At 41.8% G+C, this 57,671-nt stretch carries 55 protein-coding genes and 1 other RNA gene (1 of these 56 running past the window's edge); 6 read left to right on the forward strand and 50 right to left on the reverse strand.

Annotation, left to right across the window (positions count from 1 at the left end; genetic code table 11):
* The 3 genes from NML75_RS07910 to hisS all read right to left on the reverse strand — a co-directional run.
* On the reverse strand, window positions 1–1,178 hold a 1,178-nt coding region (locus NML75_RS07910), incomplete at its 3' end, for an Ig-like domain-containing protein (RefSeq protein ID WP_254804361.1).
* A 133-nt stretch (window positions 1,179–1,311) separates the two neighbouring features.
* Window positions 1,312–7,626 (reverse strand): G5 domain-containing protein, encoded by a 6,315-nt coding sequence (locus NML75_RS07915; RefSeq protein WP_254804362.1) that lies wholly within the window; start codon window positions 7,624–7,626, stop codon window positions 1,312–1,314.
* A gap of 273 nt (window positions 7,627–7,899) precedes the next feature.
* The gene (gene hisS, locus NML75_RS07920) at window positions 7,900–9,177 is read right to left on the reverse strand and encodes a histidine--tRNA ligase (RefSeq protein ID WP_070676989.1); all 1,278 of its coding nucleotides are present in this window, start codon (window positions 9,175–9,177) and stop codon (window positions 7,900–7,902) included.
* A 195-nt stretch (window positions 9,178–9,372) separates the two neighbouring features.
* Between hisS and NML75_RS07925 the strand changes: the two genes are divergently transcribed.
* Window positions 9,373–9,945 (forward strand): MptD family putative ECF transporter S component, encoded by a 573-nt coding sequence (locus tag NML75_RS07925; RefSeq protein WP_070676988.1) that lies wholly within the window; start codon window positions 9,373–9,375, stop codon window positions 9,943–9,945.
* A gap of 22 nt (window positions 9,946–9,967) precedes the next feature.
* On the opposite strand, the gene NML75_RS07930 is transcribed toward NML75_RS07925, so the two are convergent.
* The 12 genes from NML75_RS07930 to NML75_RS07985 all read right to left on the reverse strand — a co-directional run bounded on the left by NML75_RS07930 (window position 9,968) and on the right by NML75_RS07985 (window position 19,354).
* Window positions 9,968–10,660, reverse strand: coding sequence for a methionine ABC transporter permease (locus NML75_RS07930; RefSeq protein WP_070676987.1), 693 nt, complete (start codon window positions 10,658–10,660; stop codon window positions 9,968–9,970).
* 1 nt (window position 10,661) lies between these two features.
* The gene (locus tag NML75_RS07935) at window positions 10,662–11,723 is read right to left on the reverse strand and encodes a methionine ABC transporter ATP-binding protein (RefSeq protein WP_070676986.1); all 1,062 of its coding nucleotides are present in this window, start codon (window positions 11,721–11,723) and stop codon (window positions 10,662–10,664) included.
* On the reverse strand, window positions 11,716–13,089 hold the full coding sequence (locus NML75_RS07940; protein WP_070676985.1) for a M20 family metallopeptidase: 1,374 nt from the start codon (window positions 13,087–13,089) through the stop codon (window positions 11,716–11,718). Before NML75_RS07940 ends, NML75_RS07935 begins: the two co-directional genes overlap by 8 nt.
* Before the next feature lie 120 nt (window positions 13,090–13,209).
* Entirely contained in the window at window positions 13,210–14,064 is an 855-nt protein-coding gene (locus NML75_RS07945; RefSeq protein WP_070676984.1) for a MetQ/NlpA family ABC transporter substrate-binding protein, read from the reverse strand.
* 153 nt (window positions 14,065–14,217) lie between these two features.
* Window positions 14,218–15,060, reverse strand: coding sequence for an amino acid ABC transporter substrate-binding protein (locus NML75_RS07950; RefSeq protein ID WP_070676983.1), 843 nt, complete (start codon window positions 15,058–15,060; stop codon window positions 14,218–14,220).
* Window positions 15,061–15,162: 102 nt separating this feature from the next.
* Window positions 15,163–15,486 (reverse strand): AzlD domain-containing protein, encoded by a 324-nt coding sequence (locus tag NML75_RS07955; protein WP_070676982.1) that lies wholly within the window; start codon window positions 15,484–15,486, stop codon window positions 15,163–15,165.
* Complete coding sequence (locus NML75_RS07960; RefSeq protein WP_254804363.1) at window positions 15,476–16,171, reverse strand: AzlC family ABC transporter permease; 696 nt, start codon at window positions 16,169–16,171, stop codon at window positions 15,476–15,478. Before NML75_RS07960 ends, NML75_RS07955 begins: the two co-directional genes overlap by 11 nt.
* A gap of 70 nt (window positions 16,172–16,241) precedes the next feature.
* On the reverse strand, window positions 16,242–16,844 hold the full coding sequence (locus NML75_RS07965; RefSeq protein WP_070676981.1) for a hypothetical protein: 603 nt from the start codon (window positions 16,842–16,844) through the stop codon (window positions 16,242–16,244).
* A gap of 66 nt (window positions 16,845–16,910) precedes the next feature.
* The gene (tsaD, locus tag NML75_RS07970; RefSeq protein WP_070676980.1) at window positions 16,911–17,921 is read right to left on the reverse strand and encodes a tRNA (adenosine(37)-N6)-threonylcarbamoyltransferase complex transferase subunit TsaD; all 1,011 of its coding nucleotides are present in this window, start codon (window positions 17,919–17,921) and stop codon (window positions 16,911–16,913) included.
* On the reverse strand, window positions 17,911–18,348 hold the full coding sequence (gene rimI / locus NML75_RS07975; RefSeq protein WP_070676979.1) for a ribosomal protein S18-alanine N-acetyltransferase: 438 nt from the start codon (window positions 18,346–18,348) through the stop codon (window positions 17,911–17,913). The genes tsaD and rimI overlap by 11 nt, the downstream gene beginning before the upstream one ends.
* Window positions 18,345–19,028 (reverse strand): tRNA (adenosine(37)-N6)-threonylcarbamoyltransferase complex dimerization subunit type 1 TsaB, encoded by a 684-nt coding sequence (gene tsaB / locus NML75_RS07980; protein ID WP_070676978.1) that lies wholly within the window; start codon window positions 19,026–19,028, stop codon window positions 18,345–18,347. The genes rimI and tsaB overlap by 4 nt, the downstream gene beginning before the upstream one ends.
* A gap of 149 nt (window positions 19,029–19,177) precedes the next feature.
* Window positions 19,178–19,354 (reverse strand): hypothetical protein, encoded by a 177-nt coding sequence (locus NML75_RS07985; protein ID WP_254804364.1) that lies wholly within the window; start codon window positions 19,352–19,354, stop codon window positions 19,178–19,180.
* Window positions 19,355–19,624: 270 nt separating this feature from the next.
* Here NML75_RS07985 and NML75_RS07990 point away from each other — a divergent pair, with 270 nt between their 5' ends.
* Both NML75_RS07990 and rnjA read left to right on the forward strand, forming a co-directional pair.
* Window positions 19,625–19,858, forward strand: coding sequence for a DNA-dependent RNA polymerase subunit epsilon (locus NML75_RS07990; RefSeq protein ID WP_070676976.1), 234 nt, complete (start codon window positions 19,625–19,627; stop codon window positions 19,856–19,858).
* A 1-nt stretch (window position 19,859) separates the two neighbouring features.
* The gene (rnjA, locus tag NML75_RS07995) at window positions 19,860–21,539 is read left to right on the forward strand and encodes a ribonuclease J1 (RefSeq protein ID WP_004250408.1); all 1,680 of its coding nucleotides are present in this window, start codon (window positions 19,860–19,862) and stop codon (window positions 21,537–21,539) included.
* Between the two features lie 42 nt (window positions 21,540–21,581).
* Here the strand turns inward: rnjA and NML75_RS08000 are convergent, their stop codons facing one another.
* The 7 genes from NML75_RS08000 to NML75_RS08030 form a co-directional block, all read right to left on the reverse strand.
* Entirely contained in the window at window positions 21,582–22,619 is a 1,038-nt protein-coding gene (locus tag NML75_RS08000; RefSeq protein WP_070676975.1) for an aldose epimerase family protein, read from the reverse strand.
* A 13-nt stretch (window positions 22,620–22,632) separates the two neighbouring features.
* Window positions 22,633–23,796 carry an SIS domain-containing protein gene (locus tag NML75_RS08005; protein WP_070676974.1) on the reverse strand — a complete coding sequence of 388 codons (1,164 nt, stop codon included), beginning with the start codon at window positions 23,794–23,796 and terminating at the stop codon, window positions 22,633–22,635.
* A gap of 219 nt (window positions 23,797–24,015) precedes the next feature.
* Window positions 24,016–24,420, reverse strand: coding sequence for a PTS sugar transporter subunit IIA (locus tag NML75_RS08010; protein WP_000167445.1), 405 nt, complete (start codon window positions 24,418–24,420; stop codon window positions 24,016–24,018).
* A 3-nt stretch (window positions 24,421–24,423) separates the two neighbouring features.
* The gene (locus tag NML75_RS08015; RefSeq protein WP_000185293.1) at window positions 24,424–25,245 is read right to left on the reverse strand and encodes a PTS system mannose/fructose/sorbose family transporter subunit IID; all 822 of its coding nucleotides are present in this window, start codon (window positions 25,243–25,245) and stop codon (window positions 24,424–24,426) included.
* Entirely contained in the window at window positions 25,232–26,137 is a 906-nt protein-coding gene (locus tag NML75_RS08020) for a PTS mannose/fructose/sorbose/N-acetylgalactosamine transporter subunit IIC (RefSeq protein WP_016466413.1), read from the reverse strand. The genes NML75_RS08015 and NML75_RS08020 overlap by 14 nt, the downstream gene beginning before the upstream one ends.
* A gap of 26 nt (window positions 26,138–26,163) precedes the next feature.
* Window positions 26,164–26,640 (reverse strand): PTS sugar transporter subunit IIB, encoded by a 477-nt coding sequence (locus tag NML75_RS08025; RefSeq protein WP_004250394.1) that lies wholly within the window; start codon window positions 26,638–26,640, stop codon window positions 26,164–26,166.
* Window positions 26,637–28,424 carry a glycoside hydrolase family 35 protein gene (locus NML75_RS08030; RefSeq protein ID WP_004250393.1) on the reverse strand — a complete coding sequence of 596 codons (1,788 nt, stop codon included), beginning with the start codon at window positions 28,422–28,424 and terminating at the stop codon, window positions 26,637–26,639. The genes NML75_RS08025 and NML75_RS08030 overlap by 4 nt, the downstream gene beginning before the upstream one ends.
* 321 nt (window positions 28,425–28,745) lie before the next feature.
* On the opposite strand from NML75_RS08030, the gene NML75_RS08035 reads away from it, so the two are divergent.
* Both NML75_RS08035 and NML75_RS08040 read left to right on the forward strand, forming a co-directional pair.
* A complete protein-coding gene (locus NML75_RS08035; RefSeq protein ID WP_004250391.1) occupies window positions 28,746–29,462 on the forward strand; it encodes a GntR family transcriptional regulator in 717 nt (238 codons plus the stop codon).
* A gap of 269 nt (window positions 29,463–29,731) precedes the next feature.
* Complete coding sequence (locus NML75_RS08040) at window positions 29,732–30,190, forward strand: YSIRK-type signal peptide-containing protein (protein WP_225749915.1); 459 nt, start codon at window positions 29,732–29,734, stop codon at window positions 30,188–30,190.
* 44 nt (window positions 30,191–30,234) lie between these two features.
* On the opposite strand, the gene purB is transcribed toward NML75_RS08040, so the two are convergent.
* The 16 genes from purB to NML75_RS08120 form a co-directional block, all read right to left on the reverse strand.
* Window positions 30,235–31,533, reverse strand: coding sequence for an adenylosuccinate lyase (purB, locus tag NML75_RS08045; RefSeq protein WP_254804365.1), 1,299 nt, complete (start codon window positions 31,531–31,533; stop codon window positions 30,235–30,237).
* Between the two features lie 55 nt (window positions 31,534–31,588).
* Window positions 31,589–31,816 (reverse strand): hypothetical protein, encoded by a 228-nt coding sequence (locus NML75_RS08050; protein ID WP_004250386.1) that lies wholly within the window; start codon window positions 31,814–31,816, stop codon window positions 31,589–31,591.
* A gap of 9 nt (window positions 31,817–31,825) precedes the next feature.
* A complete protein-coding gene (gene purK, locus NML75_RS08055) occupies window positions 31,826–32,917 on the reverse strand; it encodes a 5-(carboxyamino)imidazole ribonucleotide synthase (protein WP_070676971.1) in 1,092 nt (363 codons plus the stop codon).
* Window positions 32,904–33,392 (reverse strand): 5-(carboxyamino)imidazole ribonucleotide mutase, encoded by a 489-nt coding sequence (gene purE, locus NML75_RS08060; protein ID WP_000805610.1) that lies wholly within the window; start codon window positions 33,390–33,392, stop codon window positions 32,904–32,906. Before purE ends, purK begins: the two co-directional genes overlap by 14 nt.
* 30 nt (window positions 33,393–33,422) lie before the next feature.
* Window positions 33,423–33,539, reverse strand: coding sequence for a phosphoribosylaminoimidazole carboxylase (locus tag NML75_RS08845; RefSeq protein ID WP_080980075.1), 117 nt, complete (start codon window positions 33,537–33,539; stop codon window positions 33,423–33,425).
* Between the two features lie 93 nt (window positions 33,540–33,632).
* Window positions 33,633–34,895, reverse strand: coding sequence for a phosphoribosylamine--glycine ligase (purD, locus tag NML75_RS08070; RefSeq protein WP_070676970.1), 1,263 nt, complete (start codon window positions 34,893–34,895; stop codon window positions 33,633–33,635).
* A gap of 122 nt (window positions 34,896–35,017) precedes the next feature.
* Complete coding sequence (gene purH, locus NML75_RS08075; RefSeq protein WP_070676969.1) at window positions 35,018–36,565, reverse strand: bifunctional phosphoribosylaminoimidazolecarboxamide formyltransferase/IMP cyclohydrolase; 1,548 nt, start codon at window positions 36,563–36,565, stop codon at window positions 35,018–35,020.
* 74 nt (window positions 36,566–36,639) lie between these two features.
* Entirely contained in the window at window positions 36,640–37,194 is a 555-nt protein-coding gene (gene purN, locus NML75_RS08080) for a phosphoribosylglycinamide formyltransferase (protein WP_070676968.1), read from the reverse strand.
* Complete coding sequence (gene purM / locus NML75_RS08085; RefSeq protein WP_070676967.1) at window positions 37,194–38,216, reverse strand: phosphoribosylformylglycinamidine cyclo-ligase; 1,023 nt, start codon at window positions 38,214–38,216, stop codon at window positions 37,194–37,196. The genes purN and purM overlap by 1 nt, the downstream gene beginning before the upstream one ends.
* A gap of 220 nt (window positions 38,217–38,436) precedes the next feature.
* A complete protein-coding gene (gene purF, locus NML75_RS08090) occupies window positions 38,437–39,879 on the reverse strand; it encodes an amidophosphoribosyltransferase (RefSeq protein ID WP_070676966.1) in 1,443 nt (480 codons plus the stop codon).
* A 168-nt stretch (window positions 39,880–40,047) separates the two neighbouring features.
* Window positions 40,048–43,773 (reverse strand): phosphoribosylformylglycinamidine synthase, encoded by a 3,726-nt coding sequence (locus NML75_RS08095; protein WP_070676965.1) that lies wholly within the window; start codon window positions 43,771–43,773, stop codon window positions 40,048–40,050.
* A 55-nt stretch (window positions 43,774–43,828) separates the two neighbouring features.
* Window positions 43,829–44,536 carry a phosphoribosylaminoimidazolesuccinocarboxamide synthase gene (gene purC, locus NML75_RS08100; RefSeq protein WP_004250372.1) on the reverse strand — a complete coding sequence of 236 codons (708 nt, stop codon included), beginning with the start codon at window positions 44,534–44,536 and terminating at the stop codon, window positions 43,829–43,831.
* 199 nt (window positions 44,537–44,735) lie between these two features.
* Entirely contained in the window at window positions 44,736–44,972 is a 237-nt protein-coding gene (locus NML75_RS08105) for an acyl carrier protein (protein ID WP_070676964.1), read from the reverse strand.
* Window positions 44,973–44,982: 10 nt separating this feature from the next.
* Window positions 44,983–45,975: a phosphate acyltransferase PlsX gene (gene plsX, locus NML75_RS08110; RefSeq protein ID WP_225749910.1), complete on the reverse strand. Its 993-nt coding sequence runs from the start codon at window positions 45,973–45,975 to the stop codon at window positions 44,983–44,985.
* The gene (gene recO / locus NML75_RS08115; protein ID WP_225749909.1) at window positions 45,972–46,742 is read right to left on the reverse strand and encodes a DNA repair protein RecO; all 771 of its coding nucleotides are present in this window, start codon (window positions 46,740–46,742) and stop codon (window positions 45,972–45,974) included. The genes plsX and recO overlap by 4 nt, the downstream gene beginning before the upstream one ends.
* Window positions 46,739–47,908: a pyridoxal phosphate-dependent aminotransferase gene (locus NML75_RS08120; protein WP_254804366.1), complete on the reverse strand. Its 1,170-nt coding sequence runs from the start codon at window positions 47,906–47,908 to the stop codon at window positions 46,739–46,741. The genes recO and NML75_RS08120 overlap by 4 nt, the downstream gene beginning before the upstream one ends.
* Window positions 47,909–48,062: 154 nt before the next feature.
* Here NML75_RS08120 and NML75_RS08125 point away from each other — a divergent pair, with 154 nt between their 5' ends.
* Window positions 48,063–49,073 (forward strand): YeiH family protein, encoded by a 1,011-nt coding sequence (locus NML75_RS08125; protein WP_004250363.1) that lies wholly within the window; start codon window positions 48,063–48,065, stop codon window positions 49,071–49,073.
* 28 nt (window positions 49,074–49,101) lie between these two features.
* On the opposite strand, the gene NML75_RS08130 is transcribed toward NML75_RS08125, so the two are convergent.
* The 12 genes from NML75_RS08130 to NML75_RS08185 all read right to left on the reverse strand — a co-directional run.
* Window positions 49,102–49,539, reverse strand: coding sequence for a CoA-binding protein (locus tag NML75_RS08130; RefSeq protein ID WP_004250362.1), 438 nt, complete (start codon window positions 49,537–49,539; stop codon window positions 49,102–49,104).
* A gap of 133 nt (window positions 49,540–49,672) precedes the next feature.
* Window positions 49,673–50,515, reverse strand: a complete 843-nt coding sequence (gene srtB / locus NML75_RS08135) for a class B sortase, LPKTxAVK-specific (protein WP_004250360.1) — start codon at window positions 50,513–50,515, stop codon at window positions 49,673–49,675.
* 76 nt (window positions 50,516–50,591) lie between these two features.
* Window positions 50,592–51,224: an amylase-binding adhesin AbpA gene (gene abpA / locus NML75_RS08140; protein WP_254804367.1), complete on the reverse strand. Its 633-nt coding sequence runs from the start codon at window positions 51,222–51,224 to the stop codon at window positions 50,592–50,594.
* A 270-nt stretch (window positions 51,225–51,494) separates the two neighbouring features.
* Window positions 51,495–52,463: a ribose-phosphate diphosphokinase gene (locus NML75_RS08145; protein WP_004250356.1), complete on the reverse strand. Its 969-nt coding sequence runs from the start codon at window positions 52,461–52,463 to the stop codon at window positions 51,495–51,497.
* 215 nt (window positions 52,464–52,678) lie between these two features.
* The gene (locus NML75_RS08150; protein ID WP_004250355.1) at window positions 52,679–53,173 is read right to left on the reverse strand and encodes a beta-class carbonic anhydrase; all 495 of its coding nucleotides are present in this window, start codon (window positions 53,171–53,173) and stop codon (window positions 52,679–52,681) included.
* 161 nt (window positions 53,174–53,334) lie between these two features.
* Window positions 53,335–54,030, reverse strand: coding sequence for a TIGR00266 family protein (locus NML75_RS08155; RefSeq protein ID WP_004250353.1), 696 nt, complete (start codon window positions 54,028–54,030; stop codon window positions 53,335–53,337).
* A 71-nt stretch (window positions 54,031–54,101) separates the two neighbouring features.
* On the reverse strand, window positions 54,102–55,463 hold the full coding sequence (radA, locus tag NML75_RS08160; RefSeq protein WP_080581389.1) for a DNA repair protein RadA: 1,362 nt from the start codon (window positions 55,461–55,463) through the stop codon (window positions 54,102–54,104).
* Window positions 55,464–55,476: 13 nt separating this feature from the next.
* Window positions 55,477–56,043 carry a histidine phosphatase family protein gene (locus tag NML75_RS08165; RefSeq protein WP_033630843.1) on the reverse strand — a complete coding sequence of 189 codons (567 nt, stop codon included), beginning with the start codon at window positions 56,041–56,043 and terminating at the stop codon, window positions 55,477–55,479.
* Window positions 55,994–56,437, reverse strand: a complete 444-nt coding sequence (locus NML75_RS08170) for a dUTP diphosphatase (RefSeq protein WP_004250347.1) — start codon at window positions 56,435–56,437, stop codon at window positions 55,994–55,996. Before NML75_RS08170 ends, NML75_RS08165 begins: the two co-directional genes overlap by 50 nt.
* Before the next feature lie 53 nt (window positions 56,438–56,490).
* Window positions 56,491–56,589: signal recognition particle sRNA small type (ffs, locus tag NML75_RS08175), an RNA gene on the reverse strand.
* A gap of 32 nt (window positions 56,590–56,621) precedes the next feature.
* On the reverse strand, window positions 56,622–57,089 hold the full coding sequence (gene tadA / locus NML75_RS08180) for a tRNA adenosine(34) deaminase TadA (protein WP_004250346.1): 468 nt from the start codon (window positions 57,087–57,089) through the stop codon (window positions 56,622–56,624).
* 198 nt (window positions 57,090–57,287) lie between these two features.
* A protein-coding gene (locus NML75_RS08185; protein WP_004250345.1) for an adenylosuccinate synthase crosses the window boundary here: on the reverse strand, window positions 57,288–57,671 show its end. 903 nt of this gene lie beyond the right edge of the window; only the last 384 of its 1,287 coding nucleotides appear in the window; its start codon lies off the right edge, out of view; it ends in the stop codon at window positions 57,288–57,290.

Raw genomic sequence — 57,671 nt, forward strand, 5'->3', positions numbered from 1 at the left:
GTTGTTGTTGGTGCTGCAGTTGTTGACTCTGTTGTCGTTGTGGTTGTTGTTGGAGCTGCAGTTGTTGACTCTGTTGTCGTTGTGGTTGTTGTTGGTGCTGCAGTTGTTGACTCTGTTGTCGTTGTGGTTGTTGTTGGAGCTGCAGTTGTTGACTCTGTTGTCGTTGTTGTAGTCTTATCACCGCTACCTTCACCTGAACCAGTCTCTAAACGAGTATATTTAGTGATAGTACGTTCATTAGGGAAGTTAGTTGCTTTCCACTTCAATGTGTTAGCTACTTTAGTTTTTGCTGGAAGATCTTCTGTAAGTTCTGTTGAATACTCAATCCAAATTGGCCAGCCCCAAACTTCTTTTAGTTCAAATTTGAATCCTGTGATTTGACCTGCTGCATTTCTTGTGAATTCAGCTGTCTTAGTGAAGTTATCGTCTGGAGTCAACTTGAAGAGTTCATTTTCATTTTGGATTCTGTTTGGTTGTTTTGGGTAACGAACTGCACGCAATGTACCTTCTACAAGAACTTGACCTTTATCACTGAAGTCATCTTCGATAACCATGTTATCCATTTTATCTTGAACAGCATTCAAAAGGATACGCCATTTGATACGTTTAGGGTTTTCTTTGTCTTGGTAACCGTATTTGTACTCATAGTCACCTGGAGTACCTACGTATTGCTCATAGGTTACATTGTAAGTTTCTTCACCAAACTTAAATGTGTACTTACCAGATTCTTTCAAATTTGTTGCGTTCGGACGAACTGAGTATTTCAAAGACATGACTTTGTCTTTGTAGTTTTTAGAGAAGTAGTCCGTGAAAGTAATGGTTACTTTACCAGTTTTTGGATCCGTTACGGCATCACCAACCTTTTCACCGTTGGCGTGAAGGATTGGGAACTCAAGTTTAGTAACAAGTTCCAATTCTTTTGGAAGGTCCAAAGTCAAAGTATCCCCAGCATTAATCGCTTGTGAGTCTGGGAAAGTAAGGCTATTTGTTGCCTCCAAGACACGACCAGTCGTAATCTTTTTGTCCGCAGTTATAGGTTTACCATCAACCTTAACTTCTGTGTGCATAGTATATTGAGTTACTTCAGTAGCGAAAACTGTCGTCAGTGTCGCCAATGAAAGAACTAAGATACTTAACATCGCTAAAATACGCGTAGTGCTAAGTTGTGAATTCTTCATCACAATAAACTCCTTTTAATTAATCAAATGTATCATAGCATTTTTTGAATTCGTTTACAAGCTATTTTTTATAATATTCCACTTTTCCTTCCAAAAATGTTCAGTTTCCTAACTTTTTATATAAAAATAGTCTTCAATGGTCGGATTTTTTATCACTGAGACCAATAAATGTTAAGAACATCATCAGAATTCCAATAAGACTTAACCACCAGTTTGACTGTTCTCCAGTCTCTGGTAGGAGCTGGTCTTGGACAACTGGCGCTTCAGCTGTTTGAGGTTCTTGAGCTGAAACTGCTAATGGCTTCATTTCCTCCTCCTGTTTAAGAGTTGGAATTGCTGGGATAACCTTATCGGCTGGTACCATTGGTTTCGATTCGGGTTTCAATTCTGGCTTCTCAACCAGTGGTTGAAACTCAGGGATGTGAGCCTGTGGTTTTTCAACCAGTGTTCCGATTTCAATAATCTCTGTTTGTGGTTCTTCTAAGACTTCTGAGCCAAGCAATTCTTTCTTAATCACAACTCCATTCTTCAAAGTCAAACGATACATATATTGACGTTTTCCTGGTTTACCTTTTTGTAGAAGAATTTGTGTACCTTTAGCAAACTTAGGATTTTCAACTATTTGTTTCTCAAAGTCAATTTCTTCTACTTGGATGAGTTCCTCTTGTGTAATAGTAGGAATTCGTTTTGTCCCTATCAAAATAACACGATTTACTGCTTTTCGGATAACTTTCGTATCAACCAATGTTGCAGAACGTTCTTCATCATTGAAGTAGTATTTTTCAAAAGTCTTATGGATGAGTCCATCTTGACCTTCTTGGAAGACTCTAGTTTCACCTTCTGGTAAGCTATCATCATTGCGATATTCTGTTTGATGAGTAATGACCTCATCCTCAGTTACTAGGACTGTACGCTCAACTCCAGTACCCACCACAAGAACTTGGTTGACAGGTTGAGTCGTGATCACAGTTCTTAGATACTCACGTTGAGTTTCTTTACCATTGACATAGGTTACTTGATAGTAGTCTGTTTGAGTTCCTTCTTGGCCCTCTACTTCGACCAGACGGTAGCTAACAGGCTTAGTCTTGTCCTCACGAACGATGATATTGTAAGGAATTGAACTTGTTGTGCTGATTTCCCTAGTTTCAGTAATTTGAGAACCGATATGGATGATCTGTTCTAGAGCTGGACGTAACTCCTTGACGCTAATCAAATCGGTCTTGACCAGAACACCATCTCTGTAGATTAGTTGATAGACTTTTTCAACTAGACCTGCACGACCTTCTTGAACAAGTTTATGTTCACCCTTCGGCAAACTTTCATCTATAACAGTCACAGTTCTAAAATCAGTTTCCTCGGTTCTAGTTTCTTGCTTGACTGTAATATTTGGAACATGTTTTGTTCCGACTAAAATGATGGTTGGAACTGCTTCTCTGACAACTTTAGTTTCGATTAGTCTTGAAGAACGTTCTTCATCATTGAAGTATTGCTTCTCGATTGTCTTATGAATTAGACCATCTTGACCTTCTTGGATAATCTTCGTTTCACCTTCTGGAAGAGTGTCATCATTACGGAATACCGTTGATCTTGTGATTCTCTCTTCTTGAATTTCGAAGATTGTGCGTTCGATACCAGAACCTTCAACTAGGACTTTATTGACAGGTTGAGCTGTAATGACTGTTCTGAGGTGTTCACGCTTAGTTTCCTTGCCATTGACGTAAGTTACTTGATAGTAGTCTGTTTGAATTCCCTCTTGGCCCTCTACTTCAACAAAGCTGTATCGAACTGGCTTGGTCTTATCCTTACGGATAATAACATTGTATGGAATTGGACTTATTGCGTTGATTTCCTCAGTTTCAGTGACTTGAGTACCGATATGGATAATCTCATCTTGGACTTTCTGAACTTCCTTGCTACTGATCAAGTCTGTCTTGATTAAGACTCCATCTTTGTAAGTTAGTTGGTAAACTTTTTCTATGATTCCATTTTGCCCTACTTGAACTACCTTGGTCTCTCCTTTTGGTAGGTCAGGATCTTCGATTTTTTGAGTCTTATAGGCAATCTTCTCAGTTTGTGTATCCTGTTCTACCTTGATCGTCGGTACATGTTTTGTACCTACTAAGATGATAGTTGGAGTTGCTTCTTTAATCAGTTTGCTGTCTACCAATTTCGTAGAACGCAATTCATCATTGAAGTATTGTTTTTCGATTGTCTTGCGAAGGAGACCTTCCTCACCAACCTGAACAACTTTTGTTTCACCTTCTGGAAGAGTATCATCATTACGATACTCAGTTGTGCTGGCGACTTTATCTTCTTGAATCTCTAAGAGAGTTCGTTCCACGCCTGCACCTTCGACGATGACCCTATTGATAGCTTCTTTAACAACTGTTGTCTTAAGATGTTCGCGTTTTGTTTCTGCTCCGTTGATATAGGTAACTTTATAGAGATCTGATTGTTCTCCGTCTTGACCTTCAACTTCCACGACCTTATAACCAATTGGTTTCGTAATATCTTTGCGAACTATTACAGTGTATGGAATTGGACTTGACTCACTTGATTCTCTAACCTCTTTAACACGAGTTCCTACTTGGATGATTTTATCCTCAGGCTCTATAGTGATGTTAGATTCAACAAATGTTCGAGAAGTTTCTTCACCGTTCACCTTAGTTACAGAGTAGCGACTTGTCTTTTGCCCCTTCTTACCAGGCTGAATAATCTTAGTTGTTCCTGAAGGAAGTTGGTCTGTAAATTCCTCAACAGTATTGTAGTCAATTACTTCTGTTTCTTCTACAAGTTCCGTTGTCTCAACAATAGGTGTTGAATTACCGACACGGACGACACGATTGACCGCATCTGTAACCTTGTGTTCCGAAACGATAGTACGACTAATCTCATTACCATTCTTATAGCTTACCAAGAATGTTCGGATAATTTGTCCAGGACTACCTTCTTCCTCGACAACACTTTCACCTGCCGGAAGTGTATTGTCAGCGATATAGATTGTCTTAAACGGAACATCAATCTGCTCATCCACTGTACGTTCTGTCATTTTAGAAGTTCCGATTACAGTGATTTCATCAATCGCTTTTGGATCTTCCACTTTCGAAAGTTCCTTGCGAGCAACTTCAATATCGTCCTCATAGGTGACTTCATAGGTTATTGTTATTGCCCCTGGGGAACCCACTTGAGTAACCTTGTTGTAACCCTCAGGTTGGGTTTCGTCTTTTTCAATGACCTTGTTGAAGTCTCTTTCTTCGACAACAACTACGGATCTGACTGAGACAACCACACCCAGACCTTTAATAATAATCTTGTCTTTCTTCTCTTTGAGGGTGTTTTCATTGACCAAGGCACGGTCAACAAGTTCATCATTGAGGTAAGTCAGTTTGTATTGCTTTTCAATTCGACCTTTCTCACCGTCTTGACGGACTTCTTCGTAACCTTTTGGTTTCGTGTAGTCATATTCGATGACAGTTTCAAAGTCTACATCTTTGATTTCAGTAGTGTATTCTACTTTTTCTACTGCACTACCAACTGTGATAATACGTTTAACTGGTTGATCAATCACTTTTTCAGACGTCAAAGTCTTACCAGCTTCCTTACCATTCAGTTTTCTGATTTGGTAAGTCTTTTCAACAGAACCATTCTTACCAGCTTGATTTTCAAATTGGTAAGTCTTTGGTTTTGTTGGATCCGTTCTAACCTCTGTATCGTATTCGACCGTTTCTTTCTCAGAGACAGTTTCAAAGGTTTCTGTCGCTGTACCAATCAAGATAATCTCTTTTGTAGGTTCCAAGATTGTTTCTTCAGAAATGATCTGACGTCCTACTACTGTATCACCAACTTTGGTAATCTTGTATACATTGACTTTCTTACCAGCGACACCTTTTTGAACAGTCTCCTTAAATCCGATAGGAAGTTCATCTGTCTCACGAGTTTCGATGATGTACTCTGTTATTGTCGTTGTACGAAGTGTTTCAACCGTTTTATCACCAACGATATCCACTGGAGCTAATGGTTTGCCGTCTAGGGTGTTACGTCCTAGGAAGACATTCTTACTCTTAGCATTCAAGTTCACCCATTCCCCATTGTATAGTCTAAAGAAACCATTTTTGTTTGGTGTGTCTGCGATGAATTTGTTGTCTGTTGCTGTTACTTTAACACTATCGTTGAGACGGTTGATACCAAAGAAAGCTTGCATCAAGTCTTTGATAACTGCTCCGTCTGTTTTACGAGTGATATCGTAACGTTGCCATGGCTCATTGTCTTTATACTTGAAGGTATTGCTATTGACGTCAATAGAAGCTGCGTTTGTACTTTCAATAGCGACCGCATTCTTCCATCTTGATTTAATTTTCGATACAGTCAACTCATTGTTGTCAATATTGATACTTCCTCTAGTCTTAGTAAATGGTACTTTTGTAACCTTGTTGACACGTTTTCCAGTAGTACGGTCAATAACACTTGCTACATAAGTTGTATCATCATTGATGTAAATCGGTAACTGCTTGATGTCATCTACTTCAATCTTGTTTCTTGAAATAGTGATGTCACCTGAACCGCCACCTTCAACACCTCTAGATGCTTGAGCAGTATTGTTGTTGACAGAGATGATATAGTCTGTCGAATCACCAGTGATGGTGTTTCCTTCAATTTTTAGGCTATAATCATTTGAACTTTCGTTGTTTCTAAAGAGAATACCAAATGTTCCTAGTTGTCCATTTTCAAATGATTTTGTTAAACCTTCAATGGTGTTATTTGAAATGACATAACGACCTTTATCAAGAGGTTTGGTCCATTTATGGTTTTTCTCATTTGTCAGGATAGAGATGGCTGTGTAACCACGGTAACGAGCTGGATCATCATCATCGTTTTCCAACTTAGAGTTTGGATCTTGTGTTACCTTGTTGTTACGAATAATGACATCTGTCATTGGATTGGCACGGTTATAGACCTCAATACCATTCAAACGGTCTCCGAGTGAGACGTTATTTTCGATGAGAATCTTATTCCCGTCGTGAATATCCAAGCCTTTACGGTAGTTGTAGTTTGTATAGTTTCCAGTATAGGTAATGCCATCATTATAAGACCCTGCCATTGAGGCAGCACCATATCCAGTACCACCGTCCAACACATGACCGTTGTATGACAGGATATTATTGTCTACCACAAAATTACGTTGGTAACCGAACATAACACCAGCAACACGGTTGTTATGAAGGAAAGAGTTGGTTACCTTGTTACCGTCCATGATAGGAACATCTGGATCTCCAATAGACTTGACTTCATTTGAAACCTTCTCAGAGATACTGCTGTAACGGATTGGTCTACCGCTAGCATCATACTCTTGAGCTGTCGCCTTGCTTGAACTAAAGAAGACACCGGCTCTGTTGAATTTCATAGCACGAACATCATTGATCGTAACATTTGAAGAATCGTTTACGTAGATACCGTTTGAACGCCCAAAGTAAGATTTTCCTTTACGGTAAAACTCATTATCCTTAGTGTAGTCTGATGAATCATAGGCGTGCTCAACAGTTAAGCGGCCTACAGTAAAGTTATTCTGATTTTGAATGAGGACCGCAGACTCGTAACGGTTATCCGTCAAGTTTGTTTCAGGATCGTGCTCTCCATCTTGCTTTTTGTTAAACACAATTTTTGTATTGTTACGACTTGGACCACTACCAATCAAACCTTTTACATTGGCATAGTTCTCATCGATAACCAAGGTTTTCTTCAAGAGGACATTCCCTGAAACCATTACGGCAGCTCCTCCCTCGACCTCATTGGCTGCTTTCAGAGCTTTTTGAAGAGAATCACTTGCTTCAACCTTACCTGTTGTATCTAATCCGAAATCCGTAGCTTTTACATACTTACCGTATGTTGCATCTTCATATACTTTTGTATTGCTAGCAGCAGCTCTTCTGCGACGAACTTTAGGGATTGTAGATGCCTCTTGAGTTTTCTCTTTAGAAGCATCGGATAATTTCTTATCCCCCTCAGCAACTGATGTTTCTGCTTTGCTTTTCTTCTCAGCTTCTGGTTGCTCTTTTCCCCCTTTATCTGACTTTTCTTTATCTGCTTGTTCTACATGTGGTTTCTCTTGGACAGGTTGTTCTGTTGCTGGTTTCTCTCCAGCAACTTCCTTCTCAGCAGGAGCCTTGTCTGCTTCCTTTTCTGCCACTTCCGTTGTAGTAGTAGAGTCTTCTGGCGTTAAAACTGCAGACTTACCCTCATTAGTTATCGCCTCTTTCTTGTCTGTAGCAGTAGTTGCACTCTTTTCATTTAAGTTCTTATTTAATGAAGTGTCTTTTTCATCCTGATTTTGAACAACTGTATTATTTAAAAAATCAATTGTATCAGCTTTGACATGCACTTGACTTAATTGGAAGGTAGTTAAAATCCCAATTGTCAATAGTGAATATTTTGTTGATTTTTTAATATTCATTTCCTTTTTCTCCAAATTCTCATTTAGCCATCATCTCTTTATAAGATTTGAATTATGCATAAATATTTTTATCATACCTAAATTAGGGCGCAATATATTCATTCTATTCTATACAATAATACAGTGACCACGAGGGAAAGTCAATAAATTTTAACCAAAATTTTGATTTATCCAACTAACACCTTTTATTTGCTATTTTTTCTAATATTTGTGTCTTTTTGGTACTTTTTATTCAAAAAAGCTAGGAGTTTTTCCCTAGCTTTTTTGGTTCTTTTATACTAATTTTTCAAATACTTCCGAGAAGTTTTTGCTAATAGTTTCAAGCGAAACTTCTACTTCCTCTCGAGTTTGGTTGTTCTTAACCTTGACTTGTCCACTTTCGACTTCGCTCTCTCCCAGAGTGATAAGAGTCTTAGCTCCAAAAACATCTGCTGACTTGAACTGAGCTTTAAGTTTACGATTGAGGTAATCACGCTCCGCTTTGAAGCCTTGTTGGCGAAGAGCTTGTACCAACTCCAAGGCCTTCAGATTAGCCTCTTCACCAAGGACAGCAATATAGACGTCGAGAGTGTTTTCGATAGGTAGGGCCACTCCTTGTTTTTCAAGGACTAAAAGAAGACGCTCTACACCAAGTCCAAAGCCAAAGCCAGCAGTTTCAGGACCACCGAAGTAAGCAACCAAGCCATCGTAGCGACCACCTGCACAGACTGTCAAGTCATTGCCCTCAATCTCTGTAATAAACTCAAAGATGGTGTGGTTGTAGTAGTCCAGACCACGCACCATATTGGTATCGATGATATAGTCTACTCCTAGATTCTCCAACATCTGACGAACAGCATCAAAGTGGGCTTGGCTTTCTTCATCCAGGTAATCCAAGATAGATGGTGCATTCTCCACTGCCTCCTTGTCTTCTTTTTCCTTCGAGTCCAAGACACGAAGAGGGTTTTCCTCCAAACGACGTTGGCTATCCTTAGACAAGGTCTCCTTGAGCGGTGTCAAATAGTCAATCAAGGCCTGACGATAGGCCACACGGCTTTCAGGATTTCCAAGGGTGTTGAGGTGCAGTTTGACACCTTGAATACCAATTGCTTTCAAGAAGTGAGCTGCCATAGCGATCGTTTCTACATCGGTAGCTGGATTGCTAGAGCCAAAGCACTCCACACCAATCTGGTGGAATTGGCGTAAACGACCTGCTTGTGGGCGCTCATAGCGGAACATTGGCCCCATGTAGTAGAACTTGCTTGGCTTTTGCACTTCAGGTGCGAAGAGTTTGTTTTCCACATAAGAGCGGACGACTGGAGCAGTTCCTTCTGGACGGAGGGTAATATGGCGATCACCCTTGTCGTAAAAATCATACATTTCCTTGGTTACGATATCAGTTGTATCTCCAACAGAACGACTGATGACTTCGTAATGCTCAAAAATTGGGGTACGTACTTCTGCGTAGTTGTAGCGTTTGAAGATTTCACGCGCAAAGCCTTCAACGTACTGCCACTTGGCAGACTCAGTAGGTAAAATATCCTGCGTTCCTTTTGGTTTTTGTAATTTCATAGAGAATCCTCTTTCTAACTTAATAGTCCTATTTTACCATAAATAAAGGGATTGGGACAGTCAGAGGAGTAAAGAAATAGCTTTGACCATGCACAGTTGTAATCATTTTCACCCAAATACCTGATTTCAACTAGCATTTACAATCTGCCACAGGCATGATACAATGAAAACCATCAGATATACGAAGGAGAACTTATGAAAAAGAATATCTTGACAACCCTTGTTGCTGCCCTTGTCTACTTTCTCTGTATCGGAGTGGGAGTTCTACTAGGGAGCCTTGTCGACCACACTGGAAATATGTTTTACGCCCCTGCCTTTGCAGCCCTAGTAGGTGGTAGCGTCTATATGATCCTTTTAGCAAAGGTTCCTCGTTTTGGAGCGATTACTACGATTGGACTTGTAATTTCTCTATTTTTCCTCGGGAGCAAGCATGGAGCTGGAGCCTTTCTGCCAGGTATTATCTGCGGTCTTGCAGCAGATGGCATCGCTCACCTAGGACATTACAAGGATAAGGTTAAAAACCTTCTTTCCTTCCTAGTTTTTGCCTTTGGTACTACTGGTCCCATCCTACTCATGTGGTTGACCCCTCAAGCCTATATCGCAACTCTTGTCGCTCGTGGGAAATCCCAGGACTATATTGACCGCATTATGGTTGCACCGAATCCTGCTAATATCCTCATCCTTATCACAAGTGTTCTCATCGGCGCTTTACTTGGTGCCCTGATTGGACAAGCACTTAGTAAGAAATTAGAACATAAAACATCATAAAAAAGAGCCATCTGGCTCTTTTTTATTTATGACTTAATTTCTTGGTCAAGAAATCTCCCAAAAATTGGATAGAAAAGATAATCAAGATAATGATGAGGGTCGCAAGAATAGTCACATCGTGATTGTAACGGTTAAAACCATAAGCGATAGCTACGTTACCAATACCACCTGCTCCAACTGCTCCCGCCATAGCTGTTTCACCGACTAGTGAAATCAAGGTTACAGTCGTCACGCGAATCAAGTCTGGAAGTCCTTCTGATAGGTAAACACCCACAATGTCCCAGAATGTCGCTCCGCTTGCTTGAGCCGCCTCAATGACACCACCATCAAGCTCTGATAAAACTACTTGAACCTGACGAGCAAAGAAGGCAAAAACTGCAAAAGATAGGGGTACGATAGCCGCATTTGGCCCGATACTTGTCCCTACGATCAAATGAGAGAAGGGTGACAAGACAGCCAAGAGAATGATAAAAGGAACCGCACGGAAGATTGAGGTAATCTTATCCAAAACCCAAAAGACGAATTTATCTTCTAAGACGCCACCTGGTCCAGTTAAGACGAGGAAAAGTCCTGCAACTAGTCCTAGGAATCCTCCAATGATAAAGGAAAGAACTGTCATATAAAGTGTTAAGTAAATAGCTGTCCCCCAGCCCGCTTGACCTAACCAACCCATCTTGTAGACGTTTGGTAAATATGTTTGGATCAAGTCTGCCATCTTACTGTCCTCCCTTCAATACTTTTAGTTGTACACCAGCCTGATGGATAGCTTCTTGAGCTTTTGCCAGTGCTTCTTTTTCTCCAGACAAAACAACCACAAGCTCACCCACAGGAGTGCCGTCAAGAATTTCAATGTTTCCATAGAGAATATTGGCTGTTACTTGATAGTGTTTGTATAATTCATTCAAAAGCGGCTCATCTGTAGAAGCTCCTGCATACTTGAGTTGTACCAAAATGCTATTTTCAGATAAGTGCTCCACGATTTCTTGCTTTTCAATCTTAACCATAGCTTCATCGATACCAGTAGCCGTTGAGATAAAGTCCTGGGTCAATGGTTGCTTAGGATCTGAGAAGATTTCAAGAACGCTACCTTCTTCAATCAAGCGGCCATCCTGCATGACTGCCACACGATTAGCAATGTCTTTGACAATCTGCATCTCATGTGTAATTAAGACAATGGTCAAACCTAGTTTACGGTTCAAATCTTGTAAAAGAGACAAGATTTGCTTAGTTGTCTTAGGGTCTAGGGCAGAAGTTGACTCGTCAGAAATCAAGATTTTTGGATCATTGGCCAAGGCACGCGCAATGGCTACACGCTGTTTTTGTCCACCAGAAAGTTGTGAAGGATAGTTTTCAGCACGGTCAGCCAATCCGACCAAGTCTAATAATTCTGCTACTTTAGCCTTCTTATCTTTCTCACTAAGTCCAGAGTGTTTGAGGGCAAAAGCTACGTTTTCCTCTGCTGTCTTCTGACTCATAAGGTTAAAGTGTTGGAAAATCATCCCAATATCTTGACGCTTACGACGTAATTGTCCGGCAGTTAAGGTTTCTTTACCATCAAAAATCACATCATCATCTACAGTAATTCGACCTGCAGATGGTTTTTGTAAAAGGTTAATAACACGAACCAGGGTTGATTTCCCTGCTCCAGAATATCCTACAATCCCGTAGATATCCCCTTCTTGGATGTGAATGGTCACATCCTTGACCGCTGTGATAGTTCTCTTCTTTTGATGAAAAGTCACATCAATCTGGTCTAATTTGATAATGTCTCTACTCATAACTTTTAATCAGCTCCTCTACTAATTCAATATGGGTGTAATAATCGGCGATTCGCACATTTTCATCTCCACCGTGGTCTCGGCTATTGGCATTTCCTAGACCAAAGGCAACCATAGGTACTTCTAAGGCATCAAATACCGTATGCATAGGACCTGTACCAGCAGTTGTCGGTAAGACAGATACGCCCTGTGGATAGAATTTCTTGGCTAGCTCAATAACATTGAGAATGGCCGGCGCACTCATGTCACTTCGATAACTCATCTCACCCAAGGTATAGTACAATTCTACCTTATCAAAACCGTTTTTGTCTAGTTGTTTTCGGATTTTCTCCAAAACATCATGGGGTTCAAGCCCTGGAACCAAACGGACTTCTAGCTTGGCACTAGCCTCTGCTGGCAAAATCGTTTTAACTCCTTGACCTTGATAACCAGACTGAATTCCTTCGATATTGAGCGCTGGTTCAAAGAAAAAACGTTTTAGAAAGGCTGTACGTTCCTCTTGTAAAAGTGGCAATTCCAAGCCATAAATCTGACTGATTTCCTCTGGATTGCGTTGGGCATAGGTTTCAACCAAGGCTAACTCACGTTCGTTTGGTTCCTGCACATCATCGTACAAACCTTCTACCAAGATACGGCCGTCGGCAGCGCGAAGACTTGTCAAAGCTTGAATGAGATACCATGGAGCTGATTCGATGACTCCACCATAGCTAGAATGGATATCGACGTCTGCACTCTTGACCTTGGCATCAAAGGTCACAATTCCCTTGTTTCCACCAGAGATTTCTAACTGTTCTAAGGCATTCTTTGTTCCTTGTTCCCAGACTAATAAATCTGCACCTCGAAGTTTGTCCGCATGTTTTTCTAAATATTTATCCAAATCCATAGAGGCCGATTCCTCTGCCCCTTCCATGATGAAGCTGATATTGACTGGAAGATCATCGTGATGTTGCATGTATTTTCTAAGAGCACTCAAACGAGCAGTGATATGACCCTTGTCATCATCCACCCCACGCCCATACATAATACCATCACGCACAGAAAGCGTGAAAGGATCCTCTGTCCAGACTTGATCACCATCTGCAGGTACTGTGTCATAGTGGTTGTAGAAAATGATAGTCTTGGCATTTGGTCGTGAACTTTTGAAATGTGCCATGACAAAAGGCGCTGTATAGCTCTCGTCAATTTCAACTTCTGCACCAACACGTTTAAAAATCTCACCTAGATAACGAGCCACCTCTTTCAGGCCAACTTGTTGGGCAAAGACTGATTTTTTAGAAATCAAGGTACGCAAAACTTCAAAATAATGTTGCGCTACATGATCCTTTTCAAACTTTTCAATTTGTTCTTCTTGGCTAGGGAAAACCATTTTCTCTCTACCTTTCTACTAGGACTTGTACCTTTAGAATCAATACAAGTGGATTTCATTTGTTTTAGGCTCTATATAAAAGCAAGAGGTGGAAAAATCTCTCCCACCTCCCTGTGTTTATTACCAAACTGGTTGATCCAAGCCGTCTGAAGTTTCTTCGATGACTTTTTTCACTTCGTCAGTGTGGTAAGCTGCGATAATTTTCTTGATTGCATCAGCTTTAGGTGATGATTCCCAATCTTTTTTCGCAACGATGATGTTATACCATTGTTTTGAGTTTTCGTCAGCTTGCTCTTTAAAGAGTGCTTTCTTGTAGTCCAATTTTGCTTCTGTAACAAAAGTGTTGTTTACAACAGCTGCATCAACTGATGACAATGAACGAGCTGTTTGGCTAGCGTCCAATTCAGTGATTTTCAAGTTCTTTGGATTTTCTGTGATGTTTGCGATTGTCGCAAGTGCAGTTCCTGAAACATCCAACTTGATCAAACCAGCTGATTGAAGCAAGTAAAGAGCACGGCTTTCGTTTGTAGCATCGTTAGGTACTGCGATTTCACCCTTATCTGGGATTTCTTCCACTTTAGTGTACTTGTTTTCACTTCCGTTTAAACCTGAGTAAAGACGGATTGGTGAGATGTAAGTATCTGCAATCGCTACAAGATCTTTACCGTTTTCTTTGTTCCAGTTGTTCAAGAAGTTGTAGTGTTGGAAAGCGTTCAGGTCTACTTCACCATCAGCAGTTGCTTTATTTGGTTGTGAGTAGTCTGTAAACTCTGTGAATTCCAATTTAATTCCGTCTTTTTCAACCAATTCTTGGACTTTGTCCCAACGTGCTTCTTCTGAACCGCTACGGTTAACAGTCGCAATTTTAACTGTAGTTTTATTGTCCGCTTTCTTGTCTGAATTTCCGCAAGCTGCAAGTGTAAGGCCTGCTACTGTAGCGATAGCTGCTACGCTTAACCATTTTTTGATTTTCATGATTCATTCTCCTTTAAAAATAATACCGTAATAGTATCTCATACTTTATTTGATTTCGCAAATTGTTATTAGATAGGCAGACATATAGTTTGAAACTATATGTCTAAAAGTTGCAAAATCATCCACCTACGAGAGAGTGGATGATTTACAAACTTATTTAATGTCAGCTTCTGCTGGCAGGTAAGAACCACCAAAGAACTGTTGAGACAATTTTTCAAGCGTTCCATCCTTATAGAGTTCTTGGATGCGTTTGTCCACAAAAGCCTTCAACTCATCTTGACCTTTGGCAAGAAGTGGGTAAACATAAGGTTGTTGGTCACTTGGGAGTTCGATGACTTTCAAATTGTCCAAACCTTGGTTTTTGATAACTGTCTCTACACCGATCTTGTCAAAAATCTTATAGTCAAATTGTCCATCGCTCAAACGAGACATGATTTGTTGGAAATCTGCCTTAGTATAATTAAGGATAGTTGGATTGTCCGCATGTTCTGTGTTGTATGCTTCCAATTGTTTAGCTGAGGTTGTTCCTTGAACGACTTCAGTGGATTTTCCACCGATATCATCAAGAGACTTGATACTAGTGTCGTCCTTCTTCACAACAAGAACGTTAGGGTTTTTAGCAGTTGGCGCTGCGTAGAGGTATTTCTCTGCACGTTCTTTGGTATAACTAAGGTTGTTAACGGCCATTTGGTAACGATCGCTATCAAGTCCTGGGAAAATCCCTGACCACTCTGTCTTTTCAAACTTGACAGTATACTTGTCTGAGTCTTTAAAGATAGCACGAACAAGCTCAATCTCGTAACCTGTCAATTCACCATTTTCTTCATAGATAAATGGTTTTGGCGATCCATTAGTTGCTACAACGATTTCTTTCTTACCAGATGTTGCTTCACCAGATGCAGCATCTTTCTTCTCACCACCTGAGCAAGCTGCTAATGTACCTGCAGCAACAAGCCCTAGGGCAGCAAGTGATGAATATTTAACGATTTTTTTCATGATATTTCCTCCAAAATAAAATACAGTCTTATCTTAACAGAAAAATTAGGATTGCGCCATTATATGATTTCTATATTTGCCATAGGTTTTCTTTATGGCTGATTAAAAAACCAAGCGTAGGACTGCTATCAAGACCACTCCAAAGATAACCGTCCCCACCAGATTGCGGTAACGAAAGGCGACAAAGGCTGTCGGAAAGACTGCTAGAAAGTCTAACCATTTTATCTGTGGTAAGCTTCCGATTTTTCCTGTCACCACACTTGAAAGAATCAAGGCAAAGATAATAGAGACTGGTAGGAATTTCAAAAAGCGCTCTACGATTGCTGGCAATCCTTTGTACTTAGCAAGTATGAAAGGAATCATTCTCGGAATCCAGGTCACCAAGCCAGAGAAGATAATTGCCATTAAAATATACTTACTGACCATCCAAAATCACCCCCATAGTACAACCTAGCAAGGTCGCAAACAGTACAGCTAGTGACTGAGACACCACTGTCAACAGTACAAAGAAGGAAAGGGCAACAACTCCTAAAATGATGAAGAGGTTGCGCAAGGGAATTCTTCTTTGCATAATCTGAAACTGAGATGTAAAAATTCCAATAAACATTCCGACTAGGGCAAAGTCAAGACCGAAAATCTCAGGATTTGGCAAAAGGCCACCTAAGGCAGTTCCGACAACTGTCCCCACAAACCAAGCTAGATAGCTGTTAAGGTTGTTTCCGTGCATCCACATAGGATTGACCTTGTCCCAATGAATCAGCTCTCCCATCAAGACCCCGTATGTCTCATCCGTCAAGAGGCTAGACATTCCGATATTATGCCAGAGACTAGTATGACGGAAATAGGTCGACGCATGCAAACTCAATAAAAAGAGACGCAGATTAATCAAAAAGACCGTCATAGCAATGGCTGCCACAGGCGCTTGAACTGCTATCAAGGCTATCATAGCGAACTGGGCACTTCCAGCATAGACAAAGAGACTCATCAAGCCCATCTCAACAGGTGTTACGTAGGGCGAACCGATAATCCCACAAGCAAGGCCGATACTGACATAGCCTAAAGCGGTCGGCATCGCAGCCTGTACTCCCTCCCAAAATCCTTTTTCTTTCATAAACCTCCTCATTCTTACAAATACATCATTCTATTGTCACAAAGCGTTCAAAACAAGAACCCTAGGGCGACTAGCATCGAGATTGATCGATTCGAATATGATATTGATTATTCTCAGGATTGTCATCATCCTCATATTCTGTGGGATAGACATCAATCCAGAGCTCTCTCTTTTGCCCTTTCAGTTTAACCTTGTAGCGATAACCGTCATCATAGAGCCCTACCGTATCAGTGGTCATGGACTGGTAATCTGGAAGAGCTTCAATTTCTGCTTTCATATCTTGGGTTATCTTATAAAGCACTTCCTTCTGTTGAGCCTTGGACGCCACAGGGAAATAAACCGCAGCCCCTTGTAAACGATGTGATTTTGAAAAAGTAAAGATCACGCGACCACTATAACCTTTCCATTTAAAATTTTCATAGTCGTAGAAAAGACGCCCTGTTTTATAGAGATAGGGATCTTTTGCACGCCAAGGATTGTGATAGCCTATTTCTGTTTCTTCTACTATTTCATGAGGTTTTCCAAACACTTTTTCAAAGGATTCGAGGGGCATGTTAAATGAAATAGTTTCAAACATGACCAATTGCGTCTTTTGAAACAGCTGAAAAACCAGCAGAGACAGCAACAATACCACTAGGGCAAGTGCTACACTAATTATTTTTTTAAATCTCATATTTCTACTATACTAAAAAACTCGCGTATTTGTCCAAGATAAAAGAGTTAACGCTGAGCTAACTCTTTATTCCATAGTATCAAAAGCGAGGCTAGGTTTGGCATTTAGTTCCAAGTCTGCAAAGTTCTCTTTGTTCCACTCGCTAACGCTAGCATAGGCAATCATTCCTGCATTGTCTCCGCAAAGACGTAGAGGTGGAATGATAACCTTGACATCGGTGATTTCAGCCGCCAAACGTTCTCTAAGACCTTTATTGGCCGCCACACCACCAGCCACGACTAGGGTTTTAACAGGGTATTTCTCCAAGGCCCTCTTGGTTTTTGCCATGAGAATATCCATAACTGCTGCTTGGAAAGAGGCAGATAGGTCTTCCTTGGACAAGCTTTCTCCCTTTTGCTCGGCATTGTGGTGGAGATTGATAAAGGCAGACTTCAAACCTGAAAATGAAAACTCCAGATTGTCTTCCTTGATCATAGCACGTGGGAAGTCATACACATCCTGACCTTGATGAGCCAACTCGTCAATCTCACGACCTGCTGGATAGGTCAAGCCCATAACACGACCGACCTTATCATAGGCTTCACCAACTGCATCATCACGGGTCTCCCCAACAATCTTATAATCACCAGCTTCAGAAACATAGACCAACTCTGTGTGTCCACCACTGACTAGAAGGGCTAGCAAGGGAAACTCCAAAGGTTCGACACTTTGAGCTGCCATGAGGTGACCAGCCATGTGATTAACGGGAATTAGAGGTAGTTCATGTGCCCAAGCAAAGGCCTTAGCAGCTGACAAGCCAACTAGCAAGGCTCCGACCAATCCTGGTCCGTAGGTAACCGCAACAGCTGTCACATCCTCTTCGCTAATTTCTGCTTCTGCTAGTGCCTCCTCGATGCAGGCTGTAATGACCTCGACGTGGTGACGACTGGCTACTTCTGGCACTACGCCCCCAAAACGTTTATGACTCTCAATTTGACTAGCAATGACATTGGACAAGAGCTCGTCATCGTTTTTTAAGACGGCGACACTGGTCTCATCACAGGATGTCTCAAATGCTAAAATATATCTATCCTTCATCTATTTCTCTCTTCATGATAATGGCGTCCTCAACTGGATCATGGTAATAGGACTTTCTCTCAGCGATGACTGCCATTTTTTCTTTCTTGTAAAATGCTTGCGCTCGGTGGTTGGACTTTCTGACTTCAAGGAAAATCTCCCTGTCTGTCGGCAATGTTGCAAACAAGTCTGAGGCTATTCCCTGACCTTGATAAGCTTTCTTGACAGCGATTTGCAAGACTTCTGCTTCAAAGTTATTCTCCTGAATTGCTAGAAAACCTATCACTTCTTCCCCATCATAAGCTAGAACGTACCAAGTCTGATCTTGAGACAGGTCTGCTTGGATTTGTTCCAACGTCCAAGGACTGACGGGATAAACATCCGTCATCACTTCATAGATAGTTTGTGCTACGTCAGGTTGCTGTTGGATTCGTTTGATTTCTATCATAGGCGTTTAATGTAGGACTCGCCAGACTCGGCGTGGTTCTTGAGCCAATTTTCCTCAGCTTCGACACGTTTGAGGTAATTCGGCACAAAATCGTGCAGGGAGTCTGCTTCCTTGTCCCAGGCCCAAAGAGCTAGATTCGCTGCGTTTGGTAAGGTTTCTTGATAGTTAGCCTGTGGCAAGTGCTCTTGAATCTGCTCGACAAAGGGGGCAACTTCTCCGACAAAGGTTACCTGGTCGGCATCCTTGACTTGCTCTAGGACCTCCTCGAAAGACAGGTGAGCTTCTGGAAAGACTGACTGGGCATTTTCATAAAACCCTGCATATACATTGTTACGACGCGCATCCATCAAGGGGACAACCAAACCTTCCTGCTGGCTAGGTACCAGAGATAAAAGGCTAGACATCCCAACTAGCTCGATATTTAGGGTATGAGCCAAGGTCTTTGCAGTTGCCACCGCGATTCGCAAACCTGTGTAGCTACCCGGTCCCTCTGCTACCACGATTCGATCCAAATCTTTGGGTGTCAAATCTAGACTGGCCATCAAAAAATCAATGGCAGGCATCAGAGTGATACTGTGATTTTTCTTGATATTAATCGTGGTCTCGGCAAGAAGCTGCTTGTCCTCTAAAACTGCTAAAGACAGAGCCTTGCTGGACGTATCAAAAGCTAATACTTTCATAACACATTCCTATCTTTTTGTCTGTTTACTATTATACTACAAAAGCCGACACAAGGGAATTTTCTTTGTTTTGAAACAAAAATGTCCTGCCAAATAGACAAGACAAGCACTTAAGTATTCAAGCCAAAGTAAAATACAAACCAGACCACTTAGGTTACGAGAAGTAGGAAAAACGAATACAGAGTCACGAAGCCAATCTTCCACAGGAGTTTGGCATTTCGATTCTCTAGGAGAGTATACAAAACATTGCCACCGTATACACAAGCAACAAAAATCATAAAAGCTACCAAACGAACTCCGATAGCAAAAGAAAATAAGTTATACATAGGGCAACCTCCTTGATATGGAAACGTCTCTTATAACTTTATTATAGCACTTGCATCTTAAAGTTTCAAATGCTTATACATGGCAAAATGAAACGTATTCCAAGCTCCTTACTTTCATGTTTCCTGCTTTTACTAATTCCCCTTTTTATGTTATAATTGAGATAATTGTAACGAATCAAGGTCAATCCAGACAGAAACTGAAATAGAAATAAACAGCTTCAAGCTGGTAATTTTTTGAATACAGCTGACCTGAAAACAGAAAGGAAACAAATGATTTACAAAGTTTTTTATCAAGAAACAAAAGACCGTAGCCCACGTCGTGAAACAACACGCTCACTCTACTTAGATATCGATGCTAGCTCAGAACTTGAGGGACGCATCATTGCTCGCCAACTTGTGGAAGAAAATCGTCCAGAATTCAACGTTGAATATATCGAGCTCTTGTCTGACAAATTGCTAGACTACGAAAAAGAAACTGGCGCATTCGAAATTACGGAGTTCTAATATGGCCTATACTCTTAAACCAGAAGAAGTGGGCGTTTTTGCCATTGGTGGTCTAGGAGAAATCGGTAAAAATACATACGGAATCGAATACCAAGACGAAATCATCATTGTTGATGCAGGGATTAAATTCCCCGAGGATGACTTGCTTGGTATCGACTACGTTATCCCTGATTACTCTTATATTGTCGAAAACATCGACCGCGTCAAGGCTCTCTTGATTACACACGGACACGAGGACCATATTGGTGGGATTCCTTTCTTGCTCAAGCAAGCAAATATACCTATCTATGCAGGTCCACTAGCTCTCGCTTTAATCCGTGGAAAACTCGAAGAACATGGCCTTTTGCGCAATGCTACACTTCACGAAATCAACCACAACACTGAGTTGACCTTTAAAAATCTTAAAGCAACTTTCTTTAGAACTACTCACTCTATCCCAGAGCCTTTGGGAATTGTTATCCATACACCTCAAGGAAAAATCGTCTGTACCGGTGACTTTAAGTTTGACTTTACACCAGTTGGTGAACCTGCAGACTTGCACCGTATGGCAGCCCTAGGTGAAGACGGAGTGCTTTGCTTACTCTCTGACTCGACAAATGCTGAAGTGCCAACCTTTACAAACTCTGAAAAGGTCGTTGGTCAGTCTATTATGAAGATTATTCAAGGTATAGAGGGACGTATCATCTTTGCATCCTTTGCCTCAAATATCTTCCGTCTCCAACAAGCGACTGATGCCGCAGTCAAAACAGGGCGTAAGATTGCTGTCTTTGGACGTTCTATGGAAAAGGCTATTGTTAACGGAATCGAGCTTGGCTACATCAAGGCGCCAAAGGGAACCTTCATCGAACCAAATGAAATCAAAGATTACCCTGCGGGTGAGATTCTTATCCTCTGTACGGGTAGCCAGGGTGAACCTATGGCGGCTCTCTCTCGTATCGCTAACGGAACCCATCGTCAAGTGCAACTCCAACCTGGCGATACGGTTATCTTCTCATCTAGTCCAATCCCAGGAAACACCACTAGCGTTAACAAGCTGATTAACATCATTTCTGAAGCTGGTGTTGAAGTTATCCATGGTAAGATTAACAACATCCATACATCTGGACACGGTGGTCAGCAAGAGCAAAAACTCATGCTCCGCCTCATCAAACCAAAATACTTCATGCCTGTTCACGGTGAATATCGCATGCAAAAAGTCCATGCTGGACTTGCCGTAGATACTGGAGTTGAAAAAGACAATATCTTTATCATGAGCAATGGTGATGTCCTTGCCCTTACTGCAAACTCTGCTCGTATCGCTGGTCATTTCAATGCTCAAGATATCTACGTCGATGGAAATCGAATCGGTGAAATCGGAGCAGCAGTCCTAAAAGACCGTCGAGACCTATCCGAAGATGGTGTCGTACTTGCCGTCGCAACGGTAGACTTTGAGTCTCAGATGATTATTTCTGGACCAGATATCCTTAGTCGTGGTTTCGTCTACATGCGCGAATCTGGCGACTTGATCCGTCAAAGTCAACGCATCCTTTTCAATGCTATTCGTATCGCTTTGAAAAACAAGGATGCCAGCGTCCAATCTGTCAATGGTGCTATCGTAAACGCCATTCGACCATTCCTTTACGAAAACACTGAACGTGAACCAATCATCATTCCGATGATTCTCACACCAGATGAAGAATAATAAAAAATTCTCTGAAATCCTATGACTTCAGAGAATTTTTTATTATTTAACGACAATTTCGTAACGAGTTTTGCTAGTGAAAGTTTCACCTGCTTTTAGAATGACTTGATCTTTCAGGTCACTGTGAATAGCATCTGGTAAAGCCTGTGCTTCAAGAGCAATTCCATTGTGCTGCATCATTGGCTGACCCGCAATAATGACACTATCATCGACAAAGTTTGCGGTGTAAACTACAAAGCAAGGTGCTTCTGTCTTGAAGAGAAGGAAGCGACCTGAATTTTGGTCATAGAGGAAACCAGCATTGTCATGTCCTGCAGGCAGAGCAAATGGGTGGTCCAAACCAGATACGAGTTGGATTTGCTCATCTTCTTCTGCAAAGATATCTTTCAACAAGGCGCCATTGTAGATATGTTTGACCACATCACGATTAGCATCTGGAGCTTTAGCTGGGACACCGTCAGGAGCGATTGGATAAATACCTTCTGTATTCAGTTGGAAAACATGGCGGTCAACCGTCTGAGTGAAATCGCCAGACAAGTTAAAGTAGCTATGGTTGGTCGGATTGACCAAGGTATCCTGGTCCGTCGTCACCTTGTAGCTAACTTCGTAGGCCCCATTTTCTTCTAATTTGTAGCTAATCCAAATCTTAAGATTACCTGGGAAGCCTCCTGTACCGTCTGTTCTTTCTGTGTAAAGAGTCAAACCATGGTCGCTCACCTCGACTAGCTCAAACAAACTAGAATCCCAACCTGTTGAGCCACTGTGGTTACAGTTGCTTGCGTTATTGACTTCGAGTTCATAGGTTTCCCCATTCAATTCGAATGTCGCACCTGCGATACGACCTGCAACTGGACCTACACTCGCTCCATGTTTAGGACTGTTACCTACATAGCTGTCAAAATCATCAAAACCTAGGATAACATTGGCAAAATTACCAGCCTTATCAGGAGTTACATAGCGTAGAATCGTTGCACCATAGGTCATGATTTCTAGTTGGTAGCCTGCTTCTGTTTCAAAGCGATAAGCGACAACATCCTTGTCATCAACTTTCCCAAATACACGTTCTGTGTATGTTTTCATCCTTTTCTCCTTATTATTTGAATTCGTGAATAATAACACCTTGAACGACGCGGTTTACTGTACCTGTAGGTGATGGTGTATCAGGTCTGTTGCCAACCTTAAGCGAAGTCAAGAGAGCAAATAGTTGACCATAAACAATATAAGGGAATACACGGTAAACGTCATTCAAGACACTGCCACAGCCAAGTGCTACTTCCTTAACGTTTTCAAGACCAAAAGCTTGATCACTCAAGAGAACAACGCGACGAGCGATTTGGTCCCCTGCAACTTCACGAACCAAGTCTAAGTCATACTTACGAGTATAGTTCGTTGTAGTACCAAAAACTAAAACTACAGTATCTTCATTGATAAGAGATTTTGGACCGTGACGGAAGCCGACTGGACTTTCATACATTGTCGCAACCCGACCAGCAGTCAATTCCAAAATTTTCAGTTGTGCCTCATGAGCAAGTCCGAAGAATGGACCTGCACCTAAGTAAATCACTCGGTTAAAGTCTAGGTCAACCAACTCTTTCACATCTGCCACATTGTCAAGAACTTTACGAGCAAGACTAGAAAGCACTTCAAAACGTTCAGCTTTAACAGCAAATTCAGTTGGATCGAAGACCAAAAGTGCTGTCAACATCATTGAAGTAAAGCTTGATGTCATAGCAAATCCAGCATCGTTAGAAGCTGCCGGTTGCAAGAGCAAGAGGTTGCGATCATCACCGTGAGCTTGAAGTGCTAATTTCCCTTCAGCCGCACAAGTGATCGTTACTTGATAAAGATCGTCAACTAAAGCCTTAGCCAAGTCAACTGTTGCCACACTCTCAGGTGAGTTCCCGCTACGTGCAAATGATACCAAAACAGTTGCCACATCTTTTTTCAAATAGGTTTGTGGGGTGGCAACGATATCTGTTGTCGCAATAGCATTGAAATTCCATTTACGTTCGTCATAGACTTCCTTGAAGTATGGAACCAAGGTATCACCTACATAAGCTGAAGTTCCAGCACCAGTCAGGATAACCTTGATATAGTCATGTTTATCTGCAATTCCTTGCAAAAAGGCTGCAATTTCATCACGGCGTGCTTGGTATGATTCAAAAGCTTCCTTCCAAACATCTGGTTGTTGGTAAATTTCGCGTGTGGTGATCTCTGCTCCCAACTCAAGCAAATCTTCTTTTGTATAATCTAGCATTGAAAACCTCTAATCTAATATTGTTTCATGATTGAAAACATGGGAATGGGAGTCGCTCCCATTCCCATGTATATTTTCTATAAGATGATTTAACGTTTTAACGCAATCACATCTTATACTCAATGAAAATCAAAGAGCAAACTAGGAAGCTAGCCGAAGGCTGTACTCAAGTACGGCAAGGCGAAGCTGACGTGGTTTGAATTTGATTTTTGAAGAGTATTATTCATCTTCATCGTCGTCGAAGCTCGCCAATAAATCATTAACTTTCACAATGCTTTCTGAAGCACGACTCTTATAGTCCGCATCCATTCCAGTTAGGCTTGCATTGATAAATTCAATGACCATCGGAAGGTTCATTCCTGCATACAGTTCAATGTCACGACCTTCCATAATCAGACGGCTCACCACGTTACATGGAGTTCCGCCAAGAAGATCCGCAAAGACTAGGAAATCATCCAATCCTTCAACAGCAGCTTCAAATTTTGCAGTAAATTCTTCTGGTCCATCTTCTGGAAGAAGAGCAACCGCATGAATGTTGTCTTGTGGTCCCATAATCATCTCTGTGCTACCTTTAAGTTCTTCACAGAAACGACCGTGGCTCACTAAAATCAATGATTTAGTCATAAATTATGCGCCCATTCCAAGTGCAAATTTACCAAAGGCAGAAAGAGCCAAGGCAAGCACGATAATGATACCGATAGCTTTTGTAGAGTTCATACCTTTCTTACCAAGCAACCAGAAGATAAATGCAGTGAAGATTGCTGGAAGCAAACGTGGGAAGATTGAGTTCAAGATGTCTTGGAAGTCAATCATCTTTTCACCGATTGGTAATTTGTATGAAATTTCAAAGTTGATCATTGTTGCTACAAGAGCACCCATCATGAATACACCAAGTACAGATGCAGCTTCAATCAAAGCTGTCAAAGTACTTTGCATGTTGTTGATAAGGTTAACCCCTTCTTTGTATGCAAATTCCAACTGTTTCCAACGGAAGATGTCATACGCTACTGCAACTGCAATCCAAAGGAAGATACCCCAAGGTTGACCAGCAATAGCCATTGTTGCAGCGATAGATCCCATGATAGCAGGTACAAGTGAACCAAAGATAGTATCTCCAAGAGGAGCGAATGGTCCCATCAAACCTGTCTTGATACCGTTAACCGCATCTTTTGAACCAACGCCATCTTTTTCTTCCATAGCAAGGTCAAAACCAGCGATAATTGTGTGGAAGAATGGTGAAGTGTTGAAGAATTGAGTATGAACTTTCATCATTTCTTTCAACTCAGGAGTTCCATCTCCATACATTTTACGCAATTGTGGCAAGATCATGTAAAGGTAACCTGATGCTTGCATACGTTCGTAGTTCCATCCCAATTGGAAAGTGAACAAGCTACGTTTGTTAATTTGATTAAAATCTTCTTTTGTTAATTTGTAATTAGAATTCGTCATCTTCAATTTCCCCACTTTCTGATGGTGTAGAAGGTGCTGCTACAGCAACTTTTTGGCTGTTCTTGAAGTGAACAACCGCAAGGAAGATACCTACGATAGAGATACCGATCATAGACAATCCTTTGAAGTTGTTAACAAAGCCAATTTTTTCAGCAACTTCAGCAGGAAGAGTGCCAATGATTCCAGCAACTGCTCCACCAAGACTTGTTACGTTTGAGTAAAGAACAGTCAACATAGCTGTCAAACCGAATCCCATAGCAAGGTAGTGAAGGTTACGTTTAACTGGAAGGTAACGAAGCAAGATAGCGAATCCAAGACCTGGAAGCATACGACCTGCAAGAGTCAAACCGTCTGCAACCCATTGGTATTCTTTAACAAGGTTTACAACACCTTGTACGAATTCTCCACCGAAAGCTAGGGCGAAGAATACTGGAAGGGCACGAGAAAGAGCCCAAGGAACTGCACCAAGAAGATAGTTACGTTCGATTCCTTTGTAGTCAAAGCGTTCGATCGCAGCATCAATACGGTGAGCGAAGAATGTTGTAGTCATACGACCAAGTACGTCGAAGTAAGTCAAAAGTGCCGCTACTGGTACAGCGATTGTAGTGATCGCAAGATCTGTTTCGATTCCTTGTGAAACTGAGAAAGCTGTCGCAAGAACCGCACCAGAAGTTGCGTCGATACGAGAAGCACCACCAAAGGTACCTACCCCAAGTACGAATAACTGCAAGCTACCACCGATAAACAAACCAGTTGTCAAATCTCCCATGACTAAACCAGTAATGAAACCAGCGAATACAGGGGAACCTGCAGAAGAAACGATCGTCAACTCATCACAGATTTGATAAGCTGAGTACAAAGTGAGAAGTAAAATTTGCCACCATTGTATCATAACAATGACCTCCTAAAAATTTTTTCCTATTTTAATAAGCTCAAAAAGTCTGAAACTGGATCATTTGGAACCATTTGAGCAGTAAGTTTAACACCTTTTTCCGCCAATTTGTGGAAATCTTCTACGTCTTTATCAACAACGTTAATAGAACGTGTGATTGCACGTGTTTCTGGTGTTTGAGACATGTTGCCGACATTGACAGTTTCAAGTGGCACACCTGCTTCTACCAAACCGAGGAAACGGTCAGGTTTGCGTGCTACAATCAAAAGACGTTGGCTATCGTATTTACCAGCAAGGATATTCGCTGCTGCTTTATCAACTGGCAAAATACTAAGTTTTACACCTGGTGGTGTTGCAAGTTTCAAGCCGCTTTTTTCAACGTCATTGTTCACAACATCATTGTCAACGACCATGATACGTGAAACATTAAGTTTAGCAGACCAAAGGTTTGCGACTTGTCCGTGAATTAAGCGCCCATCGATACGGCATCCTACAATTGTCATAAGTTTTCCCCCTTTATAAGTTTTAGTGTAGGTTTACAAGTTAAATGTATGTGTTCCTTATACTCCCCTTCTGTTTCAAAGATAATGATGCGGTTGGCACCTTCTTTGAGATAGCTATGTGGAATATAAAGAGATAAGGTTGGACCGACATTCCAGAAGCGACCTAGATGATGTCCATTGATATAAGCAATCCCTTTACCAAACTCAGATAAGTCTAAGTAGGTATCCTTTGGCGCCTCAACTTCAAAGTCATAAGCGTAAAAGGCAGGTTGTCCTTCTGTCCATCCCTTAGAGAAATCAATATTCTCTGGGTTATCAAGAGGAAGTGGATATTGCTTCCAGTTGAGCAAGAAATGCAAATCTTTACAAATACCTGTGCGAATTCCTTTTCGCTGTGTATCTGCTAAGAATTTGTGTCCATAGTTGACACGCCCCATATTTTCAATAAGTATATCAATATTGGATAGCGTTTTCTTTTTACCTTGATAAAAGATATCTTCACCGATTTCTGTTTGGTACTGTGTCGCCACCCATTTACCATCGATAAAGAGCTGAGCTCTATCTCGTCCGTCAATAATTCGAATGCGTTCTTCATCCGCATCCCAACTTGCTTCCGTACGATAGAGTAGGTAGCCGTAACCTTGTCCTAACTCTTCCATTTTCTTAGGGTAGAGACTTTCAATCGGACTGGATAGGCTATCCAAGGTTTCAAACAAGGAAACTTTTTCAACTAGCGGAATCGCGTCAACTTCCATACTTGCCTTGTGAAGTGGCTCAGATTGCGGATACTCAGGATAGTAAGTCGCCATCATGTCTTTGACTGCAAAATATTTAGCAGTTGGGTTTCCAGCTTCATCAAGAAGAGCGTCATAATCATAAGATGTTACTTGTGGTAAATCAATGGTTCCTCGAGCTGAACAACCATTCATAAAACCAAAGTTGGTCCCACCGTGGAACATGTAAAGATTAATAGAACCTTGCTCTAAAACCTCGTGGACAGCTTCTGCTAATTCCTCAGGTTCACGCTTGATGATTGGTTCTTTCCATCGATTGAACCAGCCATCCCAGAATTCCATACACATGAGTGGCCATTTCTTGCCGTGCTCATCAAAGAATTCTTGCATCTGTGAGAAATTATAAGTAGCCTTGGAACCAAAGTTCCCTGTCACAAAGAGATCATCCTCAATTAAGGTTCCAGCCTTAAGAGTTGCTCGCCATGGTCCATCTGATGTGAAAAGCGGACAAGTAACTGCTCGTCCTTCCATCAAACGTCGAATTTCCCTCAAGTAGGTCTTGTCCTCGCCATAGGATCCGTACTCATTTTCGACTTGCATCATGAGAATGTTCCCACCGTTTTCCAATAATCTCGGAACTAGACGTGGAAGCAACTGATCATAGTAGCGACCAACCATATCAATGAAAGCTGGGTCAGATGACCGAATTCTCATATCCTTGGTCAAGAGCCATGCTGGTAAACCACCGAATTCCCATTCTGCACAGATAAATGGAGAAGGACGTACAATTGCATATAAGCCCAAATCTTGTGCAGTTTGAAGAAATCTCTCTAAATCAAGATTACCTTCAAAGTTAAATTTTCCTTCAGCAGGTTCATGCATGTTCCAGGCGACATAAGTCTCAACTGTATTGAAACCTAAAGCCTTGAGGTTATACAATGAATGATGCCAATCTTCCACAGGAATTCTAAAATAGTGAATGGCACCAGACAAAACCTTGAATGGTTTTCCATTCAGATAGAAATCATCTTTAATTTCAAATCTTGCCATTCTTCCTCCTCTGAAAACGAAAAAGATTGCGCTTTCATTTGTTGTTATATCAACTATAAACTAATCGGGGATTAATGTCAATACTTTTTGAAATTTTCTTTAAAAATTTTCTGTCTTTTACTAAATTTTTTCTAAAAAATATCAAAATGCCATAAAATCAACGTTCTAAATAGAAAGCAAAAATAGGAATTAAAACTCAAATTATTTATATGTATCCTAATTTCTTATTCCGATATTTTAAATTTTTTCATCGCTTTTCTACTCTTTTTTTCGATTTTATGTTAAAATCATAGGTGGAGAAGGAAAAAATGAGGTGAAATTATGGCAATTCCAAAGTATCAATATATTAAAGATGAATTGAAAAACAAGATTATTTCTGGTCAATTTGCTAGTGGAGATAAATTCTACACTGAAGCAGAATTGATTTCCATGTATGATGTTAGCTCAATCACAGTGGTTCGTGCCTTGAATGATCTTGCTAAAGACGGATACATTGTTCGTCAACAAGGTAAAGGAACTTTCGTAGCTCGTGCCCGCAAGCATAAACTCGTTGAATTTTCTGATGTAGAAATCTTCGAGACCAAAGACGATAAGGTAACTGTTCTTTCTATCGAACGCGGGAACGATCTTAAATATCTAGAAAAGCTCGGCCTACGTGGCGATCAATTCTACTACAAGATTGAACGTGTTCGTGAAACAAATGGCATCACCTATATCTATCACAGTTCATACATTCCTGAACAGTACATCAATGCCAACTATCCAAATCTTGAATACTATAGTTCTATCTATACTCGTTTCAAATTGGACTACCACATTCACATGAATGATGAGCATTTTGAAGAAATTAATGAAATTGTATTTCCAACTCCAGAACATGCCGCTTCTGTATTAGGAATCGACACTCATTTCCCAACTGTTTTCCAAACTAAGACAACTAAGCTTGAAGCAACTGGTCAAGTTTTGGAATATATCGAGACATATAAACGATCTGATTTCTACAAAATCAAATTCATTTCTTGTGATCGTGACCACTAATCTTTAAAAATCCTGAGGCGACTGTCTCAGGTTTTTTATATACCCATTATAGCATCAGCTCACTTTCCTGAGAATAGCATTTCAAGCAATTCTATAATTAGTAACCTTTTTACTAAAAAATAGTCAAAATTAGAAAAATATATCTTAATTTATAAATTATTCTATTTTTTATAGTAATTCCCTCAAAAACTTGACTTTATTTTAGTAAGAACATACAATAGGATCAATGTATGAAAACGTTATCAAAGAATTCAAAAGGGAGGTTTTTAATGAAACCAGAAAATAAACAGCGCTTCTCTATTCGTAAATATGCAATTTGGGCCGCTTCTGTATTGATTGGCTTTGCCTTTCAGGCTCAAGCTATTGCTGCTGACGGAGTTGTGCCTGCTACAACAGAGAATCAACCTGCTGTCCAAACCACTGGAGAAGTCACTCCACCAACGAGTGAAGAAAAACTCGAGACTACTCCTTCAACAGAAAATGTAGCTCAAGCGTCTCCAGTCGCTCCAGTAACAAATACTGAAGCTCCAACAAAATCAGAAGTAACTGGAGAAGCTAAGAAGTCAGAACCAGAAGAGGTAGAAAATAAAAAAGTTGCTACAGTTGAGGCTCCTTCAGCCAAAGAATATAAACTTCCTGAAACAGGAAGCCAAGGTTCAGAATGGTTGATGGCTACAGGTTTGATGGCTGCACTTACAGCTTATGGACTTAGCAAGAAAAAAGATTAAGCACAAATAAAAAGCGAGATTGAATCTCGCTTTTTATTTTATGATTAGTCACCCAAACCGATGCGTTCGAAGATCTCATCCACTCGTTTGGTGTAGTAAGTTGGGTTGAAGATTTCGTCGATTTCTTCTTGAGTCAAACGTGATGTTACTTCTGGATCTGCTTCAAGAAGTGGTTTGAAGTCTACTTGGTTGTCCCAAGAGTAGGCTGTTTTTGGTTGTACCAAGTCATAGGCTTGCTCACGGGTCATACCTTTCTCAATCAAGGTCAACATGGCACGTTGGCTAAAGATAAGACCAAAAGTTGAGTTCATGTTGCGGATCATGTTTTCTGGGAAGACCGTCAAGTTTTTGACGATATTTCCAAAACGGTTGAGCATGTAGTCAATCAAGATGGTCGTATCTGGTGTGATGATACGCTCAGCTGATGAGTGAGAGATGTCACGTTCGTGCCAGAGAGCAACATTCTCATAAGCTGTCACCATGTGACCGCGGATAACACGCGCAAGACCTGTCATGTTTTCAGAACCGATAGGGTTGCGTTTGTGAGGCATTGCTGAAGACCCTTTTTGCCCTTTAGCAAAGAACTCTTCTACTTCGCGTTGTTCTGATTTTTGCAAACCACGAATTTCAGTCGCCATACGCTCGATAGAAGTTGCGATGCTAGCAAGAACTGCAAAGTACTCAGCATGAAGGTCACGAGGAAGCACCTGTGTTGAGATTTCTTGAGCACGGATACCAAGCTTGTCGCAGACGTATTTTTCAACGAATGGTGGGATATTGGCAAAGTTACCAACCGCACCAGAGATCTTACCTGCCTCTACACCAGCAGCCGCATGCTCGAAACGCTCAATGTTCCGCTTCATTTCGCTGTACCAAGTAGCCAATTTCAGACCAAAAGTTGTCGGCTCAGCGTGCACACCGTGGGTACGACCCATCATAATGGTGAACTTGTGCTCCTTAGCCTTATCAGCGATGATGTTGGTGAAGTTTTCAAGGTCCTTGCGGATGATGTCATTGGCTTGTTTGTAGAGGTAACCATAGGCCGTATCTACCACGTCAGTAGATGTCAAACCGTAGTGAACCCACTTGCGCTCTTCACCAAGAGTCTCAGAAACCGCACGTGTGAAAGCCACCACATCGTGGCGAGTCTCCTGCTCAATCTCCAAAATACGGTCGATGTCAAAGTCCGCCTTCTCGCGAATCAAAGCCACATCTTCCTTAGGGATTTCCCCCAACTCAGCCCATGCCTCGTCAGCCAAGATTTCTACCTCAAGCCAAGCACGGTATTTATTTTCTTCAGTCCAAATGTTCGCCATTTCGGGGCGAGAGTAACGTTCGATCATGTTTTTATTTTCCTTTCTTTTGATGTTTTACATCAGTTAGCAATCGACTGTCGCTTTATTCAAATTCCTCTTTCCCAATCCACACCGATGGATAATGATCCAGTGTATTCAAATCCGTATCTAACGGTAGATCATAGATGGCTAAATAGTTTTCAGGATATTGAGCAGTCAGCTCTTCATACTTAGCTTTCACTTTTTCGTGATTGCTACTAGCATACAAGACTTCGACGACTGCTCCCGTCTTTTCTTTTTCAACAAATGCGTTGACAATGAGTTGAATCATAGGCATGTCCTAAAAATCAATCCCTTTCCCAAATTCTTCAACCTCATCTGGCACATCACTAAACAAAGTCACATGTCCCATTTTGCGGTTGTGCTTCGCTTCTATTTTACCATATAGGTGGAGGTGGGCGCTTGGATTTTCTGTCACATATGTTTCAGCTGCTTCGACGTGTTGGCCGAGGACGTTGAGCATGACTGCTGGAGCATGGAGGTGGATTGTTGGAAGTGGCGCTCCGAGAACGCCCAAGATATGTGTGTCAAATTGTGAAAAATCACAGGCTTCGATTGAGTAGTGTCCAGAGTTATGTGGGCGTGGCGCGATTTCGTTGACAATAATGTCATCAGCTGTCGCAAACATTTCCACACAAAGAGTTCCAGACAAGTTCAGCTGTTCAGCGATTCGCACTGCCATGGCTTTGGCTTTTTCAGCCAGACTTTCTGAAATGCGAGCTGGCACGATGGTCTTAGACAGGATATTGTTACGGTGGATATTTTCCTGAACCGGGAAAACTGTCACGTCCTTGCCATTTCCTGACACAATGACAGAAATTTCAAGGTCGAAATTGACGAATTCTTCTAAAACGCAATCTGCTGAATCTGCTAGCGCATAAGCTTCTTCTAAATCTTCCGCTGAACGAATGACCTTTTGTCCATGGCCATCGTAGCCACCAGTCGCAGTCTTGAGGACATAGTTTTTAGAAAGGTCGATATCTGCCAAATCCTGGTTTGAAGTCACAACCTTGTAGGGTGCCACGGTGACTTGAGCCTTATTTAAGAGAAAGTCCTTTTCAAAGATGCGATTTTGGGAAATGCGGAGCAAATCTGTCCCTTGAGGGAGTTGACCATCCTTGATGACAGCATCCAAACCATCGGCATCGACATTCTCAAACTCATAGGTCAGGACATCGCAACGCTCCGCCAACTGACGGAGGGCGTCCACATCATTATAAGGCGCCACGATGATTTCCGCCACACGAGAGGCTGGGCAATCCGCCGCAGGATCCAGCGCGATAACCTTGTGTCCCATGTAGATAGCAGAAATGGCCATCATCTGACCCAGCTGACCACCACCGATAATTCCGATTGTTTTAGATGAGCTCATTCGTCGACTCCTCTGCGATTTTTCCTTGTTCTTCTGCGAAATCTGCCAATGCTGTTGCAATAGCCTGATCCTCTACTGAAAGGAGACGGAGGGCAAAGAGGGCCGCATTGGTCGCACCTGCTTCACCAATAGCCATTGTCGCAACAGGCACACCACCCGGCATCTGAACAATCGAGTAAAGAGAATCCACGCCACTAAGCGCTCGTGATTTGACTGGTACACCGATGACAGGGAGGGTTGTTTTGGCAGCTACCATACCTGGCAAATGGGCTGCGCCACCCGCACCTGCGATGATAACCTTGATGCCACGGCTACGGGCTTCCTCCGCATGTCTAAACATGAGGTCTGGTGTACGGTGAGCGGAAACAACTTTCTTTTCGTAGACTACACCGAAGCGGTCTAGGACTTCAGCGGTTTTTTGCATGGTTGCCCAGTCGGATTTTGAGCCCATGATGATGGAAATTACTGGTTTCATTTTTAATCCTTTTTCTTCCTTTTTTGACAATCACCTTAGGTTGTGAGGGACGGCAGCAGCCACCAAAGGTGTCTCATGCCTAAATCGGAAGCCCAAGGTCTTCCGATTTCCCTGAACGATTGGCTTATAATCCAATCGTTCTTTCACAACGGCGGTGATTGCTCTATATCAGCTCGCTAATGCTCGCAAATTAAACGACCATTATCGGGTTTGGCGACTGCGTCGCTTTTTCTTATATCTTTATCTAATTGCCTTGCTTCCGATATCTGTTCGGTAAAAGAGGCCTTCTGTATTTTGTTTGTTGAGTTGGTTGTAGATAATGTTTTGGCCGTCTTTGACAGTATCTGCTGTGGTGACTAACATATAGACACGTCCACCGTTTGAGAGGAGGTCTTCCCCATTTTCAGCAAATTTAGCTCCGGCATAGTAAGTGATGATGTCGCCTTCTGTCTTGGTAGGAAGCTTGACACCTTTCTCATAAGCGAGTGGGTATCCGTTTGAGGCTACAACAACGCCTAGTGTCACACCCTTGTCCATCCAAGTGATGGCTGGCTCTTTGCCTTCCAAAATGTCAGTAATGTTATTCGCGAAGTCAGATGTCAAACGAGGTAAGATAATTTGCGTTTCTGGATCTCCGAAACGAGCGTTAAACTCGATGACTTTGGGCCCATCAGCTGTCAAGATAAGACCTGCGTAAAGGACACCAAGATAGGGGCGCCCTTCTTTAATCATCCCTTCGAGGACTGGCTTGACAATGGTGTCAACCGCTGTAGCAACCACGCTCTCTGGCAAGTGTGGAACTGGCGCATAGGCACCCATACCACCCGTGTTAGGCCCCTTGTCGCCATCATAGGCACGTTTGTGGTCCTGAGCTGTTGGCATGATGTAGAACTTGTCACCATTTACAAAGGCAAAAAGTGAAAATTCCTCTCCTGCAAGAAACTCCTCGATAACCACACGCGCACCTGAGTCCCCGAATTTATTGTCCAAAAGCATCTCGTGAGCGGCTTCTACTGCTTGCTCGACTGTCTCAGCAACGACGACACCTTTCCCAAGGGCCAAACCGTCTGCCTTGACTACGATTGGAGCGCCTTTTTCTTCGATATAGGCCTTGGCTTCCTCGAAATCTGAGAAGGTCCCATAGGCTGCTGTCGGAACATCGTATTTGACCATGATTTCCTTAGCAAAATCCTTGGACCACTCCAACTCCGCTGCCAATCTTGTCGGACCAAAGGCTTTGAGGCCAGCTGCATTGAACTCATCCACAATCCCAGCCGCAAGGGCGTCATCTGGACCAATGAAGGACCAAGCAATATCGTTGGCTTTTGCAAACTCAATCAATTTAGAATGTTCGGAAATAGAGATATTTACCAATTCCAGATCATCCAGAGTCATCCCGTCGTTCCCAGGAGCTACAAAGACTTTTTCAACATCTTTTGACTCAAGCAACTTCTTAGCAATGGCATGTTCACGACCACCCGAGCCGACAACTAACAGCTTCATCTTTCAACCTCTTTTGCGAATTATTTACTAATATTATACCATAAACGTTCGTTTTAATCTTGTTTCGTTTCGCTTTTAAAGCAAAAAAAAGGAAAGAAACTGTTTTCTTCCCTTTTATTTTCTTAATGTCTAAAATGTCTCACGCCTGTGAAGACCATGGTTAAGCCGTATTTATCAGCAGCTTCGATGGATTCTTGGTCACGGACGGATCCACCAGGCTGGATGATAGCCTTAATACCTGCTTTAGCGATTTCTTCCACGTTATCCGCAAATGGGAAGAAGGCATCTGAAGCAAGAACAGCGCCGTCAAGGCGGTCTTTGGCTTGATTGATGGCAATACGAACAGAGGCCACACGGTTGGTTTGACCTGGGCCAACACCCAGTGTCATGTGGTCATTAGTCACGATGATTCCATTTGATTTGACATACTTGATAGCTTTCCAAGCAAACTCAAGGGCAGTCGCTTCTGTCTCAGTTGGTTGGCGTTTGGTTACCACTTGCCAGTCAGCTGGGCTTTCTTTGACCACGTCTTGATTTTGAACGAGGAGTCCACCGACAACACCTGTATATTCTGCTTCCACTTCACTAGCATCTTGTGCGTCAAATGGCAAGGCAAGAATGCGCAAATTTTTCTTTTTGTTGGTCAAAATGGCTAGCGCTTCATCCGTATAGCTTGGTGCAATGATGATTTCGAGGAAAACACCGTGCATCTTCTCAGCTGTCGCAGCATCTACCTCACGGTTGAGAACGACAATTCCACCAAAGATAGAAACTGGGTCAGACTCATAAGCGTAGTCCCAAGCATTCTCGATGTCATCAGCTTGACCAATCCCACATGGGTTCATGTGTTTCAAAGCCACAACCGTTGGGCGTTCTTTGAAATCGCGAATGATACGGATGGCAGCATCAGCGTCACGGATATTGTTGAAGGACAATTCCTTACCGTTGAGCTGTTTCGCTGAAGCAATTGAGTAGTCCGTTGGCAAGGCTTTTTGGTAGAAGTCTGCGTCTTGTTGAGGGTTTTCACCATAACGCATAGCTTGTTTAAGGTCATAAGTCAAGGTGAGTTTTTCAGGTTTACTTTCACCCACTTGAGCTGTGAAGTATTCTGCAATCAAGGCATCGTATGAAGCTGTGTGACGGAAAACCTTAGCTGCCAAGCGTTGGCGAGTTTCGTAACTTGTTTCGCCGTTGGCTGCCAATTCGTCAAGCACAACAGCGTAGTCAGCTGGGTCTACCACAACTGTTACGCTAGCGTGGTTTTTTGCTGCTGAACGAAGCATTGATGGACCACCGATATCGATGTTTTCAACGGCATCCGCATAAGTCACGTCTGGTTTAAGAATGGTTTCCTTGAATGGGTAAAGATTGACCACAACAAGGTCAATCAATTCGATTTTGTTATCCTTGGCTGCTTCTAAGTGACTATCCAGGTCACGACGAGCGAGGAGACCGCCATGGATATTGGGGTGGAGGGTCTTGACACGACCGTCCATCATTTCCGGGAAACCAGTCACATCATCGATAGCAATGGTATCAACCCCAGCATTGTCTAGGACAACTTTGGTACCACCTGTTGAGATGATGTCCCAACCAAGTTTTTTAAGTTCTTGGGCAAATTCAACAATGCCCGCTTTATCTGAGACTGAAATAAGTGCTCGTTTAGTCATGTTCTTTCTTTTCCTTTTTAAAAAAGTTCTTTCTTTGCTACAGTCGAAAATTTTCTTTCAGCTCAAGGGCTTCCTTATTTTCGTGCAGCCCCCAAACTATCCAAGACTTCTGGATAGAGCTTGTACTCTGTTTCGTGGATGCGAGTCTCGAAAGTATCAAGGGTATCCCCTTCATGCCTTGGCACACGGACCTGTTTGATGACCTTGCCGGTATCAACACCAGAGTCCACCCAGTGAATAGTCACGCCAGACTGGTCCACACCTGCACTCCAAGCATCCTCAATACCATGAGCGCCTGGAAATTCAGGGAGATAAGCTGGGTGAATATTGATGATACGGCCCTCATAAGCTGCTAACAAGGTTGGACCGACGATTTTCATGTAACCTGCGAGACAAACCAAGTCAATCTCATGCTCATCTAAGAGCTCGACGATGGTCCTTTCGTAATCTGCCTTGCTCTCAAATTCCTTGAGCTCAAAAGCATATGAAGGAATTCCAAGCTTTTCTGCACGTTCAAGGACGTAGGCATCACGGTGATCTGAAAAGACAAATTCTACTGGAAATTGTTCTGCAATCACCTGAAAGTTTGAGCCGTTGCCAGAGGCAAAAACAGCAATCTTTTTAGCCATTATTTAATCACCACACTTGCATCTGTCTTCTTGACAATCCGACCGATTTCATAAACAGGTTCGTCAAGAAGTTCTTTGACACGTTCAACATTTTCTGGTTTAACCGCAAGCATAAGCCCCACACCCATGTTGAAGATTTCAAACATTTCTTCGTGTTTGATTTGGCCATATTTTTCAAGGGCTTTGAAAATTGGAAGGACCGGGACTTTGCTTTCCTCAATTTCAGCCGCCAAGTCATCCGCGAACATACGTGGTACATTTTCGATGAAACCACCACCTGTGATGTGGGCAATCCCGTTGACCAACTCTTCCTTAATGAGTGGTAAAACAGCCTTGACATAGATACGAGTTGGCTCCAAAAGAACGTCTTTGAGTTTCTTGCCTTCCAATTCTGGGAGGACTTCCTCACCTGTATAATCGGCAAAGACACGACGTACAAGCGAGTAACCATTTGAGTGAATACCGCTTGAGGCAAGTCCGAGAAGGACGTCTCCCTCTACTACTTTTGAACCATCGATGATTTGAGATTTTTCTGCAACACCGACTGCGAAACCAGCCAAGTCATAGTCGTCTTCGCCATACATACCAGGCATTTCAGCCGTTTCCCCACCGATAAGGGCTGCACCGGCTTGTACACACCCTTCGGCTACACCAGCAACGACTTGTTCCAATTTAGCTGGTTCATTTTTCCCAGTCGCCACATAGTCTAGGAAGTAGAGGGGCTCCGCGCCTGCAGCGATGATATCGTTGACACACATAGCCACACAGTCTTGACCGATAGTATCGTGTTTGTCGTACTTGATAGCAAGCATGAGCTTGGTTCCAACACCGTCAGTTCCTGAAATCAAAACTGGCTCTTTAACACCTGTTTTTGAAAGGTCGAACATACCACCAAAACCGCCAAGAGCTCCCATAACACCCGCACGCTCCGTACGTGCCACATGTTTTTTAATCCGTTCAACAACTTCATAACCCGCTTCAACGTCCACACCTGATTGAGCGTATGCATTTTTATTTGTCATTTTTTAATCCTTTTCTTTTTTTGAGAAAGACTGCGACGTATTTTTAGATAAACAATTATTTTATCTAAAAATACTAGTCAGGTCTCTAGCTTTGGTCCCATAGGAGAAAGCGTCTACTGACAAATGCTTTAGCTTTTAGTCAGTAGTGAGACGTGGCGCATAAGCATTCTTATTTGTCATTTTATTCATTCCTTTTCTTTAATCGAGAGTCTTTAGCCGTCTATTTGTAAAAACTGATCTTGTCATCCAAACTTCTACGATAGTCTTCTTCATAGTCGTAGAGAGGCGTTGGGTAGTCACCGTCAAAGTAAGCGACACAGAGACCGCCATTTGGCGCATCTGTTTCGATGCCGATAGAATCAATCAAGCCATCAATAGAAAGATAAGTCAGACTATCCGCACCAATGATTTGGCGAGTTTCTTCAACCGTATGATTGGCCGCAATCAGCTCCTGACGTGTCTGGATATCAATCCCGTAGAAACATGGATAGGCAAGAGCAGGACTACCAATGGCAACGTGTACTTCTGATGCCCCCGCTTCTTTCAAAAGTTGGACAATGCGACGAGATGTCGTGCCTCGCACGATAGAGTCATCAATCATGACAACGCGTTTGCCTTTAACGACACCAGAAACAGCAGATAACTTCATCCGAACCCCTTGCTCGCGTAATTCTTGAGTCGGCTGGATAAAGGTCCGTTGCGTATATTGGTTCTTGATGAGCCCCATTTCATTTGGCAGACCTGATTCTTCGGCAAATCCCATAGCTGCGCTAAGAGAGGAGTTTGGCACCCCGACTACGATATCAGCTTCATACTTGAACTCACGTGCCAGTTGTGCTCCCATTCTCTTACGAGCTGTATGAACATTGACTCCATGGATGTTAGAGTCGGGACGGGCGAAGTAGATATACTCCATGGAACAGATAGCCAACTGAGTGTCGTTTGTGTAGCTATCATACTGGATACCACTATCATCAATAATAACAATTTCGCCTGGTTTTACGTCGCGAATCCACTCAGCACCGATTACTTCAAAGGCACAGGTTTCAGATGAAACCACTACTGCTCCATTAGCCATTTTCCCGATTGACAGAGGACGGAAGCCATTTGGGTCAAGCGCTGCAATTAACTTATCTTCAAACATCAAGAGATAAGCAAAACCACCTTTAACAAGACTGAGTGCTTCCTTGATTTTACCCATCAGGTTTGGATTGTGGCTACGGCGAATAAGGTGAGCCAAGATTTCAGAGTCAGAGGTTGAGCTGAAAATCGCTCCTCTTTGTTCCAATTCTTGCTTGAGCGATTCTGCATTGGTCAGATTCCCATTATGAGCCAAACCAAACTGCATATCGTGAAAGCGGAAGAGGAAAGGTTGGATATTGTCTACAGAAGCTTCTCCCGCAGTCGCATAACGCACGTGCCCAATCGCTCCAGTTCCTGTCAATTTATCCAAATTCGCAGGATTTTTGAAGACTTCTGATAAAAGCCCCATATCACGATGACGCTTCAATTTCCCTTGGTCATTGGAGAGGATTCCTGCCCCCTCCTGACCACGGTGCTGAAGACTATGGAGTCCAAAATAGGTTAATTTGGCAGCGTCTGGGTGGCCCCAGATACCAAAAACACCACATTCTTCATTAAGAGATTTTACTTCGTATGTCATTTTATATACCTAATTTTTATTTGTGTATCATTCCTTAACGATACTAGAGCGGAATGATACGGCAGAAGCTCGTTTCACTCACAACAATAAATCATTTGCAATTGTCGTAAGTTAGATCTACTTGATTTTACATTCACGGATGGTTATCTATTAGAAAATCTGCAAAGCCTATTTTTCAGTAAAGTATTTAACCGCTGACGCAAAGAGGTGTTGGTCTTTATTTCCTGGAATATTTTGGAAAAGACCGTCTTCGAAACGTTCTGAGTGTCCCATCTTACCAATGATTTGACCGTTCTTGCTTGTGATACCTTCAATAGCATTCACAGAACCGTTAGGATTGTATTTAGAATCCATGCTTGGTTTGCCTTCGAAGTCAACATATTGGCTAAAGATTTGACCATTATCACGGAGCTCTGCAAATTCCTCAGCTGTCACGACAAATTTACCTTCACCGTGTGATACTGGGATGGCATGGATGTCACCAACTTTCACGCCAGCAAGCCATGGTGAGTTCGTATTGGCAATACGTGTTTCAACCATCTTAGCCACGTGTTGGTTGGCATCATTGTAAAAGAGAGTTGGACTCGTACTGCTTGCATCTTCAAAGTTACCGTATGGAAGAAGACCTGATTTGACAAGAGCTTGGAACCCGTTACAGATACCGATAATCAAACCACCACCTTCGATGAAGCTATCGATGGCTGCACGTACTTTTTCGTTAAGCAAGATATTAACGATGAATTTAGCTGATCCATCTGGTTCATCCGCTGCTGAGAAGCCACCGGCAAAGAAGATAATGTTAGCTTTTTCGATATTTTCAACCATAGTGTCAACAGATTTGACAATTGCTTCTTCATTCAGTGTTACAAATGGTACCAAGTTGACTTTTGCGCCTTCTTTTTCAAATGCCTTAGCGGAGTCATATTCGGAGTTGGTACCTGGGAACACTGGGATGTAAACCACTGGTTTTTCAATAGTTTCTTTAGCTTTGATAACAGCATCTGACGCCACCGCAGGTACTTCTTCCAACTCAGTTGCTTGTGCAAATTCCGTTGGGTAGACTTCTTCCAATTTACCTTGGAAGGCACTGTCAAGTTTGTGTCCATCAAGCGTTACATCGTTGACAGTAAGTGTAAAGTCAGCTGCTGTTTGTCCAATCTTGGCAACACCTGAAATCTCTTCCGGAGATGTGAAGACGAATCCACCCAATTGAGCTGTCAAGGCAGTCTCAAGATTTTCAAGGGTTACAGTGGCACCAATATGGTTACCAAATGTTGCAAGGGCAAGGGCTTCAAGGACACCACCATATTTGACAGCTGATGCTGCTGTTACTTTGTGATCAGCTTGGATGGCTTCAAATTGAGCAAAGTTAGACTTGATCAGATCAAAGTCAATTTCTTGTGCCAAAGCTTGACCTGGGATGTAATAGATATTTTCACCAGCAGCTTTAAATTCTGGAGAAAGAACCTTACGGCTATCTGCAGTTGTGACACCAAAAGCAACTAAGGTTGGTGGTACTGTCAATTCTTCAAAGGTACCAGACATAGAGTCCTTCCCACCGATAGATGGCAACCCAAGTTGAATCTGAGCTTCAATGGATCCAAGAAGAGCTGCTACTGGCTGACCAAAACGCTCTGCTTGTTTATCCATACGCTCGAAGTATTCTTGATAAGAGAAGCGAGCCTTAGACCAGTTTGCACCAGCAGCAACCAAACGAGCAGTTGCTTCGATAACCGCATAAGCAGCACCGTGGTACGGAGACCATTCTGCGATGTATGGGTTAAAGCCTTGTGCCATGACTGATGCCGTATGAGTCACACCATGTTGGACTGGCAATTTCTGTACTGAAGCCTCCGTTGGTGTGATTTGGTAGCGACCTCCTAGTGGGTGATTGACTGTTGAACGTCCAACTGAACTATCAAAGATGGTTTGTAGCCCTTTTTGACTAGCATGGTTGAGGTCAGACAAGACTGCAAGCGTATCTGCTTCAAGGGTTTCGGCAGATGTTTGGCGTTCTTCTGGAAGCTTGACATCCTTGTCAACTACCTTAGCATCTACAACGACACGTACACCGTTTGTATCAAGGAAACGACGTTCCAAATCAACGATGGTTTCACCATTCCAGTGCATGACAAGATTTGGTTTTTCGGTCACTGTCGCAACGACAACCGCGTCAATATTTTCTTTGTTACATGCTGCAATGAAGGCATCTACATCTTCTGGACGAACCACTACAGCCATCCGTTCTTGAGATTCAGAGATGGCAATTTCTGTACCGTTCAAGCCTTGATATTTTAATGGCACTTTGTCTAGATCAATTTCAAGACCATCTGCCAATTCACCGATAGCCACACAGACACCACCAGCACCAAAGTCATTTGATTTCTTGATCAGACGTGTCACTTCCCCATTACGGAAAAGACGTTGGATCTTACGTTCTTCGATGGCATTCCCTTTTTGAACCTCAGCACCAGCTGTTTCAACAGATTCAACTGTTTGAACTTTAGAAGAACCTGTCGCACCACCGACACCGTCACGTCCAGTCTTACCACCGAGCAAGATAATCACATCACCTGCTTCAGGTTTTTCACGAACAACATTTTCCTTAGGAGCTGCACCGACAACTGCACCTAGCTCCATACGTTTAGCAACGAAACCTGGGTGGAAGTATTCACGAACATAGGTCGTCGCAAGACCAATTTGGTTCCCATATGAAGAATAACCGTGAGCCGCTGTTTTAGAAATCACTTGTTGTGGTAATTTCCCAGCGCGAGTTTCTGAAATTGGAGCTGTAATATCGCCAGCACCTGAAATACGCATGGCTTGGTAAACGTAGGAGCGACCTGACAATGGGTCACGAATGGCACCACCGATACAAGTTGCCGCTCCACCAAATGGTTCGATCTCCGTTGGGTGGTTGTGAGTTTCGTTTTTGAACATGAGAAGCCATGGTTCTTTCACACCATTGACATCCACTTCAATTTCAACGGAGCAGGCATTGATTTCATCAGACACTTCCATGTCGTCCAAACGACCATTGGCACGCTCATAACGACCAAAAATAGTCGCCATATCCATCAAGGTTTGAGGTTTTTCTGTACGTCCCAACTCATCACGCATGGCAATATACTTGTCATAAGTCGCTTGCAATTGTTTTTGGAATTTAGAAGCTGAGAAGTCGATGTTTTTCAACTCAGTCTCGAAAGTTGTGTGACGACAGTGGTCAGACCAGTAAGTATCCAACACCTTCAACTCAGTCTCAGTTGGCACACGACCAATAGACTTGAAGTAATCTTGAATGAAGAGAAGGTCATCCACTTCCATGGCCAATCCTTGCTCAGCCTTATACTGTGCAAAATCTTCTGCTGTATATGTTTCAAAGAAATCCAAATTTGGAATGGTCTTGTCAGACTCAGAGAAATCCTGTTTCGCAATACCAAGAGTGATGTCTTTGAAACGAGAATCCACTGGGTTCAAGAGATAGTTTTTAACAGCTTCCAATTCATTCGCATCAATATCCTTATTGACCAAGTAAAGTTGTGCTGTGTTCACTGTTACATCATTTGAACTACCCAACAAAAGCAAAGCTTCTTGTGAAGACGCCGCACGTTGATCAAATTGACCAGGCAAACTTTCGATAGCAAAGAAAGCATACTTCTCAAGATCAGCCTTAACCTCAGCTTCATCCAAAACAGTATCGGTCACCTGCTCAGAAAAAATATGTTTTTCCGCACGCGCAAACAAGTCCTCTGCCAAATTAAAGACATCGTAAACCTGAACAATCCGAAGATCCTTCAAGGTTTTCAACTGAAGATTATGCTGTAATTCTTTTACTAAAGAGTCAGATTTGACACGAAAATCAGCTTTTTTCTCAACGAAAATACGTTTATCCATTTTAGTTCCTTTATCTATTTCTACTTAAAGATTGTAGTGACGACCAAGTAAAACTTTACTTCAATCCTTGCAATTTTTCTAACACGACCTTATAAACATCCGTTAGACTGCCCAAATCTCTACGGAAAACATCCTTGTCCATATGGTGCCCTTCAGCATCCCAAAGGCGGCAGTTATCTGGAGAGAATTCATCTGCCAAGATAATCTTGCCATCCTTATCAAAACCGAATTCCAATTTAAAGTCAATCAAACGAAGACCAATTTGTGCAAACCAATCTTTCAGCAATCCATTGATGCGACGTGTTTCTTCCTTGATATAAGCGATTTGTTCATCATTGGCAATATCCAAGAACTTCACATGCTCATCATTGATGAATGGATCATCCAACTCATCGTTCTTGTAGTAAAATTCAACGATTGGAGTTTTCAAGTCCAAACCTTCTTCCACGCCAAAACGTTTTGAGAAAGAACCCGCAGTCACGTTACGAAGCACAACCTCCAAAGGAATGATGGTCACTTTCTTGTTGAGTTGTTCTGTGTCAGAGATACGTTCGATAAAGTGAGTAGCCACACCTGCAGCATTCAATTTTTCAAAAATAAGAGACGAAATCTGATTATTGAGCACACCTTTGCCTTCGATGGTCTCTTTACGAGCACCATTAAGCATGGTAGCTTGGTCCTTATAAACGGACCTAATCACATGTTCGTCTTCTGTAGTATAGATATCTTTAGCTTTTCCCGTATAAATAAGTTTGCTGGACATTTTATTATTCGCCTTTCGTATTACTTTGCCTCATTCTAACACAAAAATAAGCATAAATCAAATGTTTTACGAACGTAAACGTATTCTTCACTCTAAAACATTTAGAAAAAAATCAAATCAGACTATTTAGATAACCCGACCACAATCATTCAAACTTCACACAATCAAAAAAGCAACATGACCAGCATGTTGCTTTTTCTTATATTCTATTTTTGATGATTGCTAATACGTCTGCAACACTTTGGAGGTTGTCAATTTCTTCATCACTGATCTCGATTCCAAATTCATCCTCAACTGTTAGAATAAATTCCATCAAATCTACTGAATCAGCATCTAAATCATCCTTTAAACTCAAGTTTTCAGTAACTACAAAGTCCTCTCCTTGACGCTCTTGAATGATGGTTACGATACGGTCAAAAATTTGTTGTTCTGTCATATTGTTCTCCTTATTCCTCTGAAAATTCACGCGCAGTTTGAGCAACTACATCTGTCTCAAGCATGGTACGAATCTGGCGTATTGTGCTATAGACAGCCTTGGCATCACTTGAACCATGAGTCTTAACTACTGGTGCTTTAACACCAAACAGAACCGCGCCTCCAACATCTGAATAGTTGAGCTGTTTTTTCAAACCTCTGAGGTTATCCTTAAGAAGGAAAGCTCCTAGCTTAGCTCTAAGACCGCCACCTACAATAGCATTTTTAAGCAAGCCCATGATACCCATAGCAGTCCCTTCAATAGCTTTGAGCACAGCGTTTCCCGTGAAACCATCTGTTACGACTACATCGGCAACACCATCCATTAAATCACGCGCTTCCACGTTCCCGACGAAATTCAAACTCTCGTCAGCCACTAATAGGTCATAGGCTTCCTTGCGAAGTGGATCTCCCTTGCTGCTCTCTGTCCCGTTATTAAGCAAACCTACACGAGGTTTTTCAATACCACGAACATTTCTAGCATAGAAGGAACCCAAGATAGCGTATTGATGCAGGTGATGAGCTGTATTTTCTGCATTAGCACCAAGGTCAAGCATATCAAAACCTTTTCCATCAATAGTTGGCAAGGTTGACATAAGACCTGGTCGATCGATATTTTTGATACGACCAACGATGAAGAATCCTGCTGCTAACAAGGCACCTGTATTTCCTGCAGAAAGAACTGCGTCTGCCTCTCCATCTTTGACAGCCTTAGCTGCCAATACCATGCTGGAATTTTTCTTCTTGCGGATGGCTTTTGTAGGCTCATCATCTGAGTCGATTTTTTCATCCGTATGGATAATGCTGACGCGCTCTGTAGCTGTTAGATATTGCTTGATTTTGCTTTCATCTCCATAAAGTTGGACTTCAATATCTGAAAAGTCAGCAAGGGCTTGATTAACTCCCTCTACAATAGCTTGTGGTGCGTAATCGCCACCCATTGCATCAACTGCGATTTTTTTCATTTGTCTTCCTCTTTCAGTAGTTGTCCCCAGTCGGCTAGGGAATCAATAAATTTCTTTGATTTTAGATGAATGCCGACATATTCCTCGTAGATTTGGTCCATAAACTTGCGCAAGTCTTGCTTGATTTCGGCCTTAAGTGAGATAGTCTCCAAGGTCTCAAAATCAATGGCTTGAAATTGATTGAGCAGATAAGGAATATTGGGATTTAGATGACATCGTTTCTCATCTTCATGGTAATGATCGGGACAAAGACAAGCCCCGTATTTGAATGAAAAGTCAAAGGCTTGCCCCACACGATGACAAAAGGTACACTCATTAAAGTTGAGACTGATTCCAAAACGTGTCAATATTTGAATTTCAAAAATATTGGTCAAAACTTGATAATCCAGACCCTCTTCCATCAGCTCTAAAGTCTTTTGCAAAAAAGCAAATAAGGGAGCGTCTTCTTGGTTATCCTGCAAACTCGCATCTGCCAAGGCTGCAACGTAAGTCGCATAAGCCATAACAAAGAGGTCACTATTGATTTTCGGAAAAGTCTTCACCTCATGATAATCTTCTATATAACTAAGTCCATCGTCATTGACTTTTAGGAGAAAATGGGCTAAGACTAAAGGTTGAATGACAGGAGCTAGTTTGGATTGGCCGGCGTGTTTGACAAAAAACATGCGCTTCCCTGCCTGTTCTGTAAAGATTTTAACAAGCTTATCATCCTCTCGAAAATTTCGATTGTAAAGTACTAAACCCTGACTCGTAATCGATTGAATCATGCTTCTCTCATGTACTCCTCAAGTCGTTTCATAGCTTCTCTGATGGTTCCCATGCTAGCTGCATAAGATAGGCGAACATAGCCCTCTCCATACTGACCAAAGGCAGCACCAGGAATAAAAGCAACAGCCTTCTTCTGGGCAAAATCCTTCAGAAAAGTAAAGGAATCTTGATTATAGCCTGCCGGAATCTTAGCAAAGATATAAAAAGCCCCATCTGGTTTGATAATCTCAAAGCCGAGGTCAGTCATCTTGTCGATAATGTAGTCCCGACGCTGGATATATTCCTTCTTCATGGGTTCTGCATCATCTTTACCAGCTGTCAATGCTTCCACCGCAGCATGTTGTGCCATGGTGTTTGCAGCAGTTACCAAATACTGATGACTCTTGATGAGTTGAGCTGTGAAGTTTGCTGGTGCAAAGATAAAACCTAAACGCCAACCTGTCATGGCATGGGATTTAGAAAGACCGTTAATGATAATTGCCTGATCTCTCAACATAGTTCCCAAAGATACATGATTTTCCCCTGTATAGGTCAATTCTGAGTAGACTTCATCACAGACTACGAAAATCTCATACTTGCGTAAAACAGCTGCCAAGGCTTCTAATTGCTCGCGACTATAAGTAATTCCTGTAGGGTTGGCTGGATAGTTGAGAATAACTGCCTTGAGCTTGTCACCTTGCTCTAAAATCGCTTTTTCTAGCATTTCTGGAGTTAAGACAAAACCATTCTCAGTCGTATCAATCTCGACAATCTCTGCACCAACTAGATTAACTATTGGCTCATAGCCAGGATAGGCAGGAGCTGGCAAGAGAACCTTGTCTCCTTCCTCCAAAATAGCTGTCAGAGTGGCTGATAGAGCCTCTGTCGCACCAATTGTGACCAAGATTTCATTCTCTGGATTGTAGTCCAGCTGATATTTCTCTTTTACAAAATCACTCGCCGCCTGACGCAATGTCAACAAACCACTCATACCTGTATAGTAGGATTGATCTTGATCAATGGCTCGCTTTGCAGCTTCCTTGACATGATCTGGCGTTGTAAAATCTGGTTCTCCCAAGGTCAATCGCAGGACACCAGGAATCTCTGAAATAGCCTGGTCAAATTGACGAATCAAGGAAACTTGTATCTTATCTAATTGTTTATTAAAGCGTTTGGTTAAGTCCATATATATCCTCCTTGATCAAAGAACATATATCTATTATACTACAAAAGCTCTCTGACCGCAAAATTCCGTTAATTTACAACCTTATTCCTACTTTCTATTTTACTTTTCTGACAGATAAGATTATAATAAGTAGTATTTATTTTCGGAGGTTTTTATGTCATTTCTATCAAAAAATTGGGCAGGACTGCTAGTCTGTCTAATCATTTCTATCATCTCTTGGGTTTTAGGAGGCTTTCTGCCTGTTGTGGGAGCACCTGTTTTCGCCATTTTTATCGGAATGATTCTCCATCCCTTTCTCACTTCTTATAAACAACTGGATGCCGGCTTGACTTATAGCTCCAAAAAACTGCTTCAATATGCTGTTATCTTGCTTGGGTTTGGACTCAATATCTCACAAGTTTTCGCAGTTGGAAAATCTTCCCTCCCTGTTATCCTTTCGACTATTTCTATCGCTTTGATTATAGCTTTCTTTTTCCAACGATTTTTTAACCTTGATACAAAGCTAGCTACCTTGATTGGAGTTGGATCTTCTATCTGTGGCGGTTCTGCCATTGCAGCGACTGCTCCTGTTATTCACGCCAAGGAAAAAGAAGTAGCCCAAGCCATTTCTGTTATCTTTTTCTTCAATGTCTTGGCAGCTCTTATCTTTCCAACTCTAGGTTCTTGGCTCCATCTTTCCAACGAAGGTTTTGCTCTCTTTGCGGGTACTGCGGTCAACGATACGTCCTCTGTAACAGCCACAGCTAGCGCCTGGGATAGCCTCTACCAAAGCAATACTCTCGAATCTGCTACTATTGTCAAACTGACTCGTACCTTAGCTATTATCCCTATTACTCTCTTTCTCTCATACTGGCAAAGTCGCCAACAAGGTGATAACCAAGGAGTAAAACTCAAAAAAATCTTCCCCGTTTTCATTCTCTACTTTATCCTAGCTTCTCTGCTAACTACCGTCCTTACTTCTTTTGGTGTTAGCAATAGCTTCTTTGCACCTCTCAAACAACTCTCTAAATTCCTTATTATCATGGCCATGAGTGCTATCGGTCTCAAAACCAACCTCGTTGCTATGATCAAATCCAGTGGAAAATCCATTCTTCTTGGAGCCCTTTGCTGGATTGCTATCATCCTGACTAGTCTTGGCATGCAAATACTCATCGGTATTTTCTAATAAAAAAGGTAGCCTTTAGGCTACCTTTTTATTGTTCAAGAATTAAACGTGTATGTTCTCTCTTAATACAACGGTTCATCACGATGTCATCGCATCCCCCAGCACGCAAGATTTCTGCTGCTTCCAAACTTTCAAGTTCTAATTGTGCCCAGAAAATCTTGGCATCCGCCTTGAGAAAGTCTCGTGCTACATCAGGTAAAAATTCACTGCGACGATAGACATTGACGATATCTACAGGGAAAGGAATTTCAGCTAGACTGGCATAAGCCTTTTCTCCCAAAATCTCGCCACCTGCAGCTTTAGGGTTAACTGGAATAATTTTATAGCCACGAGCCTGCATTTCTTTAGTCACTCGATTGCTAGTTGTTTCCTCACGATCGGATAAGCCTACTACAGCTAGAGTTTTACTGCTTGCTAGATACCGACGGATCACTCCATCACTTGGATTGATAAATTCTTGAGTCATAGAAACCCTCCTTTTTCATCAGTATAGCATATTTTGAAAGGGTTTGTAGAAATTTGCTATGAAAATAAAAAATCCTCTTAAAATTAAACTATTCATTTAATTTTAAGAGGATCATAAAGATTTTATTTAAAGATTATTCTCTTGTTGGTTTATACTGAAGGCTTTCTCCGTGTTGTTTGACAAAGTCACTCAACTCTGAATCAGGAATTTGTCGAAGGTAGAGATTGGCACGAATCGTATCATCTTCTTCACGACAAGTAGAAAGCACAAGATATTTATCCTTAGCTGATACCTTGACATTTGGTTTCTTAACCTCTGCAGTATCATAAATAGTAGTTAGCTGTTTCTCAAAATCTGCATCATCATCAAAAGAAGTACGGTAAAAAGCTGTTTCTTCTGGAACAATAATCATGGCAACAGCTTCATAATAGTACTTTCTCTCTGGAGTTTCAATGACAACATAAGGGTGTGCATCAAAATATTCTTGGCGACTGAAATAGTTCACATCTTTAAACATACGGTGATCAGGAACTTTACTACCACGAGCGTGACCAAATAACCAAGTTAATCGATCGCTAAAATCCTTCTTGTTATCAGCGTCCATAAAGACTGTCCCCATTAAAGGCTCGTTAACTCCATCAAAGCGCTTATCTAAATAAGTCGCATTATCCGTTGTTTGAACGACTGGTTCATCTAACTGTGTACCCGGAATATATACATACCCCACAGTTTCAGAGTTTGTTGCAAGTAAACCTTTAAATTTATTAGAGAGATATTCCTTTTCTTCCTCGCTAGCAGTATAAGCTTGCTTTGACGCTTCCTGGGTAACGGTAGTTTCAGTCGTCTTATTCTCACTTGATGCTGAGAAGCTGTTATTATATATAAACAAGCCTCCCAAAGCAACGATAGCTACTGCTGCGATAGAAGCAATTATTTTAGTAATTGGTGTTTTCTTTGTTCTAGAGTGTCCACTCATTTTTCTACCTCGTTATTTACTAAAAAAATCACTGAAACAAAGTTTCAGTGATAGTATACTTCACCAAATAAATAAATTATTTAACAGCGTGTGTTTTTGGAAGGGCTTTTTGACCTGCTTTTGCAGAAGCTCCTGCTTTTTTAGCTGCTGCATCTGCTTTTTTAGCTTGGTCTACAGCACCTGGTTTACCACCTTCTGGTTGAGTTGCTGCTTGGTCAGCTGCTGCTTGATCAGGAGATACTTGCTCAGGTGCTACACCATGGTTAAGAGCTTTATCTTCTTGATCACGCATGTCTTTTGTTTTGTTGTCTTGAACGCCAGTTACATCGTTCCAGTATTTACCTTCAGCATAAGCAGTGTCACGGTATGCATCTTGAAGGCGAGCTACATATTTGTTGCGTACAACATTACGTGCTTCAGTACGAGCTGCTTCAAGTTTAGCAACGTAATCACCGTAAAGGTGACCTGATCCGTATGCTTCAAGAGCTTGTTTTGCTGCTACAACTGCTGCATCGTTTTCAGCTTCAGCGTTAATTTCAGCTTCGTGTGCTGCTACTTGTGTGTTTGCTTCGTCAGCGATATCACGTTCTGAAACGTAGTGTTTTTGAATCAATGCATTTGAGCTATATGAATTGTCAGATGCAAATGCTGGAGCTGCTGCAGAAAATACTGCAAGAGCTGCTACTGATGATAATAAAACTTTCTTCATTGTTTTATCTCCTCTTTAATTTTAAAATTTAATTATAAGGATAATCCTTACTAACTCAAATTATATCACATATATTAGAGTTGTCAAGCTTTTTTAAAAATAAATTTATATTTTCTGGTAAAAACAAGTAAAATTCATTCGAATTACAAAAATCAAATAAAATTCTTGAAATAATTGATATAAAAATGTTTGAAATCCGAACAATGCAGAGTTTTGCGAGTGTTAGGTTCTGTATTTCTAAGAGTATATTTTATTTTTTCAGCTGTAATTTTAAATAGTCTTCTCGATACTAAACAATGGAGAAAGAGGACGTTTTTCGTGGATACGGATGATTGCATCGCCTAAAAGATGAGCGATAGAAATTTGTTCAATCTTATCAATCAAACGTTCTTCTGGAAGATAGATAGTATCCAAAACAACCAATTTTTTAATGGCTGATTTCTGGATATTCTCCATTGCTGGACCAGAAAGAACTGGGTGCGTACAACTTGCGTAAACTTCAACAGCTCCTGCTTCTGCTAGAGCATCAGCCGCATGACAAATGGTTCCAGCTGTATCAATCATATCGTCAATCAAGATACAAGTCTTACCTTCTACCTTACCAATGATATTCATAACTTCACTAGTATTCATCTTGTCTACACTACGACGCTTGTCGATAATGGCAATTGGAGTTTTCAAAAATTCTGCTAATTTACGAGCACGAGTCACCCCACCGTGGTCCGGGCTGACAACGACATAGTCAGAACCAACCATGCCACGACGCTCAAAGTAATCCGCAATCAATGGAGCACCCATCAAGTGATCCACCGGAATATCAAAGAACCCTTGAATCTGTGCTGCGTGCAAGTCGATTGTCAACAAACGATCAACTCCAGCTACTTCAAGCATATTTGCAACGAGTTTTGAAGTGATTGGCTCACGCGCTCTTGCCTTTCTATCCTGACGTGCATAACCATAGTAAGGCATAACAACGTTGACAGATTCTGCACTGGCGCGCTTCAAAGCGTCTACCATAATCAAAATCTCAAGTAGATTATCATTTACTGGTGAGCTAGTTGATTGTAGAATAAAGACGTGTTTTCCACGGATCGATTCTTCGATATTAACTTGAATTTCTCCATCTGAAAATTGACGAACAGTCGATTTTCCCAATTCTATCCCAATCTCTTGTGCCACACGTTCTGCCAATTCTTTATTTGAAGAAAGGGCAAATAGCTTTAAATCAGAAAAAGACATGATTTCCTCCAGTATTTATGTATCACTTGTGTTTTTCACAACATTTTTCCATCTACCATTGTAGCGCTTTTTTCTCGATTTTTCAATAAAAAATAAGACAAGAGTAGACTTTTATACTATTGTCTTATGCTATTTTATATTAGTGATATTGAGGATGAAATGTGTCAATCTTATCATCCTACTTCATGCTACTCCAGAAGCTTTTAATTAAAAAGTTAGTATATCTCCCTCATACTACCTGTATCCACATCGTAAACAGCTCCTGAAATAATAACATCATCTGGAATTAAGGGGCATTCTCGCAGCAATTTCATATCCTCTCGAACACTCTCATCGATGTCTTGAAACGGTAAAAAGTCCTGCCCAGATACATCAACTCCCAATTCACATTTTAGGTGCTCTTGAAAATCCTCGTTATTGAAGGTTTGAGCCCCGCAGTCTGTATGATGAAGAACCACAATTTCTCTTGTCCCCATTTGTTGTTGGGAAATTACAAGTGAGCGAATCATATCCTCAGTCACTCGACCACCCGCATTCCGTAAGATATGGGCATCTCCCAGAGCTAACCCCAGAGCTGGCGCAACGTGTAGACGCGAATCCATACAAGTTACGATTGCAACCTTGGTCTTGGGTTTAATGGATAAATGCAAATCTCCATGTAGTTCTACATAAGCTTGATTGGCTTTTAAAAAATTTTCAAAATAGGACATGACAACTCACTTTCTAGTCTGCCAGATAATTTGAACACCAAATTATTTATCTCCTATCTTACCATCTTTTCTTTGTCTTGTCAGCTGTTAACTTTCATATAAAAAAACTGGGACAGAGACATCCAGCAACTAGCTTGGGTTTCTGTCCTAGTTTTTTAATATTATGAACCTTTTTGGATATACTTGTTAAGAGAGCCTGCAAAGCTCTGAAGATTGAGACTTTGTACATAGACCTCACCGGTACCTCGGAAAGTATTCACCACTCCTTCGCCTGTACCAATAGACTGCCAGAAGCCATTTTCTAAGTGGATATCATAGTCCAGAGATTGACTCCAAGCCACCACATGGGCATTGTCGATGGTTATTTCTTGGTTTTGTAGCTCAATTTTCTTAATAGATCCAAAAGCATTGGCCAAAAGAGTTCCCTGACCTTGGGTTGTCATCACAAAGAGACCGCCTTGCCCTCCGAACAGAGCTTTCCCAATAGACTGGCGCTCCATTGTATAGAAAGCTGTACCATCAAGAGCTAAAAAGGCCCCATCATTCAATCGGTACTGGTTTTCGCCTAGCTCAAGAGCAATCACTTGACCAGGAGTATCTGGTGCTAAAGCAAGGTTGCCGTTGTCAGACTCTGCAACAGCTTGAGTGATAAAGGTACTTTCACCAGAAACCATTGAACGCCCTACAGCTTTGACAAAACGTCCCAAACCAGAACCGCTTGCATTGAGCTGGGTATTGAGACTTACATTAGGTGTATGGTAGACCATGCTACCACGCTGAATAAAGACCGTTTCCCCCTGATTGAGCGACAACTCTACCAAAGGAAACTGCATTTGACTATCCATAGAAAATTTCATCAGAAATTCCTCCTTATTTTTAATAAATGTTAGCAATAAAATAATTAGTCATCTAAAACTGACCATAACGATTAGGAGAATACTTTTTTCAAGACTTCCTGAATAGTCGTCACCCCAATCACCTGAATTTCCTTAGGTGGCTTTATACCTGTTAGGGAGTTTTTTGGTACATAGATTTTTGTAAATCCAAGCTTAGCGGCTTCATTGATCCGTTGTTCGATACGATTTACGCGCCGAATCTCTCCCGTCAAGCCCAACTCTCCTACAAAACATTCCTGGGGATTGGTTGGCTTGTCCTTGTAGCTAGAAGCAATAGCAACTGCAACAGCCAGGTCAATAGCAGGTTCATCTAATTTGACACCACCAGCTGATTTAAGATAGGCATCCTGATTTTGAAGCAAGAGACCAGCCCGTTTTTCCAAGACAGCCATAATCAGACTAGCACGATTGAAATCAAGCCCTGTCGTCGTACGCTTAGCATTCCCAAACATGGTCGGCGTCACCAAGGCCTGCACTTCAGCAAGAATTGGACGTGTTCCTTCCATAGTCACAACGATGGACGAACCAGTCGCTCCATCCAAGCGTTCTTCCAGAAACACTTCACTAGGATTCAGGACTTCAACCAAACCACCTGATTGCATTTCAAAAATCCCGATTTCATTGGTCGATCCAAAACGGTTCTTGACTGCTCTCAGAATCCGGAAGGTATGGTGACGTTCCCCTTCAAAGTAAAGCACCGTATCCACCATATGTTCCAACATACGAGGACCAGCCAAAGTTCCTTCCTTGGTCACATGCCCTACGATAAAGATAGCAATGTTATTGGTCTTGGCCAGCTGCATGAGTTCAGCTGTCACCTCGCGTACTTGGGAAACCGACCCTTGTACCCCTGAAATCTCAGGAGACATAATGGTCTGGATCGAATCGATGATAAGAAAGTCTGGTTGGATTCGCTCCACCTCAGCTCTCACGCTCTGCATATTGGTCTCAGCATAGAGATAAAACTCGCTATCAATATCCCCCAAGCGCTCTGCACGGAGTTTGATCTGTTGAGCAGACTCCTCCCCACTGACATAGAGAACTGTTCCTACTTGAGACAACTGAGTTGATACTTGTAAGAGAAGGGTTGATTTTCCAATACCTGGATCTCCACCAATTAGGACGAGACTCCCTGGCACCACACCTCCACCGAGTACACGGTTGAATTCCTCCATCTCAGTCTTGGTTCGATTGACATTAATAGAAGTTACTTCTGCCAATTTCATGGGCTTGGTTTTCTCACCTGTCAAGGACACACGCGCATTCTTGACTTCTGCAACCTCAACCTCCTCAACAAAAGAAGACCAAGCTCCACAGTTTGGACAGCGTCCTAAATACTTTGGTGAATTATATTCACAATTTTGACACACAAATGTCGCCTTTTTCTTTGCGATAATAAACCTCTTTCTATATCTCTATCTCACATTCAATCACTTGGCAAAAATCAATCTTCTCATTTGGTACAAACTGCCGTATCAGCATTCGATGGGCTACAACTACCACAGTTTGATGTTCCCGATACTTAGCCATGCATTCTAGAAAACGAGTCTTCATCTCTACAGCTGTCTCATATTGAACAGGAGAATTTAGGAGCAACTCCCCATTATTTTCTAAAAATAGTCTTCTAGCTTCTTCAAATCTATCTATGCCACTTTCATAGACCTGCCATTCATGCAATAATGGCTCCACTCTCAAAGGAAGCCCAGTAGCACAAGATACATAAGAAGCCGTTTCTAATGCTCGCGTCACTGCAGAAGACACCAGTATATCAGCTGAGCCAAACAAAAGATTTTTGCAAAGTTCCTGAGCTTGTTGTCTTCCTTTTACCGATAAAGGGGCCAAGTCTATCCCAAATCCCGTATAAGAACGCTCCTCTAACTCACGGTAATCTGGCTCTCCATGACGTACAAAGATAATCTTCATCTTAGTGCCCAGTTGATCCAAACCCACCAGTACGAACTCCGTCTGCCTCATCTCCATCTGCAATTAAAAATGGTGCAAAGACAGCCTGAACTACACGTTCTCCAACTTCAAGAACAACTTCTTGATCTGTGATATTCTTCATCTGTGCAAAGATATGTCCCTCATTCCCTGGATTGCCATAATAATCTCCGTCAATGACACCCACAGAGTTAATCAAGACCAAACCTTTTTTACGAGGATTTGATGAACGGTCATAAAGATAGAGCACTTCAGTCGGCTGCATATAAGCCTTAACACCTGTTGGGACGAGGACGATTTCTCCTGGTCCAATCACTGTGCGCTCTGCCACCTTTAAGTCGTAGCCAGCTGCGTGTGCTGTCTCTCGTTTAGGTAACAAAGTTTCATCTGTAAAGCTAGAAACTAATTCAAAACCACGAATTTTCATATTATTCCTCTTTTTAATCTTTTATTCTAGGCTATTTTATCTTATTTATTCGAAAAAAGCACGAAAAAAGAGCACACAATTCACACTCGCTTAGGGCTGCTGGATTCCTCCCCTGACCCGCTTCACGCAGAACTGTTGCTCCACTAGTTATTATACCACATTCCCCTCTATTTTTAAAGAGAAATTATTTTTTACGTCGATTTCGGAAAAAGTCTTGCATAATCTCTGCGCACTCATTCTCTAAAACACCTGTTTCAACGTCCACACGGTGATTGAGCCTCTCATCTGTTAGAATATCGTACAAGCTCCCAGCGGCGCCAAATTTCTGATTTTTAGCCCCGTAGACCACGTTTGGAATCCGTGCGAGACCAATTGCCCCACTACACATGACACACGGCTCTATGGTCACAAAAAGCGTACAATCGAGCAAACGCCAACTCTCTTCGCTCAAATTAGCATTCTCTATGGCCATAATTTCCGCATGCATGACTGCCCGTTGCAACTCCTCTCGAGCATTGTGTCCTCTCCCAATGACTTTTCCATCCTTGACAATTACACAACCAATCGGGATTTCATCATGCTCTAAAGCAATCTCTGCCTCTTTTAAGGCCTCTCTCATAAAAGCTTCTTTTTCTTCAAGCGTGTAATTCATCTCTTCTCTCTTCCTAGCTATCAATTCTATCATTATACCATGTTTCTCAACACAAAAAAAGCCACCGAATGCGGTGACTTTATAGGGAGATTATTATGAAAAAGAAAAGTTTAGGAAATTTGTTACAACAAGTTAGGAGGTCTTCTTGTAACTGTCTATAGTATATCCAACCTGTCTTAAACAAATCTTAAAAATCTGCTATGACCAAACACTTTCTAAAATATTTGTCTGTTCACGACCAGGACCTACTGAGAATGTTGAAATACGAACACCCACCAATTCGCTAACACGGCGAACATAGTTGCGTGCATTTTCAGGAAGGTCTTCCAAATTACGTACTCCAGTGATATCTTCAGACCAACCAGGCAATTCTTCGTAGATTGGTTTACAACGTTTCAATTGTTCGAGACTAGCTGGGTAGTAATCAATACGTTGACCGTCAAGATCATAGGCCACACAGATTTTTACTGTATCCAAGCCACTCAAAACATCAATAGAGTTCAAAGAGAGATTTGTGATACCAGAAACACGACGGCTATGACGCATAACAACTGAGTCGAACCAACCTACACGGCGAGGACG

It is taken from the genome of Streptococcus sp. CF4-3 (assembly GCF_024295385.1).
In the GTDB taxonomy this organism is placed as follows: domain Bacteria; phylum Bacillota; class Bacilli; order Lactobacillales; family Streptococcaceae; genus Streptococcus; species Streptococcus infantis_I.

What these genes read in the sequence shown, in the direction of transcription:
- NML75_RS07915 (WP_254804362.1), bottom strand. Translation starts at nt 7,626, where the DNA reads ATGAATATTAAAAAATCAACAAAATATTCACTATTGACAATTGGGATT.
- hisS (WP_070676989.1), bottom strand. Translation starts at nt 9,177, where the DNA reads ATGAAATTACAAAAACCAAAAGGAACGCAGGATATTTTACCTACTGAG.
- NML75_RS07925 (WP_070676988.1), top strand. Translation starts at nt 9,373, where the DNA reads ATGAAAAAGAATATCTTGACAACCCTTGTTGCTGCCCTTGTCTACTTT.
- NML75_RS07930 (WP_070676987.1), bottom strand. Translation starts at nt 10,660, where the DNA reads ATGGCAGACTTGATCCAAACATATTTACCAAACGTCTACAAGATGGGT.
- NML75_RS07935 (WP_070676986.1), bottom strand. Translation starts at nt 11,723, where the DNA reads ATGAGTAGAGACATTATCAAATTAGACCAGATTGATGTGACTTTTCAT.
- NML75_RS07940 (WP_070676985.1), bottom strand. Translation starts at nt 13,089, where the DNA reads ATGGTTTTCCCTAGCCAAGAAGAACAAATTGAAAAGTTTGAAAAGGAT.
- NML75_RS07945 (WP_070676984.1), bottom strand. Translation starts at nt 14,064, where the DNA reads ATGAAAATCAAAAAATGGTTAAGCGTAGCAGCTATCGCTACAGTAGCA.
- NML75_RS07950 (WP_070676983.1), bottom strand. Translation starts at nt 15,060, where the DNA reads ATGAAAAAAATCGTTAAATATTCATCACTTGCTGCCCTAGGGCTTGTT.
- NML75_RS07955 (WP_070676982.1), bottom strand. Translation starts at nt 15,486, where the DNA reads ATGGTCAGTAAGTATATTTTAATGGCAATTATCTTCTCTGGCTTGGTG.
- NML75_RS07960 (WP_254804363.1), bottom strand. Translation starts at nt 16,171, where the DNA reads ATGAAAGAAAAAGGATTTTGGGAGGGAGTACAGGCTGCGATGCCGACC.
- NML75_RS07965 (WP_070676981.1), bottom strand. Translation starts at nt 16,844, where the DNA reads ATGAGATTTAAAAAAATAATTAGTGTAGCACTTGCCCTAGTGGTATTG.
- tsaD (WP_070676980.1), bottom strand. Translation starts at nt 17,921, where the DNA reads ATGAAGGATAGATATATTTTAGCATTTGAGACATCCTGTGATGAGACC.
- rimI (WP_070676979.1), bottom strand. Translation starts at nt 18,348, where the DNA reads ATGATAGAAATCAAACGAATCCAACAGCAACCTGACGTAGCACAAACT.
- tsaB (WP_070676978.1), bottom strand. Translation starts at nt 19,028, where the DNA reads ATGAAAGTATTAGCTTTTGATACGTCCAGCAAGGCTCTGTCTTTAGCA.
- NML75_RS07985 (WP_254804364.1), bottom strand. Translation starts at nt 19,354, where the DNA reads ATGTATAACTTATTTTCTTTTGCTATCGGAGTTCGTTTGGTAGCTTTT.
- NML75_RS07990 (WP_070676976.1), top strand. Translation starts at nt 19,625, where the DNA reads ATGATTTACAAAGTTTTTTATCAAGAAACAAAAGACCGTAGCCCACGT.
- rnjA (WP_004250408.1), top strand. Translation starts at nt 19,860, where the DNA reads ATGGCCTATACTCTTAAACCAGAAGAAGTGGGCGTTTTTGCCATTGGT.
- NML75_RS08000 (WP_070676975.1), bottom strand. Translation starts at nt 22,619, where the DNA reads ATGAAAACATACACAGAACGTGTATTTGGGAAAGTTGATGACAAGGAT.
- NML75_RS08005 (WP_070676974.1), bottom strand. Translation starts at nt 23,796, where the DNA reads ATGCTAGATTATACAAAAGAAGATTTGCTTGAGTTGGGAGCAGAGATC.
- NML75_RS08010 (WP_000167445.1), bottom strand. Translation starts at nt 24,420, where the DNA reads ATGACTAAATCATTGATTTTAGTGAGCCACGGTCGTTTCTGTGAAGAA.
- NML75_RS08015 (WP_000185293.1), bottom strand. Translation starts at nt 25,245, where the DNA reads ATGACGAATTCTAATTACAAATTAACAAAAGAAGATTTTAATCAAATT.
- NML75_RS08020 (WP_016466413.1), bottom strand. Translation starts at nt 26,137, where the DNA reads ATGATACAATGGTGGCAAATTTTACTTCTCACTTTGTACTCAGCTTAT.
- NML75_RS08025 (WP_004250394.1), bottom strand. Translation starts at nt 26,640, where the DNA reads ATGACAATTGTAGGATGCCGTATCGATGGGCGCTTAATTCACGGACAA.
- NML75_RS08030 (WP_004250393.1), bottom strand. Translation starts at nt 28,424, where the DNA reads ATGGCAAGATTTGAAATTAAAGATGATTTCTATCTGAATGGAAAACCA.
- NML75_RS08035 (WP_004250391.1), top strand. Translation starts at nt 28,746, where the DNA reads ATGGCAATTCCAAAGTATCAATATATTAAAGATGAATTGAAAAACAAG.
- NML75_RS08040 (WP_225749915.1), top strand. Translation starts at nt 29,732, where the DNA reads ATGAAACCAGAAAATAAACAGCGCTTCTCTATTCGTAAATATGCAATT.
- purB (WP_254804365.1), bottom strand. Translation starts at nt 31,533, where the DNA reads ATGATCGAACGTTACTCTCGCCCCGAAATGGCGAACATTTGGACTGAA.
- NML75_RS08050 (WP_004250386.1), bottom strand. Translation starts at nt 31,816, where the DNA reads ATGATTCAACTCATTGTCAACGCATTTGTTGAAAAAGAAAAGACGGGA.
- purK (WP_070676971.1), bottom strand. Translation starts at nt 32,917, where the DNA reads ATGAGCTCATCTAAAACAATCGGAATTATCGGTGGTGGTCAGCTGGGT.
- purE (WP_000805610.1), bottom strand. Translation starts at nt 33,392, where the DNA reads ATGAAACCAGTAATTTCCATCATCATGGGCTCAAAATCCGACTGGGCA.
- purD (WP_070676970.1), bottom strand. Translation starts at nt 34,895, where the DNA reads ATGAAGCTGTTAGTTGTCGGCTCGGGTGGTCGTGAACATGCCATTGCT.
- purH (WP_070676969.1), bottom strand. Translation starts at nt 36,565, where the DNA reads ATGACTAAACGAGCACTTATTTCAGTCTCAGATAAAGCGGGCATTGTT.
- purN (WP_070676968.1), bottom strand. Translation starts at nt 37,194, where the DNA reads ATGGCTAAAAAGATTGCTGTTTTTGCCTCTGGCAACGGCTCAAACTTT.
- purM (WP_070676967.1), bottom strand. Translation starts at nt 38,216, where the DNA reads ATGACAAATAAAAATGCATACGCTCAATCAGGTGTGGACGTTGAAGCG.
- purF (WP_070676966.1), bottom strand. Translation starts at nt 39,879, where the DNA reads ATGACATACGAAGTAAAATCTCTTAATGAAGAATGTGGTGTTTTTGGT.
- NML75_RS08095 (WP_070676965.1), bottom strand. Translation starts at nt 43,773, where the DNA reads ATGGATAAACGTATTTTCGTTGAGAAAAAAGCTGATTTTCGTGTCAAA.
- purC (WP_004250372.1), bottom strand. Translation starts at nt 44,536, where the DNA reads ATGTCCAGCAAACTTATTTATACGGGAAAAGCTAAAGATATCTATACT.
- NML75_RS08105 (WP_070676964.1), bottom strand. Translation starts at nt 44,972, where the DNA reads ATGACAGAACAACAAATTTTTGACCGTATCGTAACCATCATTCAAGAG.
- plsX (WP_225749910.1), bottom strand. Translation starts at nt 45,975, where the DNA reads ATGAAAAAAATCGCAGTTGATGCAATGGGTGGCGATTACGCACCACAA.
- recO (WP_225749909.1), bottom strand. Translation starts at nt 46,742, where the DNA reads ATGATTCAATCGATTACGAGTCAGGGTTTAGTACTTTACAATCGAAAT.
- NML75_RS08120 (WP_254804366.1), bottom strand. Translation starts at nt 47,908, where the DNA reads ATGGACTTAACCAAACGCTTTAATAAACAATTAGATAAGATACAAGTT.
- NML75_RS08125 (WP_004250363.1), top strand. Translation starts at nt 48,063, where the DNA reads ATGTCATTTCTATCAAAAAATTGGGCAGGACTGCTAGTCTGTCTAATC.
- NML75_RS08130 (WP_004250362.1), bottom strand. Translation starts at nt 49,539, where the DNA reads ATGACTCAAGAATTTATCAATCCAAGTGATGGAGTGATCCGTCGGTAT.
- srtB (WP_004250360.1), bottom strand. Translation starts at nt 50,515, where the DNA reads ATGAGTGGACACTCTAGAACAAAGAAAACACCAATTACTAAAATAATT.
- abpA (WP_254804367.1), bottom strand. Translation starts at nt 51,224, where the DNA reads ATGAAGAAAGTTTTATTATCATCAGTAGCAGCTCTTGCAGTATTTTCT.
- NML75_RS08145 (WP_004250356.1), bottom strand. Translation starts at nt 52,463, where the DNA reads ATGTCTTTTTCTGATTTAAAGCTATTTGCCCTTTCTTCAAATAAAGAA.
- NML75_RS08150 (WP_004250355.1), bottom strand. Translation starts at nt 53,173, where the DNA reads ATGTCCTATTTTGAAAATTTTTTAAAAGCCAATCAAGCTTATGTAGAA.
- NML75_RS08155 (WP_004250353.1), bottom strand. Translation starts at nt 54,030, where the DNA reads ATGAAATTTTCTATGGATAGTCAAATGCAGTTTCCTTTGGTAGAGTTG.
- NML75_RS08165 (WP_033630843.1), bottom strand. Translation starts at nt 56,043, where the DNA reads ATGAGGCAGACGGAGTTCGTACTGGTGGGTTTGGATCAACTGGGCACT.
- NML75_RS08170 (WP_004250347.1), bottom strand. Translation starts at nt 56,437, where the DNA reads ATGAAAATTCGTGGTTTTGAATTAGTTTCTAGCTTTACAGATGAAACT.
- tadA (WP_004250346.1), bottom strand. Translation starts at nt 57,089, where the DNA reads ATGAATTACACGCTTGAAGAAAAAGAAGCTTTTATGAGAGAGGCCTTA.